Annotated in this window: 48 protein-coding genes and 2 rRNA genes; 38 read left to right on the top strand and 12 right to left on the bottom strand. The window is 60.8% G+C overall.

What is annotated here, in order from left to right; all coding sequences use genetic code 11:
• The 9 genes from AB5Y67_RS05405 to AB5Y67_RS05365 form a co-directional block, all read left to right on the top strand.
• A 23S ribosomal RNA gene (locus AB5Y67_RS05405) occupies positions 1-76 on the top strand; the annotation flags it as partial.
• A 120-nt stretch (positions 77-196) separates the two neighbouring features.
• Positions 197-311: ribosomal RNA gene (gene rrf / locus AB5Y67_RS05400) — 5S ribosomal RNA — on the top strand.
• Positions 312-496: 185 nt separating this feature from the next.
• On the top strand, positions 497-1,003 hold the full coding sequence (locus tag AB5Y67_RS05395) for an NUDIX domain-containing protein (protein ID WP_064341326.1): 507 nt from the start codon (positions 497-499) through the stop codon (positions 1,001-1,003).
• A 132-nt stretch (positions 1,004-1,135) separates the two neighbouring features.
• Positions 1,136-3,298, top strand: a complete 2,163-nt coding sequence (locus AB5Y67_RS05390; RefSeq protein WP_064341327.1) for an AsmA family protein — start codon at positions 1,136-1,138, stop codon at positions 3,296-3,298.
• A 144-nt stretch (positions 3,299-3,442) separates the two neighbouring features.
• A complete protein-coding gene (locus tag AB5Y67_RS05385; RefSeq protein WP_199428498.1) occupies positions 3,443-4,825 on the top strand; it encodes a DUF3404 domain-containing protein in 1,383 nt (460 codons plus the stop codon).
• Complete coding sequence (locus AB5Y67_RS05380) at positions 4,822-5,469, top strand: response regulator transcription factor (protein ID WP_199428497.1); 648 nt, start codon at positions 4,822-4,824, stop codon at positions 5,467-5,469. Before AB5Y67_RS05385 ends, AB5Y67_RS05380 begins: the two co-directional genes overlap by 4 nt.
• Positions 5,466-6,299 carry a DUF2861 family protein gene (locus AB5Y67_RS05375; protein WP_199428496.1) on the top strand — a complete coding sequence of 278 codons (834 nt, stop codon included), beginning with the start codon at positions 5,466-5,468 and terminating at the stop codon, positions 6,297-6,299. Before AB5Y67_RS05380 ends, AB5Y67_RS05375 begins: the two co-directional genes overlap by 4 nt.
• A 108-nt stretch (positions 6,300-6,407) precedes the next feature.
• The gene (locus tag AB5Y67_RS05370; protein WP_199428495.1) at positions 6,408-8,609 is read left to right on the top strand and encodes a glycoside hydrolase; all 2,202 of its coding nucleotides are present in this window, start codon (positions 6,408-6,410) and stop codon (positions 8,607-8,609) included.
• 95 nt (positions 8,610-8,704) lie between these two features.
• Complete coding sequence (locus AB5Y67_RS05365) at positions 8,705-9,235, top strand: GNAT family N-acetyltransferase (RefSeq protein WP_199428494.1); 531 nt, start codon at positions 8,705-8,707, stop codon at positions 9,233-9,235.
• Positions 9,236-9,323: 88 nt separating this feature from the next.
• Here AB5Y67_RS05365 and glnE read toward each other — a convergent pair whose 3' ends face one another.
• From glnE to AB5Y67_RS05350, 3 genes are all read right to left on the bottom strand, one after another.
• A complete protein-coding gene (glnE, locus tag AB5Y67_RS05360) occupies positions 9,324-12,197 on the bottom strand; it encodes a bifunctional [glutamate--ammonia ligase]-adenylyl-L-tyrosine phosphorylase/[glutamate--ammonia-ligase] adenylyltransferase (protein WP_199428493.1) in 2,874 nt (957 codons plus the stop codon).
• Between the two features lie 159 nt (positions 12,198-12,356).
• The gene (locus AB5Y67_RS05355) at positions 12,357-12,803 is read right to left on the bottom strand and encodes a GNAT family N-acetyltransferase (protein WP_064339507.1); all 447 of its coding nucleotides are present in this window, start codon (positions 12,801-12,803) and stop codon (positions 12,357-12,359) included.
• Positions 12,804-12,886: 83 nt separating this feature from the next.
• A complete protein-coding gene (locus tag AB5Y67_RS05350; protein ID WP_005335445.1) occupies positions 12,887-14,137 on the bottom strand; it encodes a methyl-accepting chemotaxis protein in 1,251 nt (416 codons plus the stop codon).
• A gap of 101 nt (positions 14,138-14,238) precedes the next feature.
• Between AB5Y67_RS05350 and AB5Y67_RS05345 the strand changes: the two genes are divergently transcribed.
• The 11 genes from AB5Y67_RS05345 (at position 14,239) to AB5Y67_RS05295 (ending at position 28,311) form a co-directional block, all read left to right on the top strand.
• On the top strand, positions 14,239-14,991 hold the full coding sequence (locus AB5Y67_RS05345) for a potassium channel family protein (protein WP_005354446.1): 753 nt from the start codon (positions 14,239-14,241) through the stop codon (positions 14,989-14,991).
• Positions 14,992-15,137: 146 nt separating this feature from the next.
• A complete protein-coding gene (locus tag AB5Y67_RS05340) occupies positions 15,138-15,743 on the top strand; it encodes a TIGR04211 family SH3 domain-containing protein (protein WP_005335443.1) in 606 nt (201 codons plus the stop codon).
• A 329-nt stretch (positions 15,744-16,072) separates the two neighbouring features.
• Positions 16,073-19,237, top strand: coding sequence for a bifunctional proline dehydrogenase/L-glutamate gamma-semialdehyde dehydrogenase PutA (putA, locus tag AB5Y67_RS05335; RefSeq protein WP_325794144.1), 3,165 nt, complete (start codon positions 16,073-16,075; stop codon positions 19,235-19,237).
• A gap of 226 nt (positions 19,238-19,463) precedes the next feature.
• Entirely contained in the window at positions 19,464-20,243 is a 780-nt protein-coding gene (nudC, locus tag AB5Y67_RS05330; RefSeq protein ID WP_199428489.1) for an NAD(+) diphosphatase, read from the top strand.
• 180 nt (positions 20,244-20,423) lie between these two features.
• Positions 20,424-21,491 (top strand): uroporphyrinogen decarboxylase, encoded by a 1,068-nt coding sequence (gene hemE, locus AB5Y67_RS05325; protein ID WP_199428488.1) that lies wholly within the window; start codon positions 20,424-20,426, stop codon positions 21,489-21,491.
• 111 nt (positions 21,492-21,602) lie between these two features.
• Positions 21,603-22,532, top strand: coding sequence for an ROK family protein (locus AB5Y67_RS05320; protein WP_199428487.1), 930 nt, complete (start codon positions 21,603-21,605; stop codon positions 22,530-22,532).
• A gap of 60 nt (positions 22,533-22,592) precedes the next feature.
• Positions 22,593-23,603 (top strand): erythrose-4-phosphate dehydrogenase, encoded by a 1,011-nt coding sequence (gene epd, locus AB5Y67_RS05315; protein WP_199428486.1) that lies wholly within the window; start codon positions 22,593-22,595, stop codon positions 23,601-23,603.
• Between the two features lie 61 nt (positions 23,604-23,664).
• Entirely contained in the window at positions 23,665-24,828 is a 1,164-nt protein-coding gene (locus AB5Y67_RS05310; RefSeq protein ID WP_005335436.1) for a phosphoglycerate kinase, read from the top strand.
• 115 nt (positions 24,829-24,943) lie between these two features.
• Complete coding sequence (gene fbaA / locus AB5Y67_RS05305; protein WP_005340963.1) at positions 24,944-26,023, top strand: class II fructose-bisphosphate aldolase; 1,080 nt, start codon at positions 24,944-24,946, stop codon at positions 26,021-26,023.
• A gap of 159 nt (positions 26,024-26,182) precedes the next feature.
• Positions 26,183-27,487 carry an FAD-binding oxidoreductase gene (locus AB5Y67_RS05300; RefSeq protein ID WP_199428485.1) on the top strand — a complete coding sequence of 435 codons (1,305 nt, stop codon included), beginning with the start codon at positions 26,183-26,185 and terminating at the stop codon, positions 27,485-27,487.
• Between the two features lie 236 nt (positions 27,488-27,723).
• A complete protein-coding gene (locus tag AB5Y67_RS05295; protein ID WP_199428484.1) occupies positions 27,724-28,311 on the top strand; it encodes a hypothetical protein in 588 nt (195 codons plus the stop codon).
• 55 nt (positions 28,312-28,366) lie between these two features.
• Here AB5Y67_RS05295 and AB5Y67_RS05290 read toward each other — a convergent pair whose 3' ends face one another.
• From AB5Y67_RS05290 to cutA, 3 genes are all read right to left on the bottom strand, one after another.
• Positions 28,367-28,780, bottom strand: coding sequence for a hypothetical protein (locus tag AB5Y67_RS05290; RefSeq protein ID WP_042080037.1), 414 nt, complete (start codon positions 28,778-28,780; stop codon positions 28,367-28,369).
• 131 nt (positions 28,781-28,911) lie between these two features.
• Positions 28,912-30,702, bottom strand: a complete 1,791-nt coding sequence (locus tag AB5Y67_RS05285; RefSeq protein WP_199428483.1) for a protein-disulfide reductase DsbD — start codon at positions 30,700-30,702, stop codon at positions 28,912-28,914.
• Entirely contained in the window at positions 30,699-31,016 is a 318-nt protein-coding gene (gene cutA / locus AB5Y67_RS05280) for a divalent-cation tolerance protein CutA (protein WP_064341342.1), read from the bottom strand. The genes AB5Y67_RS05285 and cutA overlap by 4 nt, the downstream gene beginning before the upstream one ends.
• 244 nt (positions 31,017-31,260) lie before the next feature.
• Here cutA and AB5Y67_RS05275 point away from each other — a divergent pair, with 244 nt between their 5' ends.
• Positions 31,261-31,617: a hypothetical protein gene (locus tag AB5Y67_RS05275; protein WP_005362699.1), complete on the top strand. Its 357-nt coding sequence runs from the start codon at positions 31,261-31,263 to the stop codon at positions 31,615-31,617.
• Positions 31,618-31,779: 162 nt separating this feature from the next.
• On the opposite strand, the gene AB5Y67_RS05270 is transcribed toward AB5Y67_RS05275, so the two are convergent.
• Positions 31,780-32,226: a PACE efflux transporter gene (locus AB5Y67_RS05270; protein ID WP_005335423.1), complete on the bottom strand. Its 447-nt coding sequence runs from the start codon at positions 32,224-32,226 to the stop codon at positions 31,780-31,782.
• A gap of 125 nt (positions 32,227-32,351) precedes the next feature.
• Between AB5Y67_RS05270 and AB5Y67_RS05265 the strand changes: the two genes are divergently transcribed.
• The gene (locus AB5Y67_RS05265; protein WP_005335421.1) at positions 32,352-33,233 is read left to right on the top strand and encodes a LysR family transcriptional regulator; all 882 of its coding nucleotides are present in this window, start codon (positions 32,352-32,354) and stop codon (positions 33,231-33,233) included.
• Between the two features lie 6 nt (positions 33,234-33,239).
• Here AB5Y67_RS05265 and ygfZ read toward each other — a convergent pair whose 3' ends face one another.
• Positions 33,240-34,148, bottom strand: a complete 909-nt coding sequence (ygfZ, locus tag AB5Y67_RS05260) for a tRNA-modifying protein YgfZ (protein ID WP_162518310.1) — start codon at positions 34,146-34,148, stop codon at positions 33,240-33,242.
• A 111-nt stretch (positions 34,149-34,259) separates the two neighbouring features.
• Here ygfZ and AB5Y67_RS05255 point away from each other — a divergent pair, with 111 nt between their 5' ends.
• Both AB5Y67_RS05255 and AB5Y67_RS05250 read left to right on the top strand, forming a co-directional pair.
• Positions 34,260-34,529, top strand: coding sequence for a succinate dehydrogenase assembly factor 2 (locus AB5Y67_RS05255; RefSeq protein ID WP_005335417.1), 270 nt, complete (start codon positions 34,260-34,262; stop codon positions 34,527-34,529).
• A 19-nt stretch (positions 34,530-34,548) separates the two neighbouring features.
• Positions 34,549-34,941, top strand: a complete 393-nt coding sequence (locus tag AB5Y67_RS05250; protein WP_123172441.1) for a protein YgfX — start codon at positions 34,549-34,551, stop codon at positions 34,939-34,941.
• A 155-nt stretch (positions 34,942-35,096) separates the two neighbouring features.
• Here the strand turns inward: AB5Y67_RS05250 and nadB are convergent, their stop codons facing one another.
• Positions 35,097-36,704 (bottom strand): L-aspartate oxidase, encoded by a 1,608-nt coding sequence (gene nadB / locus AB5Y67_RS05245; RefSeq protein WP_123172442.1) that lies wholly within the window; start codon positions 36,702-36,704, stop codon positions 35,097-35,099.
• Positions 36,705-36,886: 182 nt separating this feature from the next.
• On the opposite strand from nadB, the gene rpoE reads away from it, so the two are divergent.
• From rpoE to cysQ, 11 genes are all read left to right on the top strand, one after another.
• Positions 36,887-37,468 carry an RNA polymerase sigma factor RpoE gene (gene rpoE / locus AB5Y67_RS05240; protein ID WP_005335411.1) on the top strand — a complete coding sequence of 194 codons (582 nt, stop codon included), beginning with the start codon at positions 36,887-36,889 and terminating at the stop codon, positions 37,466-37,468.
• A 22-nt stretch (positions 37,469-37,490) separates the two neighbouring features.
• Entirely contained in the window at positions 37,491-38,093 is a 603-nt protein-coding gene (locus tag AB5Y67_RS05235) for a sigma-E factor negative regulatory protein (RefSeq protein WP_368207579.1), read from the top strand.
• A gap of 21 nt (positions 38,094-38,114) precedes the next feature.
• On the top strand, positions 38,115-39,095 hold the full coding sequence (locus AB5Y67_RS05230) for a MucB/RseB C-terminal domain-containing protein (RefSeq protein ID WP_005335407.1): 981 nt from the start codon (positions 38,115-38,117) through the stop codon (positions 39,093-39,095).
• A gap of 93 nt (positions 39,096-39,188) precedes the next feature.
• Positions 39,189-39,650 carry a SoxR reducing system RseC family protein gene (locus tag AB5Y67_RS05225; protein ID WP_040068038.1) on the top strand — a complete coding sequence of 154 codons (462 nt, stop codon included), beginning with the start codon at positions 39,189-39,191 and terminating at the stop codon, positions 39,648-39,650.
• 116 nt (positions 39,651-39,766) lie between these two features.
• Positions 39,767-41,560, top strand: a complete 1,794-nt coding sequence (lepA, locus tag AB5Y67_RS05220) for a translation elongation factor 4 (protein WP_005335396.1) — start codon at positions 39,767-39,769, stop codon at positions 41,558-41,560.
• A 3-nt stretch (positions 41,561-41,563) separates the two neighbouring features.
• Complete coding sequence (gene lepB / locus AB5Y67_RS05215) at positions 41,564-42,487, top strand: signal peptidase I (RefSeq protein ID WP_005335395.1); 924 nt, start codon at positions 41,564-41,566, stop codon at positions 42,485-42,487.
• Positions 42,488-43,159 (top strand): ribonuclease III, encoded by a 672-nt coding sequence (gene rnc / locus AB5Y67_RS05210; RefSeq protein ID WP_005335394.1) that lies wholly within the window; start codon positions 42,488-42,490, stop codon positions 43,157-43,159.
• Complete coding sequence (era, locus tag AB5Y67_RS05205; protein ID WP_064341348.1) at positions 43,156-44,055, top strand: GTPase Era; 900 nt, start codon at positions 43,156-43,158, stop codon at positions 44,053-44,055. The genes rnc and era overlap by 4 nt, the downstream gene beginning before the upstream one ends.
• The gene (gene recO / locus AB5Y67_RS05200) at positions 44,056-44,766 is read left to right on the top strand and encodes a DNA repair protein RecO (RefSeq protein ID WP_005335391.1); all 711 of its coding nucleotides are present in this window, start codon (positions 44,056-44,058) and stop codon (positions 44,764-44,766) included.
• Between the two features lie 84 nt (positions 44,767-44,850).
• Entirely contained in the window at positions 44,851-45,588 is a 738-nt protein-coding gene (gene pdxJ / locus AB5Y67_RS05195; protein ID WP_005335389.1) for a pyridoxine 5'-phosphate synthase, read from the top strand.
• Between the two features lie 199 nt (positions 45,589-45,787).
• Positions 45,788-46,543, top strand: a complete 756-nt coding sequence (gene cysQ / locus AB5Y67_RS05190) for a 3'(2'),5'-bisphosphate nucleotidase CysQ (RefSeq protein ID WP_164461934.1) — start codon at positions 45,788-45,790, stop codon at positions 46,541-46,543.
• Positions 46,544-46,623: 80 nt separating this feature from the next.
• On the opposite strand, the gene AB5Y67_RS05185 is transcribed toward cysQ, so the two are convergent.
• The 3 genes from AB5Y67_RS05185 to AB5Y67_RS05175 all read right to left on the bottom strand — a co-directional run bounded on the left by AB5Y67_RS05185 (position 46,624) and on the right by AB5Y67_RS05175 (position 49,122).
• The gene (locus AB5Y67_RS05185) at positions 46,624-46,920 is read right to left on the bottom strand and encodes a YciI family protein (RefSeq protein ID WP_005354350.1); all 297 of its coding nucleotides are present in this window, start codon (positions 46,918-46,920) and stop codon (positions 46,624-46,626) included.
• A 24-nt stretch (positions 46,921-46,944) separates the two neighbouring features.
• Positions 46,945-47,508, bottom strand: a complete 564-nt coding sequence (locus tag AB5Y67_RS05180; protein ID WP_005354349.1) for a septation protein A — start codon at positions 47,506-47,508, stop codon at positions 46,945-46,947.
• Positions 47,509-47,598: 90 nt separating this feature from the next.
• Positions 47,599-49,122 carry a pyridoxal-dependent decarboxylase gene (locus AB5Y67_RS05175; protein ID WP_199428480.1) on the bottom strand — a complete coding sequence of 508 codons (1,524 nt, stop codon included), beginning with the start codon at positions 49,120-49,122 and terminating at the stop codon, positions 47,599-47,601.
• A gap of 175 nt (positions 49,123-49,297) precedes the next feature.
• Here AB5Y67_RS05175 and AB5Y67_RS05170 point away from each other — a divergent pair, with 175 nt between their 5' ends.
• The 3 genes from AB5Y67_RS05170 to AB5Y67_RS05160 form a co-directional block, all read left to right on the top strand.
• Positions 49,298-49,933, top strand: coding sequence for a hemolysin III family protein (locus AB5Y67_RS05170; RefSeq protein WP_005335337.1), 636 nt, complete (start codon positions 49,298-49,300; stop codon positions 49,931-49,933).
• A 127-nt stretch (positions 49,934-50,060) separates the two neighbouring features.
• Positions 50,061-51,722, top strand: a complete 1,662-nt coding sequence (locus AB5Y67_RS05165; RefSeq protein WP_021229463.1) for a putative transporter — start codon at positions 50,061-50,063, stop codon at positions 51,720-51,722.
• Between the two features lie 231 nt (positions 51,723-51,953).
• On the top strand, positions 51,954-53,806 hold a 1,853-nt coding region (locus AB5Y67_RS05160), incomplete at its 3' end, for a retention module-containing protein (protein WP_199428479.1).

The raw sequence follows: 53,806 nt of genomic DNA, 5'->3' as shown, positions 1-53,806 counted from the left end.
ACGTTGATAGGCGGGGTGTGTAAGTGCAGCGATGCATTGAGCTAACCCGTACTAATTACCCGTGAGGCTTAACCATACAACACCCAAGAAGTGTTCTAAGGCTTGTAGCAAATAGAACGAACTACTCAAATTCAGTGATAGTGACAAGCCAAGCGCAACATCACTACTCACGTCAGCTTTCTAGATGAAGAATTTGCCTGGCGGCCATAGCGCCGTGGAACCACCTGATCCCATGCCGAACTCAGAAGTGAAACGCGGTAGCGCCGATGGTAGTGTGGCATTCGCCATGCGAGAGTAGGACACTGCCAGGCACCCAATACAAGAAACCCCGCTCATCGAGCGGGGTTTTTTATTGCCTGCAATTCAGCAAATCGTCTGATAATTGACCTTCTTTACCCCCTCTTTAACCTGAACACCTTATCCTCCCTGTCTGTTTTACTCATAGAAATTGACCCCAACGGCGTAAAATAGCTCTTTATCTGGTCGGAGATAGCCCATGTTTTGTCCAAAATGTGGTGGTCAACCCCTGCAGAGCGTCAGCCCCAAAGAGTTTCGCTGTGGCTGCGGTTTTCATTTTTTCCAGAATGTGGCGACGGCGGTGATGGTGGCGCTTTGCTGGCAGGACGAGGTGCTGGTTGCGGTGCGTGCCCGCAATCCTAGCAAGGGTTTGCTGGATCTGCCGGGCGGATTTGTCGACCCCGGCGAGTCGCTGGAGGGGGCGTTGGTGCGCGAGTTGCAGGAGGAGCTGGGGCTCGATGTTAGCGCCCAACCTTTTAGCTATCTCGGTTCCTTCCCCAATATCTATCCCTACGATGGCATCACCTATCACACCTGTGACACCTTTTTCGCCATCAGGCTGAGTGAAAAACCTGTCATCCAGCCGGCTGACGATGTGGCCGCCTGTCAGTGGCTGAAGATCAGCGATATCCCCTTGCCCCGCTTTGCTTTCGAATCGACGCGCACAGCTATGGCGCGGTTGCAGCAATCCCCTTTGCAGGCCTGATCCCTGCTGATGACGATGGGGATTGGCAGCGACCATCCCTGTCTCATCCTTGTCCGCTTTTGTCCCGCAGGCGCCATTCGTCAGACGGTGAGTGGTATAGTCAGCAGTGGATCCGGACTCAAGGAGCATATCGTGAAGAAGATAGTTCTCATCTTGCTCGGCATCGCTGTGGCGGTCTTGCTGGCCATAGTGACGCTGATAAGCCTTATCGACCCCAATCAATTCAAGCCCCAACTGGCTGAACAGGTGCGCAAGAGCACAGGCCGGGAACTGGTGATGGCGGGAGAGATTGACTGGCGTTTCTGGCCGAGTCTCGGCCTCTCGCTGGAGAAGGTTGCTCTGCGCAATCCGGCCGGCTTTGCCGAGCCGGATCTGGTTCGTTTCGAACAGGGTGAGGCCTCGGTGGCCCTGTTGCCGCTGCTCTCCCATCGTCTGGAGATTGGCAAGGTGACCCTGAGTGGCGCCCATCTCTTTATCCAGACCAAGGCGGATGGCAGCTCCAATCTGAGCGCACTGATCAAAGATGCCACTGCTGATGCAAGCGAACCGGTCGTCCCCGCAACCCCTGCGCCAACTGCTGATAGCAAGCCCTGGCAGATCAGCTTGCAGGGTGTCGCGCTCTCCCAGGCCAGTGCGCTGGTACAGGATGATCGCCGCGGCACGTCGCTGCGACTGGATCGCCTCGATCTCGATATGGGGCAGCTGGCCACCGGTCAGTGGGTACCCGTGACGCTGGCCGCCAAGGGGAGTGCCGACAAGCTCGCTTTCGATGTTAAAGGGCAGACCCAGATCAAGCTGGCGCAGGAGGTGATGGCCAGTGAACTGAAAGATCTGAGCCTCAGTGGCAGCCTGAGTGACCCGTCCCTGCGACTCGACAGTTTCTCCATCAAGGGAGACCGACTGGCTCTTGGTGAGTGGAGCAACCTCACGTTGGCGCTGAAAGGGGCCAAGGTAGAGGGGCAGCAAGCTTCACTGGCTGGTTCGCTGGAAGGAACGCTCAAGGGACGGCTCGATAAAGAGATGAAGCTGGCCGAACTCTCCGATGTGCTGCTGACCGCAGCGCTGGAAGGTGATGCGCTGCCACGTCCGCAGATGAAGCTGAAACTGGCCGGTTTTGCCCGTGCCGAGCTCGACAAGCAGTTGATTATCCTGAGCAAGCTGGTGATGAGTGCCGATGAGGCGCTGTTGAGTGGTGATGGAACCGTGCAGCTTGGTGCCGTTCCCGCAATCAACTTCGATCTCAAGGGGGAGAAGCTGGATCTCGATAAATGGCTCGCCAGATCGGCTCCGACCACAACCGCACAGCCGAAAGAGGCCAAGCCGGCGGCCAGCGCCCCCAACGCCGCGGCAAGTGGCAATAAAGCGGTAACCGGAAAGAGCGAAGCCCTCTCCGCGGTTGAACCGGATCTGGGCGCGCTCAAAGGTGTGGATCTGGATGGTCGGTTGCAACTTGGCCGCCTGCGCCTGAAAGGGCTGGATCTCGGCGCCGTCGATCTGCAGGTGGCTCTGGCCAAGGGACTGCTGACGCTCAAACAGTTCAGCGCGACCGTGGCGGGCGGTCAGGTAAGCACGAAAGGGGTTCTCGACGCACGCCAGCAACCCGCCACCTACAAGGTGCACAAGCAGGTCGCCGGAGTGAACATTCGTCCCTTGCTGCAGACTCTGGCCCAGAGCGATCTGCTGGAGGGCAAGGGCGATCTCGATGTGCAGGTGCAGGGGCGCGGTCTCTCTGCGTTGGCACTGCGCAACGGAATGCAGGGCAAGGTGACCTTGAAGCTGAGCGACGGCGCCCTGCATGGCATCAACCTGCCGGAGATGATCCGCGAGGCGCGGGCCACCCTCACCGGCAAGGGGGCCGAGCAGGTGAAGGAGGCGCGCAAGACCGACTTCAGCGCTTTGACCGCCAGCTTCCAGATTGCCGATGGCATCGCCCGCAGCAAGGATATCCAGCTCTTTGCCCCCGCCTTGCGGGTCAAGGGGGAGGGGCAGACGGCGCTGGTGCCGGAGAGCCTCGACTTCCTGTTCCTTACCTCCATCGTCGAGAGCAGCAAGGGGCAGGGGGGCAAGGATGTGGATGAGCTCAAAGAGATCACCATTCCGGTGCGGATCGGCGGTCACTGGCAGACCCCCAGCTACCAGCTCGATGTGAAGGCACTGCTCAGCAACAACAAATTGCTGGAGGATAAGGCGCGCAAGGAGGCCGAACGCGGCCTCAAGAAGCTGCTGGGTGACAAGGCCGACAACGATGCCGTCAAAGGGGTGGCCGACCAGTTGCTCAAGGGACTGTTCAAATAGGTGACGGTTCACATGGCTGGCGGGAGCCGCGCAAATGCCGTTAGCGGTTGACCGGATGTCAGCGCCATTGAAAAATGGCGCTGACATTTTTTATGGCGCAGTGATCTGCTGCGCCTTGATCCGGAGTCATCTCGAGTTGAACCCATGCGCCTGATCCTGCTGCTCTGCACCCTGATCTGCTACGGCATGGCTTCTCACGTGCTGGCCGGGCCGCTGGCGGATCGCTTGGCGGGCGAGCTGATCAGGCAGGCTCCCGAACAGGCGCTGCCTCTTGACGAGGTGCAGCGGCTCGATCGTCGCCTGATCGCTCCTGACTCCCTCTATCCCGCCTGGCAGCGCTATCCGCTGCGCCAGTTGCAGGCCATCTATCGCTACCAGCAGGAGTGCGGGACAGATAATGAGTTGCCCGCCGAGTGGCTGCCGCTGCTGCGGGCGCTTTGCGGCCAAGGGGCTGCGCCCTCGGCCAGTTGGTTTGCCGCTCACCCCGTCTATCCGTTGGGTGGCTCCAGCGCTGCCCGCTGGCTGGCAGGTCATCCGGCGGCCGGGCTCGACGCTCTGCTCCATGTGCGGGAGCGGCGAGATCAGTTGGGGCAGCTCGGTGAGCTCGACGATGACAACCTCGACGCCCTGCTGCGGGGGGATCGCTGGCTGCTGCAATCGGGTCAGCTCTGGCTGCTTGCCGATGGGCAGTGGCGTCGTTATGGCGCGGGGCAGTGGCAGCCGCTGGCCGAGCGGCTTGGTGTAACGCTGGATAGTCGGGTCGATGGTTTCTGCCAGGAGCGGGTCGGCGCACTCTGCATCAACGAGCGCCCCACGCTTGACTGGCAGTGGCTGGCGCTGGCCAGCTCCCTTGGTTGCATCTTACTGCTGGGATGGGCCAGCTGGCAGCGCTGGCGTCTGCTGCGGGAGCGGCGCGTCGCGTTGCAGATGCTGACCCACGAGCTGCGTACCCCCATCATGGCGCTCTCCGGCATCAGCGAGGAGCTGCGCCACGATTTCGACCGGCTGCCCCCTTCCGCCCAGCAGAGCGTAGGGCAACTGCTGGGCAGTGTCGCCCGCCTGCATCAGCTGGCGCAGGCCAGTCGCCACTATCTGGCGGCAGAGGCTCTAGAGGATGAACGGGTGGCGGTCAGTCTGGCCGAGTGGCTCACCCTGGCTTGCGAGCGGCATGGTGCCACCTTCTGCCTTGAGCGGGAGATGACTCTGGCGCTCCCCTTCTACTGGCTCGATCTCGCCCTCGACAACCTGCTGCGCAACGCCAGCCAGCATGGCCGTGCACCGGTTCGGATCTGTGCCAGCTGGCAGGCGAGGCGTTTGATCCTCGCGGTCAGCGATGGCGGCGAGCTGCCGGGTTACCGGCTCGCCACCTTGCTGCACCGCGGTGCCCGTGCCGAGGGGTTGGGGCTGGGGCTTGCCATCGTGCGCCATCTGCTGCGCCGTCTTGGCGGGCGCCTCACCCTATCCGGCCCGCCCACTACCTTTACCCTGACGCTGCCCTGTCAACTCTGGAGCGACCCCAAATCATGAAGACCATCCTGCTTGTCGAAGACGAGGCGCTGCTGGCGGAGAACCTGCAACGCTATCTGACCCGGGAAGGGTATCGCTGCCTCTGGTGCGATACCCTGACAGCGGCGGAGCAGCAGTGGCTGGCGGCGGATCTGGTGCTGCTGGATCGCACCATGCCGGAGGGGGATGCCCTCGACTGGCTGCCCCAGTGGCTGGCGCGCAAGGCGCTGCCGGTGATCGTGCTCACCGCCAGGGTGGAGGTGAGCGATCGGGTGGCCGGGCTCGATGCGGGGGCGCGCGACTACCTGACCAAACCCTTCTCCCACGACGAGCTGCTGGCGCGGATCCGGGCCCAGTTGCGTCAGCTGGGGGATGGCACTCAGGCAGTGGGCGGCTTGCAGCTTCATCCCGCCCGGATGCAGGCGAGCTGGCAGGATGCGGAGGTGAGCTTTACCCCCACCGAGTTTGCCCTGCTCACCCTGCTGGTGCGAATGGCGGGGCGGGTGCTGAGCCGGGAGGAGATCCTCAACCGGGTGTGGGGCTATCAGGCGTTTCCCTCCACCCGCACCGTCGATACCCATATTCTGCAACTGCGCCAGAAGTTGCCCGGGTTGGCCATCGAGACGGTGCGCGGCATCGGCTATCGGCTGGAGGTGACAGCGTGAAGCGCGCAACGCTAGCTGGACAGCTGTTGGCTCTGAGCGTCGGCTTGCTAAATGCAAGCTGCGTGATGGCAACCGAACGCTTCCTGGAAACCGAACGCGCCGACCCGCTGCAACCGGCCACTCTGGCCTTGCTGCAGGAGGATAACCGGCACGCCTGGCAAGCTTTGCAGCAGGCATGGCCTGCCCTCAACAGCGATGCCGAGCGCCGCAGCTGGCAGGGGATGCTGGCCGCGCTGAGTGCCCAGCACTGCGGCAAGGATTTCCCGCTGACTCTGCCTGATGGGGTGAGCGAGCTGCGCCTTGAGCTGATCCAGCGCGATGCGCCGCTGCTGCGGGACTATCGGGTGCAGCTGACCGGGGAGGGGCCCATCACCGCCGCTGAACTTATCGATCCCGCTGGCCGCGACCGGCTGGCAGGTGCCCAGTGGGAGGCGGAAGAGAACTCCGGAGTCAGGGTCGTGGGGTCCGATCTGCCGACGCCTTTGCCAGCCGGGCTCTATCAGCTACGGCTGGCGGTGGCGGGCAAGGAGTGGCTGGTGGCGTTGCCGCTGCCTGCGGTGCAGGATCTGGATTGGCTCTCCCGCTCGCCGCTGGCGGTGGCCAATCCCCCCGCCAATCCCGCTTCCTGTACGCCGCTCTGGCTCGATCAGGCGATGTTGGCCCGCCCGCAATATTCCCTGCTCTGGTGGAACCGTCTGCCTCTCGATGGCAAGGTGGGTTGGCCAGCCGCCACGCCCGACAGTTGGCGCACCCTCTCGCTGGTGCAGACCAGCCAGCGCGGCCAGCTGGTGTTGCAGCTAAGCCACAGTCAGGCTGGGCCGGTTGAGTAATAGTCGTCGTGATGATCAGGTGCACGCAATCCTGACATTGGCCTGACAATCGCAGGCGGCCGATCTGCTGAAATGGCGATTCCCGTGTGTTATCAGGAATCACCGACCATGACTTTTCTTCCCGTGCTAACGAGCCGGATCCGCCCGCTGCTGCTGTTGGCGCCGCTGTTCTCCCTGCCTGCCGAGGCGCTGACCCTGGCCAACGATCAGTGGCGCATTGAGCTGGATCCCGCCACCCTGGCGGCCGAGGCTGTGCTGCCATCGGGCAAGCACCTTCTCATCTCTTCTCCCGGTGCGCGTCAGCCGGTCACCGCTCTGCAGCAGGAGGGGGAGCGCGCCAGCTGGCTGACCCGTGCCGATGGCGAGGTGCGGGCCTTGGCTCGCCTTGAGGGTAACCGTCTGATCCTTACCCTCAGCCGTGCAACTGCTGGCGAGCTGGTGTGGCCGCGGGTACCGGCAGGGGCGCAGGCGCTGATGCTGCCGATCCACGAGGGATTTCGCATTCCGGCTACCCACACTGCGTGGCGCAAGGCGCTGGCGCAGGAGTATCAGGGGATCAACACCACGGATAATCTGACCCTGCCGGTGGTTGGGCTGGATCACGGCGATCAGCAGCTGGCGATCCTCTTTGCCAACCCCTTCAACAACCGGCTCACCTTTGCCCCCAAGCAAGATGGCATTGCCCTTACGGCGACCCACAGCGTCAATCGCCTCAATCTGGCTGACCCCTATGAGGTGGCGGTGTCGCTGCAACCGGGCAATGACTGGCTGGCGGCGGCCAAGGCCTATCGCAGCTGGTTGCAGGCACGGGGCGAGCTGGTCTCGCTCGAGAGCAAGCTGGCGGCGGTACCGGATGGCAAGCGGCTGATCGGCGCCTCTCACCTCTATCTCTGGGGCGAGCGACTGCTGGTGCCACAGGATGTGAAAAGCTGGCCCGCGCTGCGCCGCCTGATCCCTGCCGACTGGCTCAAGGGGGAGAGCAAAACGGCGCTGCAAGCGCCCGATCTCGAGCGCAACCGCTATCTGCAAAATCTGGTGCTGACCGGAGTTGAGCAGGCGCTGGCGCTGCGCCATCCGGGTCAGCAACAGGCCGATTTCGCTGCCCGGCGTGAGTTAGCTGCCACGCAACTGGGGGTTGCGCTCAACGAGCCGCAGAGTTGGGGTGATGGCAGCTCGACCAAGATGATCGCCGCGCTCAAGCAGGCTGGACTACCAAAGCTCTGGCTGGGCCTGCCTCAGTGGACCGCCGGTTTTGCAGCACCGCAGGGGATTGAACTTGCCAAAGCGGCGGGCTATCTCATCGCACCCTACGACTCCTACGATACCGCGCTGCCGGAGGGGAATCGCCAGCAGAGCTGGCTCACCGCCCAGATGGGGCAGGATAGCTATCTGTATTGCGGCATCATGCTGGAGAATGGACTGCGCAAGAGCGGCTTTCAAAACAGCGGCGTCTACACCAATCAGGCCTGCGTACGCCCGGTGATGGAGCAGCGAGTGCCCAAATTGCAGCAGGCGAGCCACTACAACAGCTGGTTCCTCGATGTGGCGGCGACCGGCATGGTGTTTGACGATTTCGACCCGGCCAAGCCGACCACTCAGGCGCAGGATGCGCAAAACCGGATGGCGGGAATGGCATGGATTGCCAGGAGTCAGGGTGTACTGGTGGGCTCCGAGGAGGGCGGCGCGGTAGCCAACCGCACCGCGGCCTTTGCCCACGGCCCCCAGACCAGCGGCTTTGGCTGGCAGGATCCCGATATGCGCCGCAACAAGCGATCTCCCTACTATCTGGGGGCCTGGTATCCGGAGCATCAGCCTGCGTTCTTCTTTCGCCAGAGCCACCTCAAGCCCGGGTATCAGGGGCTCTATTTCGATCCGGCGCTGCGGTTGCCGCTGTTCCAGAGCGTTTTTCACGACAGCATAGTGACCACCCACCACTGGACGATGGACAGCCTCAAATTCAGGGAGAGCCGTCAGACCACCGAACTGTTGCAGCAGCTCTACAACGTGCCGCCGCTGCTCAACCTCAGTCTGGATAGTGCCGGTACGCGCATTCCCTACCTCAAGGGGCTTGATGCCTTCTTCCGCCCGCTGCATGAACGGCTCTACAACCAGCCGCTCTCCGGTTTTCGCTGGCTCGACAAAAAAGGAGTGGTGCAGCAGAGCGAGTTTGCCGATGGCACTCGACTGATTGCCAACTTCGGCCCAGCCACTGAGCAGGCGGGGATAAAGCTGGCGAGCCAGAGCGTGCTGGCGCTGTTGCCCGATGGCAGCCAGCAGCAGTTTGTTTCGCAACCGGATGGCGCCCGCTAATCGGGCGTTCTGGCTTTTATTTCATCATAGGATGCTGTTGCAGAACTTTTCATGTATAGATGAACGTTCTGCAAAATAAACGAGAGGTAGTTCTGATGATTGAGAGTGAAGTGATTAGAGAGGTAAACCATCCGGCGTGGCCGCTGGTCTGGCAGATCTATGGCGAGAGTTTTCCCCGCTACGAGCAGCGCCAGTCACAGCATCAGCCACAGAAGATGCGGGATCCTCGCTATCACTGCCAAATCTTTTATCAGGACGGCCTGCTGCTCGGTTTCATCTTCTGGTGGGCGTGTGGCGAGCAGATCTATATCGAACATCTGGCCATCAATCCTGCGCTGCGCGGCCGCAACTATGGCAGCCGCCTGCTGGCCGAATTTTGCGAGCGGGCAGGCAAAACCGTCATTCTCGAGATCGATCCGCCAGAGGATGAGATTGCCATTCGCCGTCTGCGCTTCTATCAGGGGCTGGGTTTTTGTCTCAACGACTATGCCCATCTCCACCCACCCTATCATCCTGATTATCAAGGACATGCGCTGAGGGTGTTGAGCTATCCGGGGCTCCTTGAGGAAGAGGCCTATCAGCGTTTCAACCAGATGCTGGTGGAGACGGTGATGGAGCACGGCTGAGCAACCGTAAGGATGCTGATTTGCCGATAAGAGAGGGGCCCGACTGAAGCAATTCAGGCGGGCCCTTTTTCATTGCCGCTGGCGGGAATTACTCCCCCAGCAAGGTTTGCCAGACGGCGAGCACATGGCTGCGCTCGTTTTGCAGCTGATCGTCGCTCACCTTGCGGGAGATCTCCGAGAGGTTGAGGCGATGGCCGAGGTTGCGGATCTCCAGATAGGCCTGCTTCAGCCCCTCCGCCTGCTCCAGGGTCAGCACCCCCGCCATCACGCACTCATCGAAGATGCGCACGTTATCGGACCAGCGGGTGAGGGCATCGGGCTCGCCGCAGGCGTGGGCCAGCACCAGATACTGGGCGATAAACTCGATATCCACCATGCCGCCGGGGGACTGCTTGAGGTCGAACTCGCCAGCCCCCGCTTTCAGCAGGTGATCCCGCATCTTGTGGCGCATCTCGCGCACCTCGCGGGCCAGGGGCGGCAGCTCCCGCTCCTTGGCCAGCACATCGCGGCGGATACGGGCAAACTCGGCAACGATGGCATCATCGCCATAGATGGGGCGGGCCCGCACCAGCGCTTGATGTTCCCAGGTCCACGCCTCGTTTTGCTGATACTGCTCATAGGCCGACAGCGACGAGACCAGCAGGCCGGAGTCGCCGGAAGGGCGCAGCCGCATATCGATCTCGTAGAGGATCCCGGAGGGGGTACGGGTGCTGAACAGGTGCAGGATCCGTTGGGCCAGGCGCAGGTAAAACTGGCGGCTGTCGATGGGCTTGCGGCCATCTGTGTAGCTGTTGGGGTCGCCGCCATGCAGAAACACCAGATCGAGATCCGAGCCGTAGCCGAGCTCGATGCCACCCAGCTTGCCGTAGGCCACCACCGCAAAGCCGCGCTGGCCGCTGGTTGCCACCTCGGGCGGCACTCCGTAGCGCTCGCTCATCTGGGCCCAGGCCTGATTGACCACCTCTTCGGTGATCGCCTCCGCCAGCCAGGTGAGGTGGTCGCTCACCTTCATCAGCGGCAGGGCGCCGGCGATGTCGGCCGCCACGATGCGCAGCAGCTGCACCTGCTTGAACTGACGCAGCGCCTCCATCTGCTGCTCCACGTCCTCTTCGGGGATGCGCAGCAGGAACTGGCGCAGCTGGGGCTTGTACTGATCGAGCGGGGTGGGGTGGTAGAGGTGCTGGGGATCGAGCAGCTCGTCCAGCAAAATCGGGTAGCGGGCCAGCTGTTCGCTCACCAGATGGCTGGCGTCGCACAGCCGCACCAGCTGGCGCAGGGCGCCCGGGTTTTCCGCCAGCAGTTGCAGATAGGCGCTGCGGGTGAAGATGCGGGTAAGCAGCTCACAGACCCGCTCGAACAGGCGGGCGGGTTGCTCGCTGGCGACCACCAGCCGCAGCAGCTCCGGCATCAGCCAGTCCAGTGCGATGCGCCCCTGCGGCCCCACCTGACGGCGCTTGTACTCCTCCTTGAAACGCAGCAGCGCGGCGCAGAGCGGGGCGGGCTCGGCCACCCCCTGCGCAGTCAGCAATTTTTCCAGCTCGGCGGCGTCGAGCTCGGTGCGCCAGAGATCGAGCCAAAGCTGCTCCAGATGGGCGGGTGCCTCTTTCTCTTCCCCCACCACGGCGGCGAACTCCTGATGGACGGCCGCCATCTCCTCATCCAGATAAGCCATAAAGGCGCCCCAGTCAGCAAAACCCAGAGCCGCGATCAGCCGCTGGCGATCCCGCTCCTCGGTGGGAAGGGTCTGGGTCTGCTGATCGCCGATCTCCTGCAAGATGTTTTCGACCCGGCGCAGGAAGCGATAGGCCGTCAGCAAGCGGTCGCAATGGGCGGACTCGAGGGCGCCACATTGGGCGATGGCAGCCAGCGCCTCCGGCAGGTGACGCACCCGCAGTGCCGGTTCACGGCCGCCGCGAATAAGTTGCAGCGCCTGGGCGATAAACTCCACTTCACGGATGCCGCCAGCCCCCAGCTTGATGTTGCCCTCCAACCCCTTGCGGCGCACCTCGGCGGCGATCATCGCCTTCATCTGGCGCAGGCCGTCGATGACGCCAAAGTCGATATAGCGGCGAAACACGAAGGGGCGCAGCATCTCGGCCAGTTCCACCGCGTGCTCGCACTGGGGCCCCAGTACCCGCGCCTTGACCATGGCGTAGCGCTCCCAGTTGCGGCCGTGGTGCTGGTAGTAATCCTCCATGGCGGCGAAGGAGATGGCGAGCGGCCCCGCATCGCCAAAGGGGCGTAAGCGCATATCGACCCGGAACACCTGACCATCCTGGGTGGGCTGGTGGAGGGCGTTGATGATGCGCTGGCCCAGCTTGATAAAGAACTGCTGGTTGGCGAGCTCGCGCCGCCCGCCAACCGTGTAGCCGTTTTCGGGGAAGGTGAAGATAAGGTCGATATCCGAGGAGAAGTTCAGCTCGCCGCCCCCGAGCTTGCCCATGCCGAGGATAAGCAGCGGTTGCGGGTTGCCGTTGCCATCCATCGGGGTGCCCAGCTCGCTGCACTGTTTAGCGTAGAGCCAGTCGCGGGCGGAGCAGATGAGGGCATCTGCCAGTTTGGTGAGATGGATAAAGCTCTCTTCCACTTCAGAGTGGCCCAGCAGTTCGCGCCAGGCGATCACCAGCATGCGGCTGCGGCGGAACTGGCGCAGGATGCGCTTGAGCGCCTCTTCATCGCTTACCTCGGCGAGCAGGGCGGTCAGATCGTGCTGGTAAGCGGGCCAGCGTTCGGTTCGTTCGAGATCACCGGAGGCGAGCAGTTCGGTCAGCAACGCCGGCTGTTTGAAGAGGGAGTCGGCGACAAAATCGGAGAGGCCGAGCAGGGTCAGCAGGGTCTGGCGAACGGGCTCGGGCAGCGAGCCATAGTCGGGGGCTAGCTCGACCAGTCGCTGCCATTGGCGCTCGGCCTGTTCTTGCAGCAGGGGGGAGAGGGCGGAGAAAGAGGGAGAGTGCTGGGCCACGGTTGCCGTCCTTGTGGTTCACGACAGAGGGTTAACGACACGAGGTTAACAACGCTGCCGGTTCAAAATGGTGGCTGCCAATCTAGCACTGTCAGGCCCCCGCGTCACAGCGCAGGGGCGAGAAGCATGATCCGGTGGGAATTATTGGCCGCCAGTCAATCAGGTGCGCTGGTAGATGGCAGGGTTGTAGATCTCCATCAGGCTGTCTGGACTTGCTGGGGGCGCAAAGCCAAAACCGGCATAGAGGCCGTGAGCATCAGAGGTGGCGAGAGCGAGACGACGTAATCCCTGCAACTCGGGATGGTCGACAATGGTTGCCACCAGTGCCTTGCTGTAACCCCGGCCGCGGTACTCAGGCAGCACGAAGACATCGGCCAGATAGCCAAAGGTGGCCTTGTCGGTGATGACCCGGGCGAAGGCAACCTGCTGACCATCGACATAGCCGCCAACGCAGAGGGAGTGGTTGATAGCCCGCACCACAGTGCTGTGGGGAATACCACGGCACCAGTAAGCCTCTTCGGAGAGAAAACGGTGGATCAGCGGCACATCGAGCCGCCCCTTGTCGTCACTGAGCTCGAGTGGTGGGTGCGTTGCATTTTGCTGCATATTGGCTCCTTGCCGTGCGCTGGAAATGAGAAAGGCCCCCTCAAGGGGCCTTCCAGTCTAACCGGATTGGGGCATGAAAACAGTCAGACGAGTTTGAAGGACTGGATCTGGCTGTCGAGCTCCTTGCTGTGCTGCTCGACCAGCTCGGAGGCCTCTTGCAGTTCACGCAGCACCACGACGGAGCCTTCGGCGATCTGCTTGACCTGCTCCAGATTACCGCGCATCTCTTCGGCGACCGAGCTCTGTTGCTCGGAGGCGGCGGCGATGTGGCGGTTCATGTCGGCGACACCCTGTACCCGCTGCACTATGGTGGCGAGCTGGGTACCGGCCTGGGTCACCTGTTCCACCCCCTTGTCGGCCTGCTGTACGCTTTGGGCCATCAGCTCGCCGGCCTGATGGGCATTGCCCTGCAGCTGTTCGATCATCTTCTGGATCTCGACGGTGGCGGCCTGAGCCCGGTTGGCCAGCTCGCGCACTTCGGAGGCCACCACGGCAAAGCCACGACCTGCTTCACCGGCGCGAGCCGCCTCGATGGCGGCGTTCAGTGCCAACAGGTTGGTCTGCTCCGAGATGCCGCGAATGGTGTCGACCACAGAGCCAATGCGCTCGACCCCCTGCTCCACCTCGTTGACCACGGTGGCGGAGCGCTGGATGTTGCCGGAGAGGGTGTCTATGGTGCTGACGGTGTCGGCGACGCAGCGGCTCCCCTCTTCCGCCAGTTGGCTGGTCTCGGCGGTGGCGTGAGAGGCCTGATCCGCATGGGCGGCCACTTCGCGAATGGCGCCGACCATCTGGCTCATGGCGCTGGCCAGCTGTTCGATCTGGGTGAACTCTTCGTTGATCGCTTCGTTGGCCTCTTCCATGCAAAGGGTCACCTGGGAGGCGATGTCGTTGAGCTCCTTGCAGGCGGCACGCTGGTTGCCAAACACCTCTTTGAGGTTCTCTTGCGAGTGGGAGACCGCCTTGGCGATGTCACCGAATTCGTCACGAGACTTGAGCAGTACCTTGTGGCTGAGGTCCCGCTTGGCGAAGCGCTCCAGCAGGCCCACCAGATAATGCACCTGCTTGACCATCAGGCGGGAGCCGGTGAGCAGCAGGATCACGAACAGCAGCCCCATGATGGCGGTCTCCATCAGACCGGTCCAGAGCAGGCGATTGGAGATCGCATCCGCCTTGGCGGGATCGAGCCCTTCGCTGAGCAGGGTCGCTTCCAGATTGTTGGCGTCAAACCAGAGTTTTGTCAGTAGCAGGAGGGTACTGAACACCATCAGCAGCACCACTTTGGGTACCAACCGGATGTTGCTCATTCTTTTCTCCAGCAGGTTCAGCTGCATTGTCATTCTCCTTTTAAAAGCCGTTTTTTCCTTTGCCCTCAGGACTATCGGCATTATCTTCTCTTTTATTAATTTGCACTGTGCTTAAAGTTGGAAAATGTATGCGACATCACTTAACTCATCTGCGGGCGATGGATCTGCTGATGGCATTTCTGTCGATTATCTCGGTTGTGCTGGTGACGGCCCGCTGGTGGGGCCATGAGAGCCTGACACCACAGACCCTGCAGCTCTTCTATGACCTCGACAGTCTGATCTGCTACTTCTTCCTCGCGCACTTTGCTTATGGCTGGATCCGGGCCTCTGATCGCAAGGCCTATTTCAAGGCCAACTGGATCTATCTGCCGGGTAGCCTGCCGATGGCGGAGCAGTTGCGCTGGGCGCGGTTGATCCAGCTTTGGCGGGTCTATCAGCTGTTCAAGGAGCACCCGGATCTCTGGGCCATGTTCCGTCGCGAGCGCAACGAGACCACTCTCTCCGGCATCCTGTTTCTGTTCTTCCTGCTGCTGGGGGTGGGCTCCGGCGTCATGTACTGGATTGAGTCAGGCCAGCCCGGCAGCCAGATTGAGACACCTTACGACGCGTTCTGGTGGACGCTGGTGACCCTCTCGACAGTGGGTTACGGGGATCTGGTGCCCAAGACCGAGGAGGGGCGCTTTGTCGCCAGCCTGCTGATCCTGTTCGGGGTCGGTCTGTTCGGTGCCATCAGCGGTTTTATGGCCAGCCTGTTTTTGCAGCCCAACAAGGGGGATGGCGAGACCGACAAGTGGCGTCATCACTACAACAACCAGCAAGAGGAGCTGCTGCGGGAGATCCGCGCCCTGCGCAGCGAGGTGCAGGAGCTGAAAAACAAGTGAGGCCGCAGACGGGCAAGTTGCGAGGTGACTCGCAACTCTGCGCGTATTATCCCGGGGGAGGTGCTTTTTCTTTGCTTGTCCTTTAACCTGCTGGCGGCTTAACATTCAACCTCTTGTCCAAACCTGAAAAAGAGAACCGATCGACCATGCGCGCCCTTCTCGGGATTTTGATCTGCTTGTGTGCCCAACAGGCACTGGCCGATACCCGTTATGTTTCAGACAACATCTTTACCTATATCCACAATGGCCCGGGTACCCAGTACCGGATCCTTGGCAGCGTCAAGGCTGGTGAACCGCTGGAGGTAAAGGCGGTGAACAGCGAGGCCGGTTTCACCCAGGTGGTGGACGGTCGTGGCCGCGAGGGGTGGATCAAGAACAGCGAACTGCAGAGCCAGATCAGCCTGCGCGAGCGTCTGCCCCAGGTGGAAAAAGAGCGCGATGAGCTTAAAGATCGCCTGCAGAACCTCAACGGTGACAACGAGAAACGCTTCACCGAGAAGGATGGCCAGATCGCTGCCCAGAGCAAGGAGATCGCCGCCCTCAAGGCCCAGCTGGTCAGTCAGGGTGAGGAGATGAGCAATCTCAAAGAGCAGAATGATGCCCTGACCCAGAGCTACGACAACCAGGAGCACGACATGCAGATGGACTGGTTTATCCGTGGTGGCGCCATGGTGGGGGCGGGGATCCTGCTTGGCATCCTGTTGCCGATGCTGCCCCGTCGTCGCAGCCGCGGCGATCGCTGGATGAACTGACAGCATCTGGCTGAATGAATTGCTGAGAAGGGTCGCCGTGGCGGCCCTTCTTTTTTTGGGCGCATTGGGGACATCCGGTATTGGGCGGAATGCGTGGTTGCTTTGCGATAGAGCGGCGGCAGATCGTATACAAAATGAAGTCAGATGACCCTCACGCTTGCTGGCGTATTGGCTTCAAAAGGGAGTTCATGGGGTGAATGAGCGATCTTTGTTAAAGAGTGGCAACAAATTCATTTCATATAGGGTGCAACATTGTATACATTATCGGCGTTTCGGCGGCGCGTCCGCCTTTGTCGATATCAGCCCTAGGGCGTACAGGAAGACCCCATATGTTCAAAGCTACTCAAGTGCTTGCCGCTGACTATATCCCCTCCGATCTGGCCGCCCTGCGCGAAGCCATCACCCAGAACTATGTGGTGGATGAAAATGCCTATCTGGCCGAACTGTCGGCCATGTTGCCGGGGGATGGCGCCTCGCTGGAGCAGGTGACCCAGCGTGCCCGTACTCTGGTGACCAAGGTGCGCAAGGAGAGCGGCTCCGGTGACGGTATCGACGCCTTCCTGCAGGAGTACAGTCTCGATACCCAGGAGGGGATCATCCTGATGTGTCTGGCCGAGGCGCTGCTGCGCATTCCCGATGCCGAGACCGCCGATGCCCTGATCAAGGACAAGCTCTCCGGCGCCAACTGGTCATCTCATTTCCGCAAGAGCGACTCTACTCTGGTCAACGCCTCCACCTGGGGGCTGATGCTGACCGGCAAGATCATCAAGCTCGACAAGAAGCTCGACGGCAACCCGGCCAACCTGCTGGGGCGCATGGTCAACAAGCTGGGGGAGCCGGTGGTGCGCTCCGCCATGTACGCCGCCATGAAGATCATGGGCAAGCAGTTCGTGCTGGGGCGCGACATGAAGGAGGCACTCAAGGCGAGCCGCAAATCCCGCGAGCTGGGCTACACCCACACCTACGACATGCTGGGTGAATCGGCGCTGACCATGCAGGATGCCGACAAGTATCTGACCGATTACCGCAACGCCATCGAGGCGGTGGGCAACGAGCGGATCAGCGACGGCGGCCCGGCCCCCTCCATCTCCATCAAGCTCTCGGCGCTCCATCCGCGCTATGACGTGGCCAACCGCGAGCGGGTGCTCGGCGAGATGTGCGAGCGGCTGGTGGGGCTGGTGCGTCTGGCCCGCGACAAGGATGTGGCCATCAGCATCGATGCCGAGGAGATGGACCGCCTCGAGCTGTCGCTGGACTTGTTCGAACAGCTCTACCGCTCCGACGCCAACCGCGGCTGGGGCAAGCTCGGCATGGTGGTGCAGGCCTACTCCAAGCGTGCGCTGCCGGTACTCTGCTGGCTCACCGCCCTGGCTCGCGAGCAGGGTGACCTCATTCCGGTGCGACTGGTAAAAGGCGCCTACTGGGACAGCGAACTGAAATATGCCCAGCAGGCGGGCCTGCCCGGCTACCCGCTCTTTACCCGCAAGGCGGGCACCGATATCTCCTACCTCGCCTGCGCCCGCTACCTGCTGAGCGAGCCGACTCGCGGCTTTATCGCCCCCCAGTTCGCCACCCACAACGCGAATACCGTGGTCAGCATTCTGGAGATGGCCGGTGATCGCCAGTTTGAATTCCAGCGCCTGCACGGCATGGGGGAGGAGCTGCACAACGCGGTGCTGAACGACAATCCCGGCCTGCACTGTCGCATCTATGCGCCGGTCGGCGCCCACAAGGATCTGCTGCCCTATCTGGTGCGCCGCCTGTTGGAGAACGGGGCCAACACCTCCTTCGTTCACAAGCTGGTGGACCCCAACACCCCGGTGGATTCACTGGCCGAGCATCCGCTGCGCACCCTCAAGCGCTACTCCGGCTTTGCCAACGACCGCATTCCGCAGCCGGTGAACCTGTTCAGCGACCGCAAGAACTCCAGCGGCGTCAACATGAACATCCTCTCCATCCAGCGCCCCTTCTTCGCCCGCTTGAAAGAGCTGGAGAGCAAGCAGTGGCTGGCGGGCCCCATCGTCGATGGCGAGACCCTCAAGCGCAGCGAGGCACGCACCGTGCTGAGCCCGCAGGATGTGAGCCTCACCGTCGGCAAGATCCACTGGGCCGACGAGCAGGCGGTGGAGCAGGCCTTGGCATCTGCCCACGCTGCCTTCCCGCGCTGGCGCGAAACCCCGGTGAGCGAGCGGGCCGCCGCGCTGGAGAAGCTGGCGGATCTGCTGGAAGCGAACCGCGAGCAGTTCGTCTCCCTCTGTACCCGCGAGGCGGGCAAACTGCTGCAAGATGGCATCGACGAGGTGCGTGAAGCGGTCGATTTCTGCCGCTACTACGCGGTGCAGGCCCGCAGTCTGATGGGGCAGGCGACCCTGCTGCCCGGTTACACCGGCGAGCAGAACGAGCTGTTCCTGCAGGGACGCGGGGTGTTTGTCTGCATCAGCCCGTGGAACTTCCCGCTGGCGATCTTCCTCGGCCAAATCGCCGCTGCGCTGGCCACCGGCAATACCGTCATCGCCAAACCGGCGGAGCAGACCGGCCTTATCGCCCATCTGGCGGTGACGCTGGCCCATCAGGCCGGTATTCCAGGCGACGTGCTACAGCTGCTGCCCGGTGACGGCGCCACCGTGGGGGCCAAGCTGACAGCAGATCCGCGTATCGGCGGCGTCTGCTTCACCGGCTCCACCGAGACCGCCAAGCTCATCAACATGACCCTGGCCCAGCGCGATGGCGCCATCCTGCCACTCATCGCCGAGACCGGCGGCCAGAACGCCATGATCGTCGACTCCACCGCCCTGCCGGAGCAGGTGGTGCGCGACGTGGTGAGCGCCGCCTTCCAGAGCGCCGGTCAGCGCTGCTCGGCCCTGCGGGTGCTCTACCTGCAGGAGGAGATCGCCGAGCGGGTGCTGGAGATCCTCACCGGCGCCATGCAGGAGCTGAAAGTGGGCAACCCGGCCGAGCACAACACCGACGTCGGCCCGGTGATCGATGCCGATGCCAAGGCGGGGCTGGATGCTCATTTGGCCTACATGATCCCGCGAGCTCGCCTGATTGCCCAGGCGCCGATGCCGGCCGCGACCATGGAAGGGCATTTTGTCCAGCCGACCGCACTGGAGATTGGCTCCATCCGCGAGCTGGCCAAGGAGCAGTTCGGCCCCATCCTGCACGTGGTGCGCTATGCCACCCGGGATCTGGACAAGGTGATCGGCGACATCAACGGCACCGGCTATGGCCTGACGCTCGGGATCCACAGCCGCAACGAATCTCACGCCGAGGAGCTGGCGAGCCGTATCAACGTGGGCAACGTCTACATCAACCGTAACCAGATCGGCGCCATGGTCGGGGTGCAACCGTTCGGCGGCCAGGGGCTCTCCGGCACCGGCCCCAAGGCGGGTGGCCCTCACTATCTCGGGCGGTTTGTTACCGAGAAGACCCGTACCATCAACACCACGGCGGTGGGGGGCAACGCCTCCCTGCTGGCGATGGGCGATGCCTGATCCGCGTCGATAGAGGCCGGATACGGGATAACAGCGGGCCGCCTTCGGGCGGCCTCTTTATTTGCACCATCATTTGCACCATCCGTTTTTTACGAATGGGACAATCGGCCACGGCGGGGTCGTCAGCGACCCGTGCTGGTCGTAAGATGGGAGCCATTCGCGTGGCGTTTGCCCCTTGGCGGGCCCGCCGTAGCCAGGGTTTTGTTATAACGAGAGTGTTTATCTGATGTCATTAACCGAACAAGCCCGCTGGTTCGTGCTGGGGGGCGATCATCTGGTACTGCTCGATCAGCAGGGAGAGGTGCCACAAGGAAGTAAAGCGTGCCTGCCCGCAGCGCTGGCCGGTGCCCGTTTCGAGCGTTTTGATGAGTGGCAGGGGCTGCCCTGCTATCTGCTCGATCTGGGGGCTGAGGCCGACACGACTATGATGGCCCCCCTGCGCCAGTTGATGGTGGCGGGGGCCGAAGAGGGCTTTCGTCTCGCCGGCCGTGCCTGGCAGCTCGTTACCTTCCGCCGCACCCACCGTTTCTGCGGCGAGTGCGGCGCCCCCATGACCCCGAAGGCGGGGGAGTGGGCGCAGGTGTGCCACCTCGGCCACATGGCCTATCCGCGTATCTCCCCCTGCATTATCGTGGCGGTGCGCAAGGGGCCGGAGATCCTGCTGGCGGCTCATCGCCGTCACTACCAGGCGGACGATCCCATGTATACCGTGCTGGCCGGCTTTGTGGAGGCGGGGGAGAACCTCGAGCAGTGCGTGGCACGGGAGGTGTTCGAGGAGAGCGGCATCCGGGTGCGCAATGTGCGCTATGTGGCGAGCCAGCCCTGGCCCTTCCCCCACAGCCTGATGATGGGCTTTACCGCCGACTACGAGAGCGGCGAGATCCTGGTGCAGGATGACGAACTGGTCGCAGCCGCTTTCTTTGCCGCCGACCGGCTGCCGCGTTTGCCGCCTCACGGCACCATTGCTCGGCGGCTGATCGAGTTGTCACTGGCTGGCGAGGGGTAACGGCGCTTATCTTTTCGCCAACCTTTTTGCACCTCTTTTTAAAAACGGGGCGCTCTGGTTTGCGCCCCTTCACATCTTTGCAACCGCGCGCCCATTTGCCACGTTTTGGGCAGTCCGCTTGACTGGGCAAAGTGGTATTATGACCGCCATTTTATGCGTGATACGAACTCAGGAACTGGGATGAAAGAGCTGAAGAACGATCGATACCTGCGCGCCCTGCTGCGTCAGGACGTGGATATGACCCCGGTATGGATGATGCGCCAGGCTGGCCGTTATCTGCCGGAATACAAGGCGACTCGCGCCCAGGCGGGGGATTTCATGTCCCTGTGCCGCAACGCCGAGCTGGCCTGTGAAGTCACCCTGCAGCCGCTGCGCCGCTACCCGCTCGATGCCGCCATCCTCTTCTCCGACATCCTCACCGTGCCCGATGCCATGGGGCTGGGCCTCTACTTCGAGCAGGGTGAAGGCCCGCGCTTCGAGCGTCCGATCACCTCCATGGCCGATGTGCAGGCGCTGCCCATTCCGGATCCGGAAGATGAGCTGGGCTATGTGATGAATGCGGTGCGCACCATTCGCCGCGAACTGAAGGGCGAAGTGCCGCTCATCGGCTTCTCCGGCAGCCCATGGACTCTGGCCACCTACATGGTGGAGGGGGGCAGCTCCAAGGCGTTCACCAAGATAAAGCAGATGATGTACGCAGAGCCGCAAACCCTGCACCTGCTGCTCGACAAGCTGGCCGACAGCGTGATTGCCTACCTCAACGCCCAGATAAAGGCGGGTGCCCAGGCGGTCATGGTGTTCGACACCTGGGGCGGCGTGCTCACCCCGCGCGATTACCGCGATTTCTCCCTGCAGTACATGCACAAGATTGTCGATGGCCTGATCCGCGAGCACGACGCTCGCCGCGTGCCGGTCACCCTGTTCACCAAGAACGGCGGCCAGTGGCTGGAGCAGATCGCCGCCACCGGTTGCGATGCGCTGGGTCTGGACTGGACCACCGACATCGCCGATGCCAAGCGCCGGGTCGGTGACAAGGTGGCGCTGCAGGGCAACATGGATCCCTCCATGCTCTACGCCACTCCGGCTCGCATCCGTGAAGAGGTCGCCTCCATTCTGGCCGGTTTCGGTCACGGCAATGGTCACGTATTCAACCTCGGCCACGGCATCCATCAGGATGTGAACCCGGAACATGCCGGTGTGTTCGTCAACGCGGTACACGAGCTCTCCGCCCAGTACCATGGTCGCTAAGGCCGGGGCGAGAGAAGAAGAGTGTGTTTGAAATCCGGGGCCGTCAGGCCCCGTTTTACATTGAAAAAGGCGCCGTGACGACGAGAGCGTGGCGGCCGTGCAGGAGGCAAGATGAGCAGCAAGTCACTGGATTGGGGTATCGATCTTGGTGGTACCAAGTGTGAATGCGTGGTGCTGGATGGCGACGAGGTGCTGCTGCGCCACCGCATCCCCACCGAGCGGGCGGGCGGTTATGAGCACATGATCGGCCAGATCGCCAAACTGGTAGCTGAGTGTGCCGAGAAGATTGGCCAGCGCCCGACTGTCATCGGCATGGGCACGCCGGGGGCGCGGGATCCGCAGACCGGCCTGATGAAGAACTGCAACACCACCGAGCTCAACGGCAAGCCGTTCAAGGAGGATCTGGAGCGCAAGCTGGGTGTGCCGGTGCTGATCGCCAACGACGCCAACTGCTTCGCGCTGGCAGAAACCCATCTCGGTGCAGTGCGCCAGCACCATCCCGATGCGAAAGTGGTGTTCGGCATCATCATGGGCACCGGGGTCGGCTCCGGTATCGTCATCAACGGCCGCATTCTCAACGGTCATCACGGCATCGCCGGTGAGTGGGGCCACAACGTGCTTTCCCCTGATGGTCCCGAGTGCTACTGCGGCAAGCGCGGCTGCGTCGAGACCCTGATCAGCGGCCCGGCGCTGGAGGCCTGGTACGAAGCCAAGGCCAAGCGCCACCTCTCGCTCGCTCAAATCGCGGCCGCCACGGCTCACGATCATGTGGCCAAGCTCACCATCGACCGGCTGCATCTGCTGTTTGGTCAGGCGCTGGCCAACGTGGTCAACATTCTCGACCCGGATGTGATCGTCATCGGCGGCGGGGTGGGCAATGTGCAGAGCCTTTACAGCGCAGGGCAGCAGACAATTTTGCCCTTCCTCTTTAATCCCCGCTTCAGAGCCCCCATTATTGCTCCTGCCCTTGGCGACAGTGCCGGGGTATTCGGGGCCGCACTGTTGGCCCGCGGTGAATTCAAGGAGGCCCTGCTGTCGTAGCCGGGGCTCCCGGGCGGCCGGTGCGCCGCCCTGTTGCTGGTTCAAGGAAACGGATTCTCGATGATCAAGATTGCCATCAATGGTTACGGGCGGATCGGTCGCAACGTGTTGCGAGCCCTCTATGAAAGCGGGCGCGACAAGACCATCAAGATCGTCGCCATCAACGAGCTGGCGGCCCCCGAGGCCATGGTGCACCTGACCCGTTACGATACCAGTCACGGTCGCTTCCACCATCCGGTGCAACTGGCGGGCAACAGCATGCTGGTGGGGGAGGATCTCATCTCCCTGTTTGCCGAGCGGGATCCGTCAAAGCTGCCGTGGCGGGCGCTGGGGGTGGATGTGGTGCTCGACTGCACCGGGGTATTCGGCTCGCGGGCCGATGCCGAGCTGCATCTGACTGCGGGGGCGGGTAAGGTGCTCTTCTCCCACCCGGCGGATGCGGATGTGGATGCCACCGTGGTTTACGGGGTCAACCATCATACCCTCACCGGAGCGGAGCGGATCGTCTCCAACGCCTCCTGTACCACCAACTGCGTGGTGCCGGTGATTGAAACATTGCATCGAGAATTCGAGATAAATTGTGGTACTATTACGACAATTCATTCGGCCATGCATGATCAGCAAGTCATCGATGCCTACCACAGTGACTTGCGCAGAACCCGCGCTGCCAGTCAGTCCATCATTCCGGTGGACACCAAGCTGGCAAAGGGGCTGGAGCGTATCCTGCCCCACTTCGCCGGCAAGTTCGAGGCGATCGCGGTGCGGGTGCCGACCATCAATGTAACAGCGATGGATCTCAGTATTACTGTTCGTAAAAAAGTAACAGTTAGTGACGTAAATCAAGCCCTGCAACGGGCATCCAGAGGTACATTACACGGTATTCTGGATTACACGGAAGAACCGCTGGTCTCCGTAGACTTCAATCATGATGCGCACTCATGCATCATTGATGGTACCCAGACCCGGGTGAGCGATGCCAACCTCGTCAAGATGTTGATGTGGTGCGATAACGAATGGGGCTTCGCAAACCGGATGCTGGATACCACCCGGGCCATGATGGTTGCAGGCTGAGCCTGCCCCGGGCGAAAGGTTACTGTTTTTAACATTACCTGGAAAATATAGAGGACTGAATATGTCTGTTATCAAGATGACTGACCTGGATCTGGCGGGTAAACGCGTTCTGATCCGTGCTGACCTGAACGTACCGGTAAAAGACGGCAAGGTCACCTCCGATGCACGTATCGTTGCGACTCTGCCGACCATCAAGCTGGCTCTGGAAAAGGGCGCCAAGCTGATGATCACCTCCCACCTGGGTCGTCCGACCGAGGGTGAATACAACGAAGAATTCTCCCTGGCTCCGGTTGTCAACTATCTGAAAGACGCTCTGTCCTGCCCGGTTCGCCTGGCCAAGGATTACCTGGATGGCGTAGAAGTCGCTGCCGGTGAGCTGGTTGTGCTGGAAAACTGCCGCTTCAACAAAGGCGAGAAGAAGAACACCGAAGAGCTGGCCAAAAAATACGCCGCCCTGTGTGATGTCTTTGTAATGGATGCGTTCGGTACTGCTCACCGCGCCGAAGGTTCCACCTACGGTGTTGCTCAGTTCGCACCTGTTGCTTGTGCCGGCCCGCTGCTGGCGGGTGAACTGGAAGCCCTGGGCAAAGCCATGCTGAAGCCCGAGCGCCCGATGGTTGCCATCGTTGGCGGCTCCAAGGTCTCCACCAAGCTGACCGTACTGGAATCCCTCTCCAAAATCGCTGACCAGCTGGTTGTCGGTGGTGGCATCGCCAACACCTTCATCGCTGCTGCCGGTCACAACGTCGGCAAGTCCCTGTGCGAGCACGACCTGATCGACACCGCCAAGAAACTGGCTGCCGAGACCAACATTCCTGTGACCACCGACGTGGTTGTAGGTGCCGAGTTCTCCGAGTCCACTCCGGCCACCATCAAGTCCGTCTCTGACGTGACCGACGGCGACATGATCTTCGACATCGGCCCGGATTCTGCCAAGGCCCTGGCTGACATCATCATGAACGCCAAGACCATCCTGTGGAACGGCCCGGTTGGTGTATTCGAGTTTGACCAGTTCGCCGAAGGCACCAAGGTGATCGCTGAAGCCATCGCTGCTTCTCCGGCCTTCTCCATCGCTGGCGGTGGTGACACCCTGGCTGCCATCGACAAGTTCGGCATCGCTGACAAAGTCTCCTACATCTCCACTGGCGGCGGCGCCTTCCTGGAGTTCGTAGAAGGCAAGGTACTGCCGGCTGTTGCGATTCTGGAACAGCGCGCCAAAGCCTAATTGACCCGGAACGGGGGGCAAAAGCCTCCCGTTTCGTTTATCATGTGCCCGCTGTGCCGGTTCATGATGAACCCCCCATTTTTTATTAACGGCATACGAGACAGGACGATTAAACATGTCTAAGAAAATTTTCGACTTCGTAAAACCCGGCGTGATCACTGGTGATGACGTTCAGAAAGTGTTCGCCATCGCTAAAGAGAACGGCTTTGCTCTGCCGGCCGTAAACTGCGTTGGTACCGACTCCGTGAACGCCGTACTGGAAGCTGCCGCCAAGGTTAAAGCGCCGGTTATCGTTCAGTTCTCCAACGGTGGTGCCGTGTTCACCGCCGGTAAGGGTCTGAAGCTGGAAGGTCAGAAAGCTGCCATCCTGGGTGCCATCTCTGGTGCCAAGCACGTTCACGCTGTTGCCGAAGCTTACGGCGTGCCGGTAATCCTGCACACCGACCACGCTGCCAAGAAGCTGCTGCCGTGGATCGACGGTCTGCTGGAAGCGGGCGAGAAGCACTTTGCTGAAACCGGCAAGCCGCTGTTCTCCTCCCACATGCTGGATCTGTCCGAAGAGTCTCTGGAAGAGAACATCGACATCTGCTGCGAGTACCTGACCCGCATGGCCAAGATGAACATGACTCTGGAGCTGGAACTGGGTTGCACCGGTGGCGAAGAAGACGGCGTCGACAACAGCCACATGGATCAGTCCGCTCTGTACACCCAGCCGGAAGATGTTGCTTACGCTTACGAGCGTCTGTCCAAGATCAGCCCGCGTTTCACCATCGCTGCCTCCTTCGGTAACGTACACGGTGTATACAAGCCGGGTAACGTCAAGCTGACCCCGTCAATCCTGGACGCTTCCCAGAAGTACGTTTCCGAGAAGTTTGGCGTTCCAGCCAAGTCTCTGGACTTCGTATTCCACGGTGGTTCAGGTTCCACTCTGGAAGAGATCCGCGAGTCCATCTCCTACGGCGTAGTGAAGATGAACATCGACACCGACACCCAGTGGGCAACCTGGGAAGGTCTGCTGAACTTCTACAAGAAGAACGAAGCTTACCTGCAAGGCCAGCTGGGCAACCCGGAAGGCGCCGACAAGCCTAACAAGAAGTACTACGATCCGCGCGTATGGCTGCGTGAAGGTCAGACTTCCATGATCGCTCGTCTGGAGAAAGCATTCTCCGACCTGAACGCCATCGACGTACTGTAATTCGTTACAGCACCTTGATTGCATGAAAAGGCGCCCTTCGGGGCGCCTTTTGCATTTCTGTGATCCGCACCGGTTGGTGAGTGGAGGGGGAACTGGGTATTATCGAAACAACTTTGCTTATTTTATTAAACAATTTGCAACCAAGGCAGGATGCTGAGTATGCAGGCAGGAAAGCACAACGGATATCAGGAACACGTCGCCTCCTACTACGCGGCCACCCGCAACGACTCGCAACAGTGGCCTGAGCTGGAGGGGGAGCACAAGGCTGACGTCTGCATCATCGGCGGCGGTTTTACCGGTCTCAACACCGCCATCAATCTGGCTGATGCGGGCTACAAGGTGGTGCTGCTGGAGGCCAACCGCATCGGCTGGGGCGCCTCTGGGCGCAACGGCGGTCAGCTTATTCGCGGTATCGGCCACGATACCAGCCAGTTTGCCCGCTGGATTGGTGAGGAGGGGGTTCGCGAGCTCGACCTGATGGGGCTGGAGGCGGTGCAGCTGGTGCGCGAGCGGGTGGAGCGTTTCAATATCGACTGCGATCTCACCTGGGGTTACTGCGACCTCGCCACCCGTCAACGCCATCTGGCTGGCTTCGAGGAGGAGTTCGACCATCTGGCGAGCCTCGGCTATGAGCACGAACTCAAGCTGGTACCGCGGGAAGATATCCATAGCGTGGTGGGGTCTGATCGCTATATTGGCGGCCTTATCGACATGGGCTCCGGCCATCTCCATCCCCTCAATCTGGCGCTCGGCGAGGCGCGAGCCGCAGCCAGCCTCGGGGTTTCCCTGTTTGAACACTCCCGGGTGACCCATATCGATTACGGCAAGCAGGTCGAGGTGACCACGGCTCATGGGCGGGTCACCGCCGATTATCTGGTGATCGGCTGCAACGCCTATCTCAACGACCTCAATCCAGAGCTGGGAGGGCGGGTGCTACCTGCCGGCTCCTACATCCTCGCCACCGAGGTGCTGGATCGCCGCTTGCGCCAGCGCTTGCTGCCGCAAAACATGGCGGTGTGCGATCAGAACGTAGCGCTCGACTACTACCGCCTCTCCGCCGACGGTCGTCTGCTGTTCGGCGGGGCCTGCAACTACTCGGGAAGGGATCCCCGCGATATCAAGGCCTTCATGTTGCCCAAGATGCTGCGGGTCTTCCCCGAGCTGGCTGGCACTGCCATCGAGTTTCAGTGGGGCGGCATGATCGGGATCGGAGCCAACCGGCTGCCGCAGATTGGCCGCTTGAAGGAATACCCAAACGTGTTCTACGCCCAGGCCTATTCGGGTCACGGCCTCAACGCCACCCATATGGCGGGCAAGCTGGTGGCCGAGGCGATCCGCGGCGAGAGCCGGGGTTTCGATCTCTTTGCCAGCGTGCCCCATATCACCTTCCCCGGCGGCCCGGCGCTGCGCTCCCCGCTGCTGGCACTGGGTATGCTGTGGCACCGGATGAAGGATATCTTCTGACCCCCATTGTCAGCCTGTGCAGTGATGGCTGAAATAAGCCCCCTTGCCAGCCCTTGTTTATAGCGGGTTAGCACTATCGTTCCGCCCGATAGACCAAAAGATGCATTCGCGCCAATCTCGTCCGATTGGCGCTATCTTTTAGGTGTGAGAGCGGTTATCTGCCAAGGGGCAAGGGGTTGTCAGATTGCCGGAATATTTGCCGAGAAAGGGCCGAGGACGGGGAGAGGAGGGCCAAGATGGAGATAAATGTGGTCGCGTCAGGCGGGCTCACCCCGCTGGCGCAACGGCAGGGTTCTCCCGCCGTGCAGGCACAGGAGCGGGCTGCGACTTCACCATCAACGGGCAGTGACAGCCTGGTGCGCGACCTTGGCGCTGTGCTGGATGAGCTGGGGCTGTCACCGCAAGGGGAGAGCAGCGGCGGTGGCACTGTTTCAATCAGGGATTCGCTGGAAGCGTTCATCAACACCATGATGGGCTCCCTGCAACAGCAGCAGGAGCAACAGTTGGCATTGCAGCAACAACAGCGGCAAGAGCAGGAACAGCGCAAACTCGCCATCGCCGACAGCAGTGAAAACCCGCTCAAGCGGGATCTGGAGCGCCTGCTGGAGACGCTGGATCAGCAGGGCGGACAGGAAAAAGAGAGCGAGCAAGGAGCCGAGCGTGAAGCGGTCAACCCCTTGCAGAGCCAGCTGACCAAGCTGCTGGAGAGCCGTGGTGCGGCAGAGAGCGGGGTCACCCTCAAGGAGGTGCTGTCAGGGTTGGCCAGCAAGCTGCCGAACGAACCTGTCGAGCGAAAAGGGTATCGGGTCGATACCCAGGTTTGAGCTGGTTGGCAACGGCAGCCCAGCCGTTGCAGAGACATGAGGGGCTTGTTGCCCTTTATTGCGCCGGTTCCGCCAGCCGCCACCCCTGTTCGTCCTTCATCATCCACACCTCGGCCTCTTGTGGCAGCACCTGGCCCGCCTCGAACTCGCCATATTTGCGCTCGAGCTCCATCAGCCCCATCTCCTGCTGGAAGGGGCCAACCCGGTCGTAGACCAGGTCCTCGTCGTGCAACACCTGCAACTGATCGAGCCCCTGCTTGAAGTGGAGCTGGTAACTCACCTTGACCAGATAGACCCCCTCCATCCGCTCCTCCTTGCCGAGGATGGTGAAGTCGCTGATATCGAACAGGTTGGCGTCTGTCTCGGCCAGTAGCTTGGCGGTGACCTGCTGGCGGATATCCTCTTCACCGGGCCCTGCACTGCAGCCATAAAGCCAGAGGGCTAGCAGGGGGATGAACCACTTTTTCATCAAAACTCCGGACGGGCGAGACAATCGAAGGGCAAATTCTGCCATGCTGCCGGTCATATACAAGAGATTGCCAGAAAAATCAGTACGTAACGTATGAGGCGGCCCCCTGTCTTTCGACAGGGGGCCGCTGGTCAGCGTAGCTGATCAAGCCTGCCCAGAAACTCGGCAGGCCCCATAAAACCGGTGACCCGCTGCCCTGTCAGCTCCTTGCCCTCGCGGTCGAAGAAGATGAGGGTCGGCAGCCCCAGCACATTGAGGGTGTTGAGCAGCTCGACATCGGCATCGTCGTTGGCGGTAACATCCGCCTGCAGCAGCACCATCTGGCCGAAGCGCTCCCGCACCGCGGGATCGCTGAAGGTCTTGTGCTCGAACTCCTTGCAGGCGACGCACCAGTCGGCGTAGAGGTCGAGCAGCACCGGCTTGCCGCGGGCGGCGGCCAGCTGCACCTTGAGATCATCCAGCGTCTTGATGCGGATAAACTGCGGGGCGCTCTGGCTAGCGCCCGCCGTGACGGCAGCAGGGGTGGCCGGTTGCAGCAGATCCTTGCCCACCACCACGGCGCTGATCATCGCCAGCAACAGCACGAAGCCGCGCACGCTTTGGGCCACCGAGTGGGGTTGGTGCTGGTTGTGGTGATAGAGGTAGCCGCACAGCAGCAGCCCCCAGCCGAGCCAGGCGAGGGTAGTAACTTGATCGCTCCATAGCCGTGACAGCAGCAGGATCGGCACCGCCAGCAGGGCAAAACCAAACAGCTGCTTGATCACATCCATCCAGGCGCCCGCCTTGGGCAGCAGCTTGCCACCCGAGGTGCCGAGCAGCAGCAGCGGCAGACCCATCCCCAGTGAGAGCGCATAGAGCGCCGCCCCGCCGAGCCAGAGATCGCCGCTCTGGGCTACGTAGATCAGCGCCCCCGAGAGCGGTGCTGTGGTGCAGGGGGAGCAGACCAGCCCGGAGATCATCCCCATGATGGCGACCCCGACTACCGAGCCGCCCTGCTGGCGGTTGGAGAGGCCGGAGAGCCGGGTTTGCAAACTGCTCGGCAGTTGCAGGGTGTAGAGCCCGAACATGGAGAGGGCCAGCAGCACGAACATCACCGAGAGGCCGATCAGCACATAGGGGTGTTGCAGCGCCGCCTGGAATTTCAGCCCTGCCGAGACCACTACCAGCCCCAGCAGGGTGTAGGTCATCGCCATCCCCTGCACATAGACCATGGAGAGCAGGAAGGCGCGACCGGTGGAGAGGCGATGACCGGCGCCGGCGATGATGCCGGTCAGGATTGGGTACATGGGGAAGACGCAGGGGGTGAAGGCGAGCCCCAGCCCCAGTGCGAAGAAGGCGACGATGCTGAGCCAGAACCCCTGATGGCCGAGGGCAGCGGCCAGCTGATCCTGCTGGCTAACCGGTGCGACGTTTTGTGCCGTTTCAGCAGTGGACACTGTGGTTGCCGTGACCAGCGGGGCCACATCGATCAGCTTGTCGGTCGGCGGGTAGCAGAGGCCGTCGGTACAGCCCTGATAGCGCACCCGCAGGGTGGCATTTTCCCCCACCTCCTTTAGCGGCACCGCGATGCTCACCTGCTGGTAGTAGACCCGGGTCTTGCCGAAGAAGTCATCCTCGTGCTCGGTGCCTTCCGGCAGGGTCGGCTCGCTGAAGGTGAGGTTGTTCCCCTTGAAGCGCAGGCTGTGGCGATAGAGGTAGTAGTCATCGGCGATGTGGAGGGTCAGCAGCAGCTGATCGCCACGCTGTTCGCTCTCGATCTGAAAGGCCTCATCGACCTGCAAAAATTTGGGTTTGGCATTGGCCTCAATGCCCAGCGAGCTGAGCAGATCGGCGCTGCTGGCGTGGGCAGGGGCGCTGCCCACTGTTGTCATCAACAGGGCACAGAGCAGCAACAGGGGAGAGAGCAAGCGGGTGAACGTCATGAGGTCTCCCCATTGAGCCAGTCGAGATAGGCGGGTAGTCCGGCACTCACCGGCAGGGCCAGCAGCTCGGGAACCTCATAGGGGTGATTGGTTTGAATACATGCCTGCAGCTCGGCAAAGAGTGGCTGGCGGGATTTGATGATGAGCTGGATCTCGGTGGCGCGCTCTACTTTGCCTTGCCAACGATAGACGGAGGTAATGCCCGGCAGTTGATTAATGCAGGCGGCCAGCCGCTGGTTCAGCAGCTGTTCGCAGAGAAGGTCGGCACTGGTTTGATCTGGGCAGGTGCAGAGCACCACAATGGCGTCGGTCATAAAGCGGATCTTCACCTCGTTGGGGTAAACCGGGCAGGCGCCCTTGCCGTGTCATCCTTTTCTGCGGATGAAGGTGAAAAAAGCGCCTGAAAATCAGCGACTACTATACCCCAGAGCCGCTTCAAATAGCATCTGTAGCCATTTGTGAGCCAGCGCTAAAAATTTGTGGGGGGCATGAGATAGACGCTGTCATGGGGACAGGGCAGAATGAGCGGGCTTGTTCCCAATTGACGTAAGGAAATGTATGACCCAACAGAATGAGCAGCAGAGAAACCGCATGTTGAGCCTGCTGCGCGAAGGTGAGCGCCGCATGTTGGTTCAATTGGCCGGGCTGCTGCGCACGACCGCCGATGAAATCAATGCCGAGCTGGAGAAAGAGGAGCTGATGGCCACCCTGGAGCAGCCCATCACGGTGGAGTATCTCAACGGTGTGGTGCAGCACCATCTGTTCGAGCGCAAACACAAGGGAGATATGGCGGTTGCCCAGCAGATCCTGAGCGATTATCAGAGCGAGCTGGAAGCGCTGCAGGCCGCCCAGGCTCAGCCTGAAGAGGCTGCCGCTGCCGACGAGAGTGGCGAAGAGCTCAAGGCCCAGGCTTGAGCGACGGGCAGGCTTGAATCCTTACCTCTGAATCAGCCGGCCTGCCAGCGCTGATCCCTGTTGCGGCCCCATCATGTCTGCCATGATGGGGCCGTGCCGTTTCTTCTGTTGCCTTCCCTTGTTGACCTTCACTTCTCGGTTTCAATCCAACTGATTCGTGCCTTAGCGCGCCTCTTGGGGCATGCCGTGCGGCACTTCGCGGGGAATGGGAAACACCTTGTCATAGCCCCAGTTGTAGACGAAGGCATAGATCAGGTAGAAGACAACGAAGCCCAGATCCAGCACCAGCGCCTCCAGCATGCTGACGCTCAGCCACCAGGACATGACCGGCAGCGCGACGATCAGCAGACCGCCCTCAAAGCCGAAGGTATGCAGCACCCGTTGCCACAGGGTCTTGTGGGTATGGCCCTGATATTTCAGCAGCAGCTTGTCGACCCCGATGTTGTAGATGTAGTTCCAGACGGTGGCCAGCACCGAGAAGAACAGTGCCAGCGGGCCCATATGGTTGAGCCCGACCCCGGTAACCCAGCTGGCCAGCGGGGCGGCAATCAGCAGGCCAATGAATTCAAAGCCAATGGCATGGCGCAGGCGATCGTTACGGGTACGCATAAGTCACTCTCTCAATCAGATTTATTCACGGATTGCTGGTTAATCTATAGATCTTTAGCGATAGATTCATGTTGGTATCCATCGCTAAAATAGATGGATTAGAGAGCTTGCCGGAGGGCCATAAGATGACGCCATCACTGGAACAACTGAGGATCTTGCTGGCGGCCGCCGAAACCGGCTCGTTTTCCGCTGCCGCCCGCAAGCTGGGCAAGGCGCAGTCGGTGGTGAGCAGCGCCATCGCCAATCTGGAGATCGATCTGGCGCTCACCCTGTTTGACCGCAGCGGCCGCTATCCGCAGCTGACGGAGGCGGGGGCCCGCATGGTGCAGGAGGCGGGGATCCTGCTGGCGCAGAGTGAACGATTGCAATCCATTGCCGGGGAGCTGGCGGCCGGGGTGGAGACGCGGCTCACTCTGGCCATCGATGATGACTCCCACCTCCCCTGGCTCGGCACCCTGCTGGAGGAGTTCGCCACTCGTTACCCGACCGTGGAGCTGGAGCTGCTCTTCCCGCTGATGGAAGATGTGACCGAGATGCTGGTGACCGGCCGGGCCCAGCTCGGCATCAGCTATCAGAAGGTGCATCCCCAGCGAGAGATTGTCGCCCATTCGCTGGGGGAGGTGACCATGCCGCTGGTGGTGTCACCGGATCATCCGCTGGCCCGCAAGCAGCCGCTGCGGGAGGTCGATCTGCAGGGGGCACGCCAGCTGATGGTCACCGGCCGACGGGAAGGGAGCGAGCGCCAGCGTTTTCGCATCTCGGCTCAGGTGTGGTGGGTCGAGGGGGATCTCGGGGTGCTGGAGCTGGTCAAGCGGGGCCTTGGCTGGTCCGCCATTCCGGAATTTCTGCTGCATCAACCGCTGAAGCGGGGCGAGGTGGTGGTGCTGGAGCCCGACTTTATCGCCAGCCACGCGCTGGCGCTGGAGTTGCAGTGGCATCGCGCCCGCCCGCTGGGGCAGGCGGGGCGCTGGCTGAAGGAGGCACTGCTGGCGCGCGTGCCTCGCTAGCCGACCTTACTCGGTCAGGGCGTAAGGCAGGGGTTGCAGGGTGAGGCGGGAGCCTTCGTCCTGCTTGAGGCGGAATTGGGCGTCAGCCTCGGTATCTTTCGGCAGTACGGCGGTGAGCCACACCTGCCCGGCCTGTTGCCAGGCGTTGAGCACCATGCCGCTGCGGCGCCAGTTGTCACCCAGTTGCAGCTCCAGGGTATCGCCCGCATTGACCGGCTCACTGGCACTGCCCGCCAGCAGGAACAGGGCGCGGTTGTTGGCGCCGCGATACTTGGCGCGGGCCACCGTCTCCTGCCCCATGTAGCAGCCCTTGTTGAAGCTGATGCCGTCCAGTGCCTGCAGGTTGAGCATCTGCGGGATGAACTCCCCCTGATGCACCGCTTCCATGTGTGGCAGGCCCGCCTTGATCTCGAGCCCCCACCAGAGTGACTCGTCACCTTGCGGCAGGGCGTCGGCTTGCTGATTGCTTACCAGCAGCCAGCGATCCTGTTCAATCTTCACCGCCATGCCGCCGTCGATAAGACCGCTCTGCAGAAGGCCAAACTGCTCGGCGATCCACCCATCGCTGCCCGTACCGGCGATCCCGGTGGCGTGACGCTCATCGGCGGCGATCTCGACCTTGGAGAAGACGGCAAATTTCTTCAGCTCCGGCAGCTGACGCTCAAGTACCGAAGGGCTGGTCAGTAGCAGCAGACTGTCGTCGAGGCAGAGCAGGCGGAAATTGCTCCACAGCTTGCCCTTGGGATCACAGTGGCCGCCCGGGGTCTGTTGCCCCGGTTGCAGGGCGTTGACATCACAGGTGACCTGACCTTGCAGATATTTGGCGCGATCCTGGCCGCTGATACGGGTGATGGCCAGCTTGGTCAGGGGGAAGCGGGTCGGCTCGGCAGGAAAAACAGGTGGTTGCAGGCTCACGATGGTATTCCAGAGAGAAAGTATGTGAGCTGCATGGTAAAGACGTAACTAATGTTTGTCAGCCGGAAAATCCAGCTGGTACCATCCCCCGGTCTTTGTAAGGAGAGTGCCATGTTGAGCCCAGTTGAAAAATCCCGCCTGAAGTGGGCCTGCCGTCGCGGTATGCTCGAGCTGGATGTGATCTTTATGCCCTTTTTCGAACACGAGTTCGACTCCCTGAGCGAAGCCGATCAGCAGACCTTTATCCGCCTGCTGGCGAGCGACGATCCGGATCTGTTCAAATGGTGCATGGGTCATGGTGTCCCTGCCGATCCCGCATTTGCCGCCATGATCCCGATGATCCTGGAGCGCAATCAGGCGCGCCACGACCGCCAGGGGTAATACCGTGGAGCGGGTGATCATGACGGTTCACCCCTCCCGCCATCAGCAATATTTGCTGGTGGCCCTCTTTTTGTTGCTGCTCTGGCCGGTGGCTGGCCTGATTGCCGGTTGGCAGTGGGCACTGTGGCTGCCCGTCTGGTTGGTGTCGCTCTGGCTGAGCTGGCGTGCGCTCGCCGCGCCCCCGTGCGAGCTCGTCTGGGATGGCCAGTGGCTACAGTGGCAAGGTTGCCGCTATCAGCTCGACAAGAAAAGCCGCATTCTGCCCGGCGTGCTCAGGTTGGCGCTTTGTCCCGAGCAGCAAGAGAGTGGAGTTGTGTCGCCACGGCAACTGTGGATCTTCTCCGACGCCCTTCCCCCCGAACATTACCGCCTGCTGGCGCGAGCCATCCACTTTCTGCCGTCTCGGCGCTGACACCTGCTTTCCGTGATGACTATGCGCTGAGTTATCGCGATAAGCTGCTGCAATGTGGCTGGCGGCACTCTTTTTGTGGCTGAAAAGCGGTTGAAAACAAGTGACCCCGCCGGGGCGGGGTCACTGATAGCTGCAACGCTTGGCGGGAAGGGGGATTAATCCCGCTCCGGGGTCAGCACGGTCGGCTTGGAGTCCGGCAGTATATCCGGATGATCCAGGTTGTAGTGCAGGCCGCGAGACTCCTTGCGCTGCAGGGCGCAGTTGACGATAAGCTCGGCTACCTGCAGCAGGTTGCGCAGCTCCAGCAGGTTGTTGGAGACGCGGAAGTTGGCGTAGTACTCCTGCACCTCCTGCTTGAGCAGGTCGATGCGGCGCTTGGCGCGGGCCAGGCGTTTGTTGGTACGCACTATCCCCACGTAGTCCCACATCATCAACCGCAGTTCGTGCCAGTTGTGCTGGATCACTACCAGTTCGTCGGAATCTTCCACCTTGCTCTCGTCCCACACCGGCAGGCGCGGCGGCTCCACACTCATCGGCAGCTTGGCCAGAATGTCGGCCCCCGCCTGATGGGCATAGACCACGCATTCCAGCAGGGAGTTGGAGGCCATACGGTTGGCGCCGTGCAGACCGGTGTAGGTCACTTCACCTATGGCGTAGAGGCCGGGGATATCGGTCTGGCCGTTGTTGTCGATCATCACGCCGCCACAGGTGTAGTGGGCGGCTGGAACGATGGGCATCGGCTCCTTGGTGATGTCGATGCCAACCGCGAGGCAGCGCTCATAAATGGTCGGAAAGTGCTTGATGATGAAGTCGGCCGGTTTGTGGCTGATGTCCAGATACATGCAGTCGGCGCCGAGTCGCTTCATCTCGTGGTCGATGGCGCGGGCGACGATATCGCGCGGCGCCAGCTCGGCCCGCTCGTCAAACTCCGGCATAAAGCGGCTGCCGTCCGGGCGGCGCAGATAGGCCCCCTCGCCACGCAGCGCTTCGGTCAGCAGGAAGTTGGGATCATCGGGGTGGAACAGGCTGGTGGGGTGGAACTGGTTGAATTCCAGGTTTGCCACCCGGCAGCCAGCCCGCCATGCCATGGCGATGCCATCGCCAGAGCTCACATCCGGGTTGGAAGTGTACTGGTAGACCTTGGAGGCGCCACCGGTGGCCAGTGCCACGAAACGGGCGCGGATCACTTCGACCTGCTCGGCGTTGCGGTTCCAGACGTAGGCGCCCAGTACCTTGTTGCCCGGCAGGTTGAGCTTGCGGGTGGTGATGAGGTCGACCGCGTTGAAGCGCTCCATCAACTGGATATTGGGGTGGGCACGAACCTGATCGATCAGGGTGAGCTGCACCGCCTTGCCGGTGGCATCCGCCGCGTGGAAGATGCGGCGATGGCTGTGGCCCCCTTCACGAGTCAGGTGGTACTGGGACTCGCCGTCGGCGTTCTCCTCCTGATCGAAGGGGACCCCTTGCTGAATGAGCCACTGGATGGATTCGCGGGCGTGGCGTGCGGTGAACTCGACCACTGCCGGGTCACACAACCCGGCGCCCGCGTTGAGCGTGTCGCTCACGTGGGATTCGATGCTGTCGGTTTCGTCGAAAACGGCAGCGATGCCTCCTTGCGCATAGAAAGTGGCCCCTTCACTTATGGGCCCCTTGCTCAGAACCAGGACTTTGGCGTGGTCTGCCAATCGCAACGCGAGGGACAAACCAGCGGCACCGCTGCCAATGATCAGTACATCGCAAAGGTATTCAACACTTGCTTTCATAAGTATCATTGGCCTGGATTAAGAACTGGCACCATGGTAGCCCAAGCGAGGGCGAGGATGCAGCCTGCATCACATTTTTTTCAATTGAAGCGAACTTTCTCTGATTCTCCCTGTCTGAACTTGTGCGCTTAGGAAGGGCCGGAAAAGAAAAACGATAACCTGATGGGGGTTTTACGGCTCTGATGAGCGACCAGAATCTACTGGACGAACAGCTGGTTGAACGGGTCCAGCGCGGCGATAAAGCAGCTTTCAACCTGTTGGTAAAAAAATACCAGCATAAGGTGGTCAACCTGGTTGCCAGGTATGTCAACAATCCCGGTGATGTGCCCGATGTGGCGCAAGAGGCCTTTATAAAAGCCTACCGTGCATTGCCGACATTCCGTGGCGAAAGTGCTTTTTACACCTGGTTGTACCGAATTGCCGTGAACACGGCGAAGAATTATCTCACCTCCCAGGGGCGCAGGCCGCCCAGCAGTGATGTGGAGGCTGACGAAGCGGAGTCTTATGGTGGTGGTGAAGCCTTGCAAGAGGTCTCAACCCCCGAAAACCTGGCGCTGACTGACGAGATCAAACGCACCGTGTTTTCAGCCATAGAGGCATTGCCGGAAGACCTGAGGACAGCTATCACCCTTCGCGAACTGGAAGGGCTGAGCTACGAAGAGATTGCCGAAATCATGGATTGCCCAGTGGGTACGGTCAGATCCCGTATCTTCCGGGCGAGGGAAGCAATCGATAAAAAGCTGCAACCTCTGATCGAGAATTAACTGGGGAAAGACGGGTTAACTTATGGCAAATAAAGAGCAAATCTCTGCCCTGATGGATGGTGACCTGAGTGACGCAGAGGTACTGAACGAGCTGGAGATGGACTCCGACTTGCAAGATACCTGGGGTCGTTACCACCTGATCGGCGATGCCATGCGGGGTGACCTGCCGGTCAATCTGCAACTGGATCTCAGTGACAGCATCATGGCTGCGCTGGAGGATGAGCCCACCATACTGGCACCCAAGCCGGTCGAGACGGCTCCCGTGCGGCAACCTGTCGTTGCGCCGGTCAAGACAGATTCCAATGTGGTTCCGTTGTTCCGCCGTGTCGGTCAGCAACTGGGTCAATATGCCATTGCGGCATCCGTGGCCGCTGCCGTTATCTTCGGGGTGCAGCAGTATCAGGGACAGGATGGCGTTCCGGCTAATCCGGTGCTCAATACCATTCCAATCGGTGGCAGTGCGGCGCCGGTGAGTGTTCACTATCCGCAACAGGATGGCGCCCGTGCCCGTCAGCAGGGGCTGACCGAACAGCAGATGCAGGAGCAGCGGGAGCGGATCAACGCCTTCCTGCGTGACCACCAGTTGCAGCAGCGCCTGTTGCAAGACAGACAGATCCAACAATAACGAATTGTCAGGGATACAAACGTGCGCCAGTCCAGCCGTATTTTGCTGGCCTCTCTCCTGCTGATCAGTGCCAAGGCCTCGGCCGACGATAAGTCGGCCGAGGCCTTGTTGCAGCAGATGCAGAGTGCCGTGCAGCAACAGAATTTCGAGTTGTCCATGGTCAAGGCCCGTCAGGGGCGTCTTGAACCGATCCGCATCAGCCATGCCGTGATCAACGGCAAAGAAGTGGCCCACCTCAGTTACCTCGACGGCAAGGCGATCGAGTATCTCCAGCGCCAGAACGAATACACCTTCTTTGAAAACAGCCACGATCCCTACACCCTGAAGGATGCCCGCTTCCCCGGCATCTGGTCGACCCTGGTGAAGATGCCGCTGGCGCAGGTGCTGGAGAGCTATGATCCTGTGCTGGCCGGTCGCAGCCGGGTCGCCGGTGTGGTGGCGCAGGTGGTGAGGCTGGTGCCTAAAGAGGCCGACAAATATGGTTTCGTGCTCTGGATTGACGAGCAGAGCCACTTGCTGCTGCGGATCGACATGGTCGAGCGGGAAGGCAATCTGGTGGAGCAGGTACTTGGTGTCGAACTGGATCTGCAGAGCAAACCGGCCCCCTGGCTGGTGAAGCTGGCCAACAGCAAGCAGCCTCCGGCGCTGGCGCTGGAGGATGCCTATCCGGCGCCGCAACAGCAGTTGAACTGGCAGATCACCTGGCTGCCCGATGGCTTCAAGGTGCTGTCGCAAGATCGGCACCAGCTGGTGACCACCAGTATGCCGGTGGATTACATGATGCTCTCCGATGGGCTGGTGGATCTCTCGGTCTATGTCTCCCGGGTCGATCCCAAGCAGGCGGTGCGCCAGCAGCTGATCCGCCAGGGAGCGACCTCGCTGGTGAGCTACGTCAACGAGGTGGGGGTCGAGATCACCGTGGTCGGCGAGGTGCCTGCCGAAACCGCCAAGCGCATCGCCGAGTCAGTCCAGCCGCTGGCCCGCAACGAAGCGGTGCAGTAACGGGGGATGCGGGGTTTTGCCCCGCTTGCCGAGCGTGGCGAGTCGTGGTCAGATCCCCTGATTGTGTGAACCCGAGGTGTTGCCGTGAATGAGATGAGTGAAGAGCTGGCGACCGTGGTGGCCATTGAGGGTGACCATGCCTGGGTGGAGTGCGAGCGTCGCTCCGCCTGTAGTGGTTGTCAGCAGCAGTCCAACTGCGGTACCGGCACCGTGGCCAAGGCATTTCCCCTGAAAGCTCCCCGCTTGCGAGTCAGGCTGACCGCCGAGGTGCGGGTTGGCCAGCAAGTGAGGCTCGGTATCCCGCAGGAGAGTCTGCTGCGCGGGGCTGCGCTGGTCTACGTGCTGCCGCTGTTCTGTCTGTTGGCCGGCGCCTTGCTGGGGCAGCTCTGGCTGGCGCCGCTGCTCTCGGGCGGGGAGGGGATTACCATTCTCTGCTGCCTGCTGGGGGGCGTGCTGGGCTTTTTACTGGTTCGTTACTTTTCCAACCGCCTGGATCAGGGGCGCTACGGCCCGCAGATGCTCGGCGTTGTCGTTCCTGTCCGCATCCTCCCCTGACTGAACAGGCGCTATTTCACTGGCGCTGGCGACTAAAGAATGGCCGTCAGCCGGGTTATCCAGTAAAATCGCGCCTCCATAACTGACCTTAACTAATTTTGAGTGACTCTTGCTCGATGAAACACATTCGTAACTTTTCGATTATTGCGCACATCGACCACGGTAAATCGACCCTGTCGGACCGTCTGATCCAGACTTGCGGTGGCTTGTCCGACCGCGAGATGCAGGCTCAGGTGCTTGACTCCATGGATCTGGAGCGCGAGCGCGGCATTACCATCAAAGCACAGAGTGTGACCCTGAACTACCAGGCACAAGACGGTAACACCTACCAGCTGAACTTTATCGACACCCCGGGCCACGTGGATTTCTCCTACGAGGTCTCCCGCTCTTTGGCGGCCTGTGAAGGGGCGCTGCTGGTGGTGGATGCCGGCCAGGGGGTTGAGGCACAGACTCTGGCCAACTGCTATACCGCCATGGAAATGGATTTGGAAGTGGTGCCGGTGCTGAACAAGATTGACCTGCCAGCCGCAGAGCCCGAGCGGGTTGCCGAGGAGATCGAAGACATCGTCGGTATCGACGCGGTTGATGCGGTGCGCTGCTCCGCCAAGACCGGCCTGGGTGTTGATCTGGTGCTGGAAGAGATCGTCGCCAAGATCCCGGCACCGGAAGGTGACCCGGATGCCCCGCTGCAGGCGCTGATCATCGACTCCTGGTTCGACTCCTATCTGGGCGTTGTCTCTTTGGTGCGGATCAAGAATGGTTCCCTGAAGAAGAACGACAAGATCAAGGTGATGAGCACCGGTCAGGTGTGGGGTGTCGATCGTATCGGTATCTTCACGCCAAAGCAGGTGGATACCCAGGGGCTGGGCTGTGGCGAGGTAGGTTGGGTTGTCTGCGGTATCAAGGACATCCACGGCGCGCCGGTGGGCGATACCCTGACTCAGGCCAAGAATGGTGCCGACAAGGCGCTGGCTGGCTTCAAGAAGGTGAAGCCGCAGGTTTATGCGGGTCTGTTCCCCATCTCCAGCGATGACTACGAGTCGTTCCGTGACGCCCTCGACAAGCTCTCCCTGAACGATGCCTCCCTGTTCTTCGAACCGGAGAGCTCCACTGCGCTGGGCTTCGGCTTCCGTTGTGGCTTCCTCGGCATGCTGCACATGGAGATCATTCAGGAGCGTCTGGAGCGTGAATACGATCTGGATCTGATCACCACGGCGCCGACCGTAGTGTACGAGATCGAGCTGACTGACGGTTCCACCATCCACATCGACAGCCCGGCCCAGATGCCCGCCATCACCAGCATCAAGGAGATGCGCGAGCCGATCGCCGAGTGTCATATCCTGCTGCCGCAGGAGTACATGGGCAACGTGATCACTCTCTGTATCGAGAAGCGTGGCGTGCAGACCAACATGGTCTATCACGGCAAGCAGGTGGCACTGACCTATGAAATCCCGATGGCGGAAGTGGTGCTCGACTTCTTCGACCGTCTGAAATCCACCAGTCGTGGTTACGCCTCGCTGGACTATGGCTTCAAGCGTTTCGAAACCTCCGACATGGTCCGTCTGGATATCATGATCAACGGTGAGCGCGTCGATGCCCTGGCCATCATCACCCACAAGGACAACGCCCAGTATCGCGGTCGTCAGGTGGTGGAGAAGATGCGCGAGCTGATCCCGCGCCAGATGTTCGATATCGCCATTCAGGCGGCCATCGGCAACCAGATCATCGCTCGCAGCACCGTCAAGGCTCTGCGTAAAGACGTAACCGCCAAGTGCTACGGTGGTGACGTGAGTCGTAAGAAGAAACTGCTGAACAAGCAGAAAGAAGGTAAGAAGCGGATGAAGTCCCTCGGCCGTGTCGACGTGCCGCAGGAAGCCTTCCTCGCGATTCTCCACGTCGGAAAGGATTAATAGATGGCAAGCACGTTTTCCCTGATCCTGGTGGTGGTCTGCGCGATCACCGGTGTTATCTGGTGTCTGGACAAGATGATTTGGTCCAAGCAGCGCGCCGCCAAGATTGCCGTGGCTCGTGCCCATGGCGGTGCCCACCTGGATGAGAAGACCTTGGCCAAGGTGGCCCCCGTGCCGGTCTGGATTGAGCAGACCGCCGGGGTCTTCCCGGTCATCACCTTTGTGCTGATCCTGCGTTCGTTCATTTTTGAACCGTTCCAGATCCCGTCAGGTTCCATGATGCCCACCCTGCTGGTGGGCGACTTCATCCTGGTGGAAAAATTTGCCTATGGTCTGCGGGACCCGGTGACCAACACCAAGTTCCTCGAGACTGGCGAGCCCAAACGTGGCGACGTGGTGGTGTTCAAGTATCCCCTTGAACCGCGCGTTGACTACATCAAGCGGGTCGTCGGCATGCCTGGTGATCGGGTCATCTATCGCAACAAGGAGCTGATGATCCGGCCCAAGTGCGAAGAGCAGGAAGGGAAAACGTGCCCGGGCTTCAAGAAGCTCGACGTCAAGTTTGAACAAAGAGGCGAATTTACCCAGATGGGGATCCCCCTTGACCGCTATACCGAGCAGTTGGGTGATGTCTCCCACGAGACCCTGCGCAATCCACTGATGCCCGACATGGTTGGTCGTTACTATCGCCAGCCCGGCACCTACCCCGACGAGTGGGTGGTACCGGAAGGCCAGTATTTCGTGATGGGCGACAACCGCGACAACAGCACCGATAGCCGCTTCTGGGGCTTTGTGCCCGAACAGAATCTGGTCGGCAAGGCGGTCGCTATCTGGATAAGTTTTGAATTCGAGCGCGAAGAAGGCTCCCTGCTGCCAAGTTGGGTACCGACAGGTGTGCGCTTCAACCGCATTGGCGGAATCAAGTAAATGAATATCAAGATGAACAGACTGCAGTCCCGTCTCGGGCATGTTTTTGCGGATCTGGAACTGCTGACCCGCGCGCTGACTCACCGCAGCGCCGGTTCCCGTCACAATGAGCGACTGGAATTTCTGGGTGACTCCATTTTGAGTCTGGTGATTGCCGACGATCTGTTCCACCGCTTCCCGCAAGCGGCGGAAGGGGATCTCAGCCGGATGCGCGCCACCCTGGTGCGCGAGAAGACCCTGGCCGAACTGGGCCGGGAGTTCGACCTCGGGGATCACTTGATCCTCGGTCCCGGCGAACTCAAGAGCGGCGGTTTTCGCCGCGAATCCATTCTGGCCGATACGGTCGAGGCGGTGATCGGTGCCGTCTATCTGGATACCAATCTTGAGACGGTGCGGACACTGCTGCTGAGCTGGTACGCCAGCCGCCTGGAAGAGATCAAGCCGGGCATCGAGCAGAAAGATCCCAAGACCCGTCTGCAAGAAATTTTGCAGGGAAGCCGCAAATCCCTGCCGACCTACACCGTGACCAACGTCAAGGGCGAGGCCCACAACCAGGAGTTCACCGTCCAGTGTGATGTGGAAGGTCTGGATGGTCCCCTCGTCGGGGTCGGCACCAGCCGTCGCAAGGCCGAACAGGCCGCGGCGCAGCAAGCATTGGAAAAACTGTCATGACAGATACCACCTACTGCGGCTTTGTCGCCATCGTGGGCCGCCCGAATGTGGGCAAGTCCACCCTGCTCAACAAGCTGCTTGGCCAGAAGGTCAGCATCACCTCGAAGAAGCCCCAGACCACCCGTCACCGGATTTTGGGGATCGATACCGAGGAGAACTACCAGACCATCTATGTGGATACCCCTGGTCTGCACATTGAAGAGAAACGGGCCATCAACCGCCTGATGAACCGTGCCGCCACCAGTTCGCTGGGTGATGTGGCCATGGTGGTGTTCATGGTCGACGGTACCCACTGGACCAAAGACGACGAGATGGTGCTGGGCAAGCTGCGCAATCTCAAGTGCCCGGTGGTGCTGGCGGTCAACAAGATTGACAACGTCAAAGAGAAAGAAGATCTGCTGCCCCACCTCGAGTGGCTGGGCCAACAGATGAACTTCGCCCATATTCTGCCCATCAGTGCCGAAAAGGGCACCAACGTGGAGAAGATCCGCGAGTGGGCCAAGGATCTGCTGCCGGAAAACGTCCACTTCTTCCCGGAAGATTACGTGACCGACCGCTCCTCCCGCTTTATGGCCTCCGAAATCATCCGCGAGAAGCTGATGCGCTTCACCGGTGAGGAGCTGCCCTACTCGGTGACGGTGGAGATCGAGCGCTTCAAGGTGGAAGAGAGCGGCCTTTATCACATCCACGGCCTGATCCTGGTCGAGCGCGATGGCCAGAAGAAGATGGTCATCGGCAACAAGGGTGAGAAGATCAAGACCATCGGCACCGAGGCGCGCCTCGACATGGAACGTCTGTTCCAGAACAAGGTGCACCTGGAGCTGTGGGTCAAGGTCAAGTCGGGCTGGGCTGATGATGAGCGCGCCCTGCGCAGCCTCGGGTATGGCGACGACTGATTGCTGACCCCGGCTTTCGTCATCCATAGTCGGCCCTATCGGGAGACCAGCCAGCTGGTCGAGGTCTTCACCCAGGATAGTGGCCGATTTACCCTGGTGGCTCGCGGTTCTCGCGGGCCACGCTCCCCTCTCAAGGGGCTGCTGCAACCCTTTACCCTGCTCACCATCGCCTGGCGCGGCAAGGGGGATCTCAAGAACCTCACCCAGGTCGAGTGCCCCGACCACTCCCTGCGTCTCGGCGGTGATCGCCTCTTCTACGGTCTCTATCTCAACGAGCTGGTCTACTACCTGCTGGAAGCGCACACCCCGTTCCCCGAAGTGTTCGATGCCTATGCCCGTGCCATCATGGCGCTGGCCGATGGCGAGACGCCGGAGCTGCCGCTGCGCCGCTTCGAGTTCCTGCTGCTGCAGGCGCTCGGCTATGCGGTGGATTTCGAATACACGGCGGACGACGAGTCGCCCATCGAGCCGACCTTGCTCTATGGCTTCGAGCGTGAATTGGGCTTTGTTGCTTGCGAGCGGGCGCCGGATCCCCGTACCCTGTTTCTCGGTGCCCACCTGCTGGCCTTCGCCGAGGGACGTTTCGATACTCCGCCCCTGCTGCAGGCGGCCAAGCGTTTCAGCCGGCTGGCCTTGCAACCCTATCTGGGCAAGCGTCAGCTAAAGAGCCGGGAGCTGTTTTTAAAACGCAAAGCCAGCATGCAAGGCTGACACAGATTACAGACATACGGATATTGGCGCGGGGGGATTCGCTGACCGCGCAGTCAACAGATGAAGCTTTTCAAGGAGTTCTCAATGAGTGAAATCTATCTGGGTGTGAACATCGACCATATCGCCACCCTGCGCAACGCCCGTGGCACCCAGTATCCGGATCCGGTACAGGCCGCGTTCGTGGCCGAGCAGGCCGGGGCCGATGGCATTACCGTGCATCTGCGGGAAGATCGTCGCCACATCACCGACCGCGACGTGGAGATCCTGCGTCAGACTATCCAGACCAGAATGAACCTGGAGATGGCGGTGACCGAAGAGATGATCGGCATCGCCTGCCGCATCAAGCCCCACTTCGTCTGTCTGGTGCCGGAGAAGCGCACCGAGGTGACCACCGAGGGCGGTCTGGACGTGGCCGGTCAGCTGGACAAGGTGACTGACGCCGTTGCCCGCCTCTCTGCTGTGGGTGCCCAGGTATCCCTCTTTATCGACGCCGATCCCATCCAGATCGATGCGGCTGCCGAGAGTGGCGCCCCCTTTATCGAGATCCATACCGGCCGTTACGCCGATGCCACCACAGATGCCGAGCGCAACGCCGAGTTCAAGCGCATTGCCGCCGGTGCCTCCTATGCCGCTGGCAAAGGCTTGAAGGTCAATGCCGGTCACGGCCTGCACTACCACAACGTCAAGGCCATCGCCGCCATCCCTGAGCTCTATGAGCTCAACATCGGCCACGCCATCATCGGCCGCGCCGCCTTCGATGGTCTGGCCAAAGCCGTGAGCGATATGCGCCTGCTGATGCAGGAAGCCCGTCAGGGGATCTGACTCACCAGACCGGCGGCCTGAGATAGGCTGCCAAAAATAACAAGGGACGCAGCGGCGTCCTTTGTTATTTCAGGCCCTGTTCAAGCGAGGGCGGCACCCGCGCAGTAATAACCCAGCACAATCGGCTATAAGCAGTTGATGGCAAAAGGGTTACACTTGTTGACCCTGCGAGCTGGACGAGATTGTTATGGCGCATCCCCTGTATCACCCCGAGATCACCGAACTTGAACCTGTCGCCCGCGCGGCGGGAGCGGCCATCATGGCCATCTATAGCCAGCCCTTCGCGGTGGAGTACAAGAGCGACGAGAGCCCGCTCACGGCGGCCGACAAGGGGGCTCATGAGGTGATTGTGCAGGCGCTGGCGCGATTGACCCCAGACATCCCCGTATTGTCAGAGGAGTCGGGCCCCGAGGTGATGGCGGCGCGCCACGGCTGGTCCCGCTACTGGCTGGTGGATCCCCTCGACGGCACCAAGGAGTTTGTCTCCCGCAACGGCGAGTTCACCGTCAATATCGCGCTGATTGAAGAGGGGGCGCCGCGCTGGGGGCTGGTCTATGCCCCAGTGCTGGACAAGCTCTGGTATGGCGGAAAGGGGCTCGGTGCCTGGCGCATCGCCGATGGCAAGCGCGAGCCTATCCAGACCCGGCCTCATCGTGAAGGCGAGGCGTGGCGAGTGGTGGGCAGTCGCAACCACCTGTCGCAGGAGACCCTCGATTTCTTGGCTCCTTTTGGCGAGCTCGAGCTAGTCTCCATGGGCAGTTCGCTGAAGTTCTGCATCATCGCCGAAGGGGGCGCCGAGCTCTATCCGCGCCTCGCACCTACCTGCGAGTGGGACACTGGTGCGGCGCAGGCTGTGCTGGAGGGGGCGGGTGGCAGCGTCACCCAACTCGATGGCTCGTCCCTTGTCTACAACAAGCCCGACATACTTAACCCTTGGTTTGTCGCCAAGGCATAAGCGAGATATCGGGATGCAAAAAGGCCGGGCTGGAATGAACTTCCAGTCCGGCCTTTTTTATTTCGCTATTCGCTTTGCGGTCAGAAGACCTTTTTGAACGGCTTGATGGTCACTTTGGCATAGACGCCAGCTGCCACATAGGGATCGGCATCGGCCCAGGCTTGGGCATCCGCCTGCGAGGCAAACTCGGCGATGACGGTGCTGCCGGTAAAGCCTGCATCAGCCGGATCCTCGGCATCGATAGCCGGGTTGGGGCCGGCGGTCAGCAGGCGACCTTCATCCTGCAGGGCTTGCAGGCGAGCCAGATGGGCAGGGCGAACTTGCTTGCGCAGTGGCAGGCTATCGGGGACATCTTCGGAGTAGATGAGATACCACATGAGACAATCCTTTTCTGATGAGGGTTATTTTTTTGGTTCGTCTTTTTGCTGGGACAACTGCTCGGCAGGGATGTGGCGATAGAGATAGACGCCGCTCAGCAGGGTAAAGACCAGCGTCATCCCCAGTAAGCCGAACACCTTGAAGTTGACCCACATCTCCTGCGGCAGGTTGAACGCCACATAGAGGTTGAGCAGGCCACAGACGGTAAAGAAGCCGACCCAGCCGAGATTGACCTTGTCCCAGACTGCATCGGGTGCCTGCAGCTCCTTGGCCAGCATCTGTTTGATCAGATTCTTGCCAAAGCCGTAGCGGCTGATGAGCAGACCCAGTGCGAACAGCACGTTGATGACAGTCACTTTCCACTTGATGAAGGTGTCATCGTGGAAAAAGACGGTGAGGCCGCCGAAGAAGCCGACCAGCAGGAAGGTAAAGAGCTGCATCTTCTCGACTTTGCGATAGCGGATCCAGCTATAGGCGAGTTGCAGACCGGTGACCACCACCAGTGCGCCGGTAGCCATGTAGATGTCGTAGAACTTGTAGACCGCGAAGAAAACGATAAGTGGAATAAATTCAATAAATTGCTTCATTGTTGGCGCCTAGTCCTCAAAGATGGCCTGCAAATTTTGCCCAGTCTACCTGCACGGTGGACAACGGCAAATGAATAAGACCGCTCATTTTTACGCCGGTTCCGCGCTGTCGCCAAACAGTTGGCGAGCAATGGTGGGCCCCAGTCGCTGCTGATCTGCCAGCAGGTCGCGGATATGGCGCTCTTCAATCAGGGGGTTGAGCAGCACGGCGCGCAGCAGGGTGAGAGGTTGGGTACCGTAGCGCACCACGGCGCGCTGGGTACGGGAGACAAAGCTGTGTCCCTCGGCGCGCTGGGCTTTTTGCAGCGCTACGTTGAAGGCGTTGATCTGCTCGTTGGCTGCTTCATCCAGCACCTTGCCCTGCAGATGGGGCGGGATGCAGCGGTAGGAGAGCAGATTCATCACCGGAGCAGACATCAGCTCGAAGGCCGGATTGCTGGTAATAAGCTCGGCCATCAGTCGGGCCCGGTCGTAGTTGGCCTCGATGAGGTCGGCATAGCCTTGCTGGCCGAAGAGCTGGAAGGCGGCATCCAGATAGAGGGCATTGGCCGGGCGGGTGCCCTCCAGGGTAAAGCGGCCCTGATCGAACGAGGTGGCACGAATGGCGTAGGGGGCCTCCCGCTTGACCGCCATCATCAGGTCGGGCTGGCGGCAGAGCAGCATGCCGGTACCAAGCGGCACCAGCAGTTGCTTGTGGCCATCCAGGGTGACGGTATCGGCCTGCTCTATTCCGGCCAGCAGACCTTGATAGCGGGGGGAGAAGAGGGTCGGGCCACCCCAGGCCGCATCCACGTGGAAGTGGATCTGCTCGCGCTCGGCGATGACCGCCAGCTCAGGCAGGGGGTCGATGGAGCCAAAGTCAGTACTGCCTGCTACGCCGACCAGCGCCAGCACCTTCAATTTCTGCTCTTTGCACTGGATCAGCGCCTGCTCCAGCGCAGCCAGACTGAGCCGGTTCTGCTCGTCGGTCTCGAGGCGCCAGACGCTGCGGGCACCCAGTCCCAGCAGATCCATCCCCTTGTCGAAGGAGTAGTGCATCAGCCGGGAGCCCAGAATGACGGCGCCCCGATAACCCTGCTCATAGAGGGCGAACAGGTTGTCGCCACAGGCGCGGTTGCGAGCCAGCCACAGCGCGGTGACGTTGGCGATGGTGCCGCCGCTGGTCATGACGCCGAGGGCGGCATCCTTGGCATGCATCTGCTCGCCGTAGAAGGCATCGTCCCTGCCATAGATGAGGCGGTGCAGCTTGGCCAGCACCTCCCGCTCCAGAAAGCTGAGCAGGCGGGAGGACTCCATCTTCATCGGATTCTGGTTCAGCATTACCAGCAGGCGCGACAGCTCGGCGGTATAGGCCGGCAGGGGCGCCGTCATATGGCCCATGTAGCGTGGCGAGGTGAGGTGCGAGGCGCCGGGTACCAGAGTAGCCAGCCGCGCCAGATACTCCTCGATAGGTTGGCCGACTGCAGGCATGCGGGATTGATCGAGCTGGTGGGTGAACAGGTCGCGCTGATAGGGGGCCTGACTGTCGTCGGAGTGGTGGAAGCTCTCCAACAAGGTGTTCATCGCCTCGCCAAAGGCGGGATCCGCTTGTGCAAACAGCTCAGTCAACTTCATCAGGTTCTCCAGACCAGGTCACCGGGGTAGGTGTCTATGCCACTTGTCTCGGGCATCGGCGGCAGAGCATACACCAAAGGTTGGCAGGTGACAGCCACTCCATTTTTTAAGCGAACACTTGTACTCCGAAATGGCGCTGGGTAGAGTGAGCCACAGTTATTGTGGAGTCGATGTTATGAGTGGTGTGATGGATTACTCCCCCCGGGAGGAGCTGGCAAACCGGCTGAGTCACGGTGCGGGATTGTTGCTGGGGATTGTCGGGCTGGTGCTGTTGCTCATCAAAGGATGGGGGCAGGGTACGCAGGCGCTGGTGAGTTACAGCCTTTATGGCGGCAGTCTGGTGCTGCTCTATCTCGCCTCGACCCTCTATCACAGCATGGCGGAAGGGCGGGCCAGACGCTGGTGCAAGGTGTTTGATCACTGCGCCATCTATCTGCTGATTGCCGGCACCTATACCCCCTTCCTGCTGGTGGCGCTCGACACGCCGCTGGCGAAGGGGTTGATGGTGGTGATCTGGGCCCTGGCGCTGGCTGGCGTGGTGTTCAAGCTGGTGTTTATCAACCGCTTCAAGAAGTTGTCGCTCTTTACCTACCTGATGTTGGGCTGGCTGTCACTGGTGGTCATCTATCAGCTCTACATCCATCTGGCCGGTGAGGGGCTGCTGCTGCTCGGGCTTGGTGGCCTTATCTACAGCCTCGGGGTCATCTTCTATGTGGCCAAGCAGATCCCCTATAACCATGCCATCTGGCATCTCTTTGTGCTGGGTGGCAGCGTTTGTCACTTTATGGCCATTTACGGTTACGTCGCCTAACGTCTTGCAACTAGCCCTTAATTGGTATTTTTAGCGCGTAAAAGGATAAATTCGTGCGGTATCACACAGTTGGCATCAGCGTTTGCTGACAAGCTAGGGCCAGTTCAATTCGCAAAGGATGCACGAAATGAGTGAAATCGCGCTTTCCATCAGCATGTTGTCGCTGGTGGCAGTGCTAGGACTCTGGCTGGGAAACTGGCGAGTCTATGGCGTTGGCTTGGGAATAGGGGGGGTGCTGTTCGGCGGCATCATAGTGGGTCACTTTGCAGGCGCCTCCGATCTCGCGCTGGATGCACAAACGCTTCACTTTATTCAAGAATTTGGCCTGATCCTGTTTGTCTATACCATCGGCATCCAGGTCGGGCCGGGTTTCTTCTCATCATTGCGCAGCTCGGGTCTCAAACTCAACGCCTTTGCCGCTTTGCTGGTCATCCTTGGCTGCGTGGTGGCCGCTGGCTTGCATCAATTTTTCGATGTGCCGTTGCCGGTCATTCTGGGGGTCTTCTCCGGTGCCGTCACCAATACGCCATCCCTCGGTGCGGGCCAGCAGATCCTGGCCGAGCTGGGCGCCGCGCCCGGTTCTACCGGCCTGATGGGGATGGGCTATGCGGTTGCCTATCCATTTGGCATTTGCGGTATTTTGCTCACCATGTGGTTGGTCAGGGTCTTCTTTCGCATCAAGATCGACGATGAAGCTGCCCAGTTCGAGCTACAAACCGGTAAAACCAAGGAGAGCTTGCAGACCATCAACATCGCGGTGCGCAACCCCAATATGCACGGCCTGATGCTGAGCGAGATCCCGAGTCTCGACGAATCTGATGTCATCTGTTCACGGCTCAAACGGGGCGACGAGCTGATGGTGCCACGGCCAGAATCCCGTATCGAACTGGGTGACTTGTTACATCTGGTGGGTGAGCGCCACGCGCTGCACAAGGTGTTGCTGGTGTTGGGGGAGGAGGTGGAGACCTCGCTCTCGACCCGGGGCACCGATCTGCGCGTCGAGCGGGTTGTGGTGACCAACGAGCAGGTTCTTGGCAAGAAGATCCGCGATCTGGATATCAAACAACGCTATGACGTAGTGATCTCGCGCCTCAACCGTGCCGGTATCGAACTGGTGCCGACCAGTCAGACTAGCCTGCAGTTTGGCGATATTCTCAACCTGGTTGGCCGTCTCGACGCCATCGAAGCGGTGACCAATGTGGTCGGCAACGTGCAGCAAAAACTGCAGCAGGTGCAGATGTTGCCGGTATTTATCGGGATCGGCCTTGGCGTATTGCTCGGTTCCATCCCCTTCTACCTGCCCGGTTTCCCGGCCGCTCTCAAATTGGGTCTGGCGGGTGGGCCGCTGGTGGTGGCGCTGATCCTGTCGCGGATCGGCAGCATCGGCAAGCTCTACTGGTTCATGCCCCCCAGTGCCAACCTGGCGCTGCGGGAGATCGGCATTGTACTGTTTCTGGCGGTGGTCGGATTCAAGTCCGGTGCCGGCTTCGTCGATACCCTGATCAACGGCGATGGTCCAGCCTGGATGCTCTATGGTATGGCGATCACCCTGATCCCGCTGCTGGTGGTCGGTGTGCTGGCGCGCCTCTACGGCAAGATGAACTATCTGACCCTGTGCGGTTTGCTGGCCGGCTCCATGACTGATCCTCCCGCGCTGGCCTTTGCCAACGCCATGCACCCGACCAGTGGCGCCAGTGCGCTCTCATACGCCACTGTCTACCCGCTGGTGATGTTCCTGCGGATCATCTCGCCACAGCTGCTGGCTATCATCCTCTGGGCGGGTGTATAGGGTTAATCCTGACGGGAGCATGCTTTGTCATGCTCCTGTCATTACTCTGTAATTTATTGATAATTTTGGTTTTTGCCATTCTCGCAACCTCGTTTTATACACTTCTGTCTGGCTGAACAGTTCAGCCTCAAATCGGTCTATCCTTTCGAATTTTCGAGCTGGTTATTTTTCCCCTCAGTCTGCAAAGTAGGCTGTGGCTTATTGCATTCAAATCAGGATTCAGGAGAGAACATGATCACCAATGCCGTTACCTTGGAACAGGGCGTAACCGTAACCCAACTTAAAGGACAAATTTATCTGGTTGCCGCAGATGGCAGCCGGAAGCTGTTGGCTGAAGGTGATGTGCTGCCAAAAGGGGCGGTGATCATGTCGCCGGATGGCGCCAGTTTCATGGGCGGCGGACAGTCGTTCAATGTGCAACCAGCCAGCGAGCAGAGTGAGCCTGCCGAAGAGGGGGATGCTCCCCAGCTGGCACAAAACGGCGCTGCAGGTACTCCTGATGATATCAGTGCCCTGCAACAGGCCATTTTGGGCGGCGCGGACCCGACCCAGGCCTTTGAAGCCTCTGCAGCAGGCGGTGCACCTGCCGCCGGTGGTGGCGGTATTGGGGGCGTCGCCGGTGCCAGTGGCAACGGCGGTTTTGTCACCATCGACCGTACCGGTTCCGCAACCATTGCTGAAGCCACTTTCGATACCACCTACAACACCAATGGCGAGCCACCGCTGGGTGCTGCTGGCGAAGATGAAGTATTCGACCTTACGCCGCCCACCATTTCCGTGGTTGCGCCAGATAACACCAATGACACGACTCCGACCCTGACCGGGACCACGGATGCTCCTGCTGGCAGCACCGTAACCTTGCTGGTCACCGATGCAAACGGTAATCAACAAACCCTGACCGCTATCGTCACACCCAGCGGTACCTTCACCGTGGATGTGGTCACCCCATTGGCCGAGGGCACCTATACCGTCACTGCCACTGTGACCGATCCTGCGGGGAATACCGGCAGTGCGACTGATGATGGCAGCGTTGACAGTACAGCACCTTCCGCTCCCCAGGTCGAAATCCAGGATGGGGCAGATAATGTCATCTCCGCTAATGAGCGTGAAACCGGAGTGGGTGTCATTATCCGTTTACCGGGTGATGCCAAGGTCGGTGATCGTCTCGATGTTGACTGGAATGGTGATGGAGTGACTGATTCCAGCAAGATTCTGACAGCCGATGATATCGGCCGTACTCAGGTTACTTTGACCATTCCCACCACGGATCTGCCTGTCAATGGCCCGATCACGGTGGATGCCACTCTGACCGACTCTGTGGGTAACACCTCACCCAAGGGGACCGACAATAGCGTGGTGAATGCTGCGCCCCTGCCGGGTGACGACCAGTTCACCGTGGCGGAGGACGGCACCGTCACCATCAATGTGCTTGGCAACGACACGGATGCGGATGGCGATCGCCTCACCATTACCGCTATCAACGGCCAGACCATTGCCGAAGGCGGCACGGTAGCGATCAGCAATGGTTCCGTCACCTTGAGCAATGGCCAGCTGATCTTTACGCCAGCCCCTGATTTCAACGGTGATATCTCTTTTGAATACACCATTACCGATGGTGTGAACAGCTCGACAGGCGGTGTGACCGGGACTGTTACTCCGGTCAACGACGCAGCCATCATCACGGGTGACGACATCGGCACTGTGACTGAAGATGCCAGCCCAGATGTACTGACCGATACCGGCGTGTTGACCGTGACCGACGTGGACAGCGCCGACGAGGTGGCGTTCATGACCGACGCGGCTAGCATCACCGCGAGCGCCGGGGCACTGGGCACCCTGACCATCGATGCCGATGGCAAGTGGACCTACAACGTCGACAACAGCAAGGTGCAGTACCTGGGCAAGGATGAAACCAAGGTCGAGACCTTTGTGGTCAAGTCCGTGGATGGCACCGCGCACACCGTGACCATCACCATCAACGGCACCGACGACGTGCCGACGCTGACGCCGGATGTGGGCAGCGTGACCGAGGACCGCAATGTCCAGCCGGGCAACCTGCTGCAAGCCAGCGGTACGCTGGCGGC

This window comes from Aeromonas sp. s12 (assembly GCF_040907925.1).
GTDB lineage: Bacteria > Pseudomonadota > Gammaproteobacteria > Enterobacterales > Aeromonadaceae > Aeromonas > Aeromonas veronii.
The sequence above is the reverse complement of the archived record's forward strand: the minus strand, read 5'-3'. Positions and strand labels throughout refer to the sequence as shown.

What these genes read in the sequence shown, in the direction of transcription:
- nudC (WP_199428489.1), top strand. Translation starts at nt 19,464, where the DNA reads ATGTCATTAACCGAACAAGCCCGCTGGTTCGTGCTGGGGGGCGATCAT.
- era (WP_064341348.1), top strand. Translation starts at nt 43,156, where the DNA reads ATGACAGATACCACCTACTGCGGCTTTGTCGCCATCGTGGGCCGCCCG.
- AB5Y67_RS05395 (WP_064341326.1), top strand. Translation starts at nt 497, where the DNA reads ATGTTTTGTCCAAAATGTGGTGGTCAACCCCTGCAGAGCGTCAGCCCC.
- AB5Y67_RS05225 (WP_040068038.1), top strand. Translation starts at nt 39,189, where the DNA reads ATGAGTGAAGAGCTGGCGACCGTGGTGGCCATTGAGGGTGACCATGCC.
- AB5Y67_RS05185 (WP_005354350.1), bottom strand. Translation starts at nt 46,920, where the DNA reads ATGTGGTATCTCATCTACTCCGAAGATGTCCCCGATAGCCTGCCACTG.
- AB5Y67_RS05355 (WP_064339507.1), bottom strand. Translation starts at nt 12,803, where the DNA reads ATGCAGCAAAATGCAACGCACCCACCACTCGAGCTCAGTGACGACAAG.
- AB5Y67_RS05295 (WP_199428484.1), top strand. Translation starts at nt 27,724, where the DNA reads ATGGAGATAAATGTGGTCGCGTCAGGCGGGCTCACCCCGCTGGCGCAA.
- AB5Y67_RS05365 (WP_199428494.1), top strand. Translation starts at nt 8,705, where the DNA reads ATGATTGAGAGTGAAGTGATTAGAGAGGTAAACCATCCGGCGTGGCCG.
- AB5Y67_RS05250 (WP_123172441.1), top strand. Translation starts at nt 34,549, where the DNA reads ATGACGGTTCACCCCTCCCGCCATCAGCAATATTTGCTGGTGGCCCTC.
- AB5Y67_RS05300 (WP_199428485.1), top strand. Translation starts at nt 26,183, where the DNA reads ATGCAGGCAGGAAAGCACAACGGATATCAGGAACACGTCGCCTCCTAC.
- hemE (WP_199428488.1), top strand. Translation starts at nt 20,424, where the DNA reads ATGAAAGAGCTGAAGAACGATCGATACCTGCGCGCCCTGCTGCGTCAG.
- AB5Y67_RS05170 (WP_005335337.1), top strand. Translation starts at nt 49,298, where the DNA reads ATGAGTGGTGTGATGGATTACTCCCCCCGGGAGGAGCTGGCAAACCGG.
- AB5Y67_RS05310 (WP_005335436.1), top strand. Translation starts at nt 23,665, where the DNA reads ATGTCTGTTATCAAGATGACTGACCTGGATCTGGCGGGTAAACGCGTT.
- lepA (WP_005335396.1), top strand. Translation starts at nt 39,767, where the DNA reads ATGAAACACATTCGTAACTTTTCGATTATTGCGCACATCGACCACGGT.
- AB5Y67_RS05350 (WP_005335445.1), bottom strand. Translation starts at nt 14,137, where the DNA reads ATGCAGCTGAACCTGCTGGAGAAAAGAATGAGCAACATCCGGTTGGTA.
- AB5Y67_RS05340 (WP_005335443.1), top strand. Translation starts at nt 15,138, where the DNA reads ATGCGCGCCCTTCTCGGGATTTTGATCTGCTTGTGTGCCCAACAGGCA.
- lepB (WP_005335395.1), top strand. Translation starts at nt 41,564, where the DNA reads ATGGCAAGCACGTTTTCCCTGATCCTGGTGGTGGTCTGCGCGATCACC.
- AB5Y67_RS05320 (WP_199428487.1), top strand. Translation starts at nt 21,603, where the DNA reads ATGAGCAGCAAGTCACTGGATTGGGGTATCGATCTTGGTGGTACCAAG.
- AB5Y67_RS05180 (WP_005354349.1), bottom strand. Translation starts at nt 47,508, where the DNA reads ATGAAGCAATTTATTGAATTTATTCCACTTATCGTTTTCTTCGCGGTC.
- AB5Y67_RS05285 (WP_199428483.1), bottom strand. Translation starts at nt 30,702, where the DNA reads ATGACGTTCACCCGCTTGCTCTCTCCCCTGTTGCTGCTCTGTGCCCTG.
- AB5Y67_RS05345 (WP_005354446.1), top strand. Translation starts at nt 14,239, where the DNA reads ATGCGACATCACTTAACTCATCTGCGGGCGATGGATCTGCTGATGGCA.
- epd (WP_199428486.1), top strand. Translation starts at nt 22,593, where the DNA reads ATGATCAAGATTGCCATCAATGGTTACGGGCGGATCGGTCGCAACGTG.
- AB5Y67_RS05290 (WP_042080037.1), bottom strand. Translation starts at nt 28,780, where the DNA reads ATGAAAAAGTGGTTCATCCCCCTGCTAGCCCTCTGGCTTTATGGCTGC.
- cutA (WP_064341342.1), bottom strand. Translation starts at nt 31,016, where the DNA reads ATGACCGACGCCATTGTGGTGCTCTGCACCTGCCCAGATCAAACCAGT.
- putA (WP_325794144.1), top strand. Translation starts at nt 16,073, where the DNA reads ATGTTCAAAGCTACTCAAGTGCTTGCCGCTGACTATATCCCCTCCGAT.
- rpoE (WP_005335411.1), top strand. Translation starts at nt 36,887, where the DNA reads ATGAGCGACCAGAATCTACTGGACGAACAGCTGGTTGAACGGGTCCAG.
- AB5Y67_RS05275 (WP_005362699.1), top strand. Translation starts at nt 31,261, where the DNA reads ATGACCCAACAGAATGAGCAGCAGAGAAACCGCATGTTGAGCCTGCTG.
- AB5Y67_RS05380 (WP_199428497.1), top strand. Translation starts at nt 4,822, where the DNA reads ATGAAGACCATCCTGCTTGTCGAAGACGAGGCGCTGCTGGCGGAGAAC.
- AB5Y67_RS05165 (WP_021229463.1), top strand. Translation starts at nt 50,061, where the DNA reads ATGAGTGAAATCGCGCTTTCCATCAGCATGTTGTCGCTGGTGGCAGTG.
- fbaA (WP_005340963.1), top strand. Translation starts at nt 24,944, where the DNA reads ATGTCTAAGAAAATTTTCGACTTCGTAAAACCCGGCGTGATCACTGGT.
- AB5Y67_RS05385 (WP_199428498.1), top strand. Translation starts at nt 3,443, where the DNA reads ATGCGCCTGATCCTGCTGCTCTGCACCCTGATCTGCTACGGCATGGCT.
- AB5Y67_RS05270 (WP_005335423.1), bottom strand. Translation starts at nt 32,226, where the DNA reads ATGCGTACCCGTAACGATCGCCTGCGCCATGCCATTGGCTTTGAATTC.
- nadB (WP_123172442.1), bottom strand. Translation starts at nt 36,704, where the DNA reads ATGAAAGCAAGTGTTGAATACCTTTGCGATGTACTGATCATTGGCAGC.
- AB5Y67_RS05255 (WP_005335417.1), top strand. Translation starts at nt 34,260, where the DNA reads ATGTTGAGCCCAGTTGAAAAATCCCGCCTGAAGTGGGCCTGCCGTCGC.
- AB5Y67_RS05175 (WP_199428480.1), bottom strand. Translation starts at nt 49,122, where the DNA reads ATGAAGTTGACTGAGCTGTTTGCACAAGCGGATCCCGCCTTTGGCGAG.
- AB5Y67_RS05265 (WP_005335421.1), top strand. Translation starts at nt 32,352, where the DNA reads ATGACGCCATCACTGGAACAACTGAGGATCTTGCTGGCGGCCGCCGAA.
- pdxJ (WP_005335389.1), top strand. Translation starts at nt 44,851, where the DNA reads ATGAGTGAAATCTATCTGGGTGTGAACATCGACCATATCGCCACCCTG.
- AB5Y67_RS05370 (WP_199428495.1), top strand. Translation starts at nt 6,408, where the DNA reads ATGACTTTTCTTCCCGTGCTAACGAGCCGGATCCGCCCGCTGCTGCTG.
- AB5Y67_RS05235 (WP_368207579.1), top strand. Translation starts at nt 37,491, where the DNA reads ATGGCAAATAAAGAGCAAATCTCTGCCCTGATGGATGGTGACCTGAGT.
- rnc (WP_005335394.1), top strand. Translation starts at nt 42,488, where the DNA reads ATGAATATCAAGATGAACAGACTGCAGTCCCGTCTCGGGCATGTTTTT.